Annotated in this window: 45 protein-coding genes; 17 read left to right on the top strand and 28 right to left on the bottom strand. The window is 72.3% G+C overall.

Annotated features, from left to right (window positions below):
- Nucleotides 1-184: 184 nt before the first annotated feature.
- The 3 genes from AB0G16_RS24310 to AB0G16_RS24300 form a co-directional block, all read right to left on the bottom strand.
- Complete coding sequence (locus AB0G16_RS24310; RefSeq protein ID WP_362809082.1) at nt 185-850, bottom strand: phenylalanine--tRNA ligase beta subunit-related protein; 666 nt, start codon at nt 848-850, stop codon at nt 185-187.
- A gap of 104 nt (nt 851-954) precedes the next feature.
- On the bottom strand, nt 955-3456 hold the full coding sequence (locus AB0G16_RS24305; protein ID WP_362809131.1) for a glycoside hydrolase family 9 protein: 2502 nt from the start codon (nt 3454-3456) through the stop codon (nt 955-957).
- A 464-nt stretch (nt 3457-3920) separates the two neighbouring features.
- Nucleotides 3921-4814, bottom strand: a complete 894-nt coding sequence (locus AB0G16_RS24300) for a glutathione S-transferase C-terminal domain-containing protein (RefSeq protein WP_362809078.1) — start codon at nt 4812-4814, stop codon at nt 3921-3923.
- Between the two features lie 190 nt (nt 4815-5004).
- Between AB0G16_RS24300 and AB0G16_RS24295 the strand changes: the two genes are divergently transcribed.
- Nucleotides 5005-5511 (top strand): flavin reductase family protein, encoded by a 507-nt coding sequence (locus AB0G16_RS24295; protein ID WP_362809075.1) that lies wholly within the window; start codon nt 5005-5007, stop codon nt 5509-5511.
- 205 nt (nt 5512-5716) lie between these two features.
- Here the strand turns inward: AB0G16_RS24295 and AB0G16_RS24290 are convergent, their stop codons facing one another.
- Nucleotides 5717-6772, bottom strand: a complete 1056-nt coding sequence (locus AB0G16_RS24290; RefSeq protein WP_362809072.1) for a dihydrodipicolinate reductase — start codon at nt 6770-6772, stop codon at nt 5717-5719.
- A gap of 349 nt (nt 6773-7121) precedes the next feature.
- Between AB0G16_RS24290 and AB0G16_RS24285 the strand changes: the two genes are divergently transcribed.
- From AB0G16_RS24285 to AB0G16_RS24260, 6 genes are all read left to right on the top strand, one after another.
- The gene (locus AB0G16_RS24285; protein WP_362809069.1) at nt 7122-8018 is read left to right on the top strand and encodes an SDR family oxidoreductase; all 897 of its coding nucleotides are present in this window, start codon (nt 7122-7124) and stop codon (nt 8016-8018) included.
- Between the two features lie 368 nt (nt 8019-8386).
- Complete coding sequence (locus tag AB0G16_RS24280; RefSeq protein ID WP_362809066.1) at nt 8387-9901, top strand: sugar ABC transporter ATP-binding protein; 1515 nt, start codon at nt 8387-8389, stop codon at nt 9899-9901.
- A complete protein-coding gene (locus tag AB0G16_RS24275) occupies nt 9898-10923 on the top strand; it encodes an ABC transporter permease (protein WP_362809063.1) in 1026 nt (341 codons plus the stop codon). Before AB0G16_RS24280 ends, AB0G16_RS24275 begins: the two co-directional genes overlap by 4 nt.
- A gap of 200 nt (nt 10924-11123) precedes the next feature.
- The gene (locus AB0G16_RS24270) at nt 11124-12191 is read left to right on the top strand and encodes an ABC transporter substrate-binding protein (RefSeq protein ID WP_362809060.1); all 1068 of its coding nucleotides are present in this window, start codon (nt 11124-11126) and stop codon (nt 12189-12191) included.
- Nucleotides 12191-13423 carry a Gfo/Idh/MocA family oxidoreductase gene (locus AB0G16_RS24265; RefSeq protein WP_362809057.1) on the top strand — a complete coding sequence of 411 codons (1233 nt, stop codon included), beginning with the start codon at nt 12191-12193 and terminating at the stop codon, nt 13421-13423. The genes AB0G16_RS24270 and AB0G16_RS24265 overlap by 1 nt, the downstream gene beginning before the upstream one ends.
- Nucleotides 13420-14427 (top strand): sugar phosphate isomerase/epimerase family protein, encoded by a 1008-nt coding sequence (locus AB0G16_RS24260; RefSeq protein WP_362809055.1) that lies wholly within the window; start codon nt 13420-13422, stop codon nt 14425-14427. Before AB0G16_RS24265 ends, AB0G16_RS24260 begins: the two co-directional genes overlap by 4 nt.
- Nucleotides 14428-14470: 43 nt before the next feature.
- Here the strand turns inward: AB0G16_RS24260 and AB0G16_RS24255 are convergent, their stop codons facing one another.
- The 3 genes from AB0G16_RS24255 to AB0G16_RS24245 are packed head-to-tail and all read right to left on the bottom strand — an operon-like array spanning nt 14471 to nt 16212.
- Nucleotides 14471-15556 carry a Zn-dependent alcohol dehydrogenase gene (locus AB0G16_RS24255; RefSeq protein ID WP_362809054.1) on the bottom strand — a complete coding sequence of 362 codons (1086 nt, stop codon included), beginning with the start codon at nt 15554-15556 and terminating at the stop codon, nt 14471-14473.
- Nucleotides 15557-15566: 10 nt separating this feature from the next.
- A complete protein-coding gene (locus AB0G16_RS24250) occupies nt 15567-15761 on the bottom strand; it encodes a ferredoxin (protein ID WP_362809052.1) in 195 nt (64 codons plus the stop codon).
- Nucleotides 15762-15771: 10 nt separating this feature from the next.
- Nucleotides 15772-16212: a pyridoxamine 5'-phosphate oxidase family protein gene (locus tag AB0G16_RS24245; protein WP_362809050.1), complete on the bottom strand. Its 441-nt coding sequence runs from the start codon at nt 16210-16212 to the stop codon at nt 15772-15774.
- 102 nt (nt 16213-16314) lie between these two features.
- On the opposite strand from AB0G16_RS24245, the gene AB0G16_RS24240 reads away from it, so the two are divergent.
- Entirely contained in the window at nt 16315-16962 is a 648-nt protein-coding gene (locus AB0G16_RS24240; protein ID WP_362809047.1) for a class I SAM-dependent methyltransferase, read from the top strand.
- Here the strand turns inward: AB0G16_RS24240 and AB0G16_RS24235 are convergent.
- The 6 genes from AB0G16_RS24235 to AB0G16_RS24210 form a co-directional block, all read right to left on the bottom strand.
- Nucleotides 16898-17881 carry an enediyne biosynthesis protein UnbU gene (locus AB0G16_RS24235; RefSeq protein WP_362809044.1) on the bottom strand — a complete coding sequence of 328 codons (984 nt, stop codon included), beginning with the start codon at nt 17879-17881 and terminating at the stop codon, nt 16898-16900. The two genes, AB0G16_RS24240 and AB0G16_RS24235, sit on opposite strands and share 65 nt — an antisense overlap.
- Nucleotides 17878-19869 (bottom strand): CRTAC1 family protein, encoded by a 1992-nt coding sequence (locus AB0G16_RS24230; protein WP_362809129.1) that lies wholly within the window; start codon nt 19867-19869, stop codon nt 17878-17880. The genes AB0G16_RS24235 and AB0G16_RS24230 overlap by 4 nt, the downstream gene beginning before the upstream one ends.
- Before the next feature lie 153 nt (nt 19870-20022).
- Nucleotides 20023-20943: a DUF1702 family protein gene (locus tag AB0G16_RS24225; protein ID WP_362809042.1), complete on the bottom strand. Its 921-nt coding sequence runs from the start codon at nt 20941-20943 to the stop codon at nt 20023-20025.
- Nucleotides 20944-22084: 1141 nt separating this feature from the next.
- A complete protein-coding gene (locus tag AB0G16_RS24220) occupies nt 22085-23125 on the bottom strand; it encodes a prenyltransferase (protein ID WP_362809126.1) in 1041 nt (346 codons plus the stop codon).
- A 52-nt stretch (nt 23126-23177) separates the two neighbouring features.
- Complete coding sequence (locus AB0G16_RS24215) at nt 23178-23891, bottom strand: methyltransferase domain-containing protein (protein WP_362809039.1); 714 nt, start codon at nt 23889-23891, stop codon at nt 23178-23180.
- Between the two features lie 40 nt (nt 23892-23931).
- Nucleotides 23932-25176 carry a glycosyltransferase family 4 protein gene (locus AB0G16_RS24210; protein WP_362809036.1) on the bottom strand — a complete coding sequence of 415 codons (1245 nt, stop codon included), beginning with the start codon at nt 25174-25176 and terminating at the stop codon, nt 23932-23934.
- A gap of 290 nt (nt 25177-25466) precedes the next feature.
- On the opposite strand from AB0G16_RS24210, the gene AB0G16_RS24205 reads away from it, so the two are divergent.
- Nucleotides 25467-26495 carry a GDP-mannose 4,6-dehydratase gene (locus AB0G16_RS24205; RefSeq protein WP_362809033.1) on the top strand — a complete coding sequence of 343 codons (1029 nt, stop codon included), beginning with the start codon at nt 25467-25469 and terminating at the stop codon, nt 26493-26495.
- Between the two features lie 29 nt (nt 26496-26524).
- Here AB0G16_RS24205 and AB0G16_RS24200 read toward each other — a convergent pair whose 3' ends face one another.
- Nucleotides 26525-27457 carry a L,D-transpeptidase gene (locus tag AB0G16_RS24200; protein WP_362809030.1) on the bottom strand — a complete coding sequence of 311 codons (933 nt, stop codon included), beginning with the start codon at nt 27455-27457 and terminating at the stop codon, nt 26525-26527.
- A gap of 293 nt (nt 27458-27750) precedes the next feature.
- Here AB0G16_RS24200 and AB0G16_RS24195 point away from each other — a divergent pair, with 293 nt between their 5' ends.
- Nucleotides 27751-28953 (top strand): macrolide family glycosyltransferase, encoded by a 1203-nt coding sequence (locus tag AB0G16_RS24195; protein WP_362809027.1) that lies wholly within the window; start codon nt 27751-27753, stop codon nt 28951-28953.
- Nucleotides 28954-28997: 44 nt separating this feature from the next.
- Here AB0G16_RS24195 and AB0G16_RS24190 read toward each other — a convergent pair whose 3' ends face one another.
- Together AB0G16_RS24190 and AB0G16_RS24185 are read right to left on the bottom strand one after the other, a co-directional pair.
- On the bottom strand, nt 28998-30203 hold the full coding sequence (locus tag AB0G16_RS24190) for a cytochrome P450 (RefSeq protein ID WP_362809024.1): 1206 nt from the start codon (nt 30201-30203) through the stop codon (nt 28998-29000).
- Nucleotides 30204-30443: 240 nt separating this feature from the next.
- Nucleotides 30444-32861, bottom strand: a complete 2418-nt coding sequence (locus tag AB0G16_RS24185; protein WP_362809021.1) for a glycoside hydrolase family 95 protein — start codon at nt 32859-32861, stop codon at nt 30444-30446.
- A gap of 499 nt (nt 32862-33360) precedes the next feature.
- Between AB0G16_RS24185 and AB0G16_RS24180 the strand changes: the two genes are divergently transcribed.
- From AB0G16_RS24180 to AB0G16_RS24160, 5 genes are all read left to right on the top strand, one after another.
- Nucleotides 33361-34206: a fumarylacetoacetate hydrolase family protein gene (locus tag AB0G16_RS24180; protein WP_362809018.1), complete on the top strand. Its 846-nt coding sequence runs from the start codon at nt 33361-33363 to the stop codon at nt 34204-34206.
- The gene (locus AB0G16_RS24175; protein ID WP_362809015.1) at nt 34203-35627 is read left to right on the top strand and encodes an L-fuconate dehydratase; all 1425 of its coding nucleotides are present in this window, start codon (nt 34203-34205) and stop codon (nt 35625-35627) included. The genes AB0G16_RS24180 and AB0G16_RS24175 overlap by 4 nt, the downstream gene beginning before the upstream one ends.
- Nucleotides 35620-36366, top strand: a complete 747-nt coding sequence (locus AB0G16_RS24170; RefSeq protein ID WP_362809012.1) for an SDR family oxidoreductase — start codon at nt 35620-35622, stop codon at nt 36364-36366. The genes AB0G16_RS24175 and AB0G16_RS24170 overlap by 8 nt, the downstream gene beginning before the upstream one ends.
- A 119-nt stretch (nt 36367-36485) precedes the next feature.
- Nucleotides 36486-37421, top strand: a complete 936-nt coding sequence (locus tag AB0G16_RS24165) for an aldo/keto reductase (protein ID WP_362809009.1) — start codon at nt 36486-36488, stop codon at nt 37419-37421.
- 115 nt (nt 37422-37536) lie between these two features.
- Nucleotides 37537-37914, top strand: a complete 378-nt coding sequence (locus AB0G16_RS24160; RefSeq protein ID WP_362809006.1) for a glutaredoxin domain-containing protein — start codon at nt 37537-37539, stop codon at nt 37912-37914.
- A 43-nt stretch (nt 37915-37957) separates the two neighbouring features.
- On the opposite strand, the gene AB0G16_RS24155 is transcribed toward AB0G16_RS24160, so the two are convergent.
- The 11 genes from AB0G16_RS24155 to AB0G16_RS24105 form a co-directional block, all read right to left on the bottom strand.
- Nucleotides 37958-39307: a choice-of-anchor A family protein gene (locus AB0G16_RS24155; protein ID WP_362809003.1), complete on the bottom strand. Its 1350-nt coding sequence runs from the start codon at nt 39305-39307 to the stop codon at nt 37958-37960.
- A gap of 328 nt (nt 39308-39635) precedes the next feature.
- Nucleotides 39636-41024 carry an aldehyde dehydrogenase family protein gene (locus tag AB0G16_RS24150; protein ID WP_362809001.1) on the bottom strand — a complete coding sequence of 463 codons (1389 nt, stop codon included), beginning with the start codon at nt 41022-41024 and terminating at the stop codon, nt 39636-39638.
- On the bottom strand, nt 41014-41907 hold the full coding sequence (gene bcpA, locus AB0G16_RS24145) for a carboxyvinyl-carboxyphosphonate phosphorylmutase (protein ID WP_362808998.1): 894 nt from the start codon (nt 41905-41907) through the stop codon (nt 41014-41016). The genes AB0G16_RS24150 and bcpA overlap by 11 nt, the downstream gene beginning before the upstream one ends.
- Nucleotides 41908-41980: 73 nt before the next feature.
- Nucleotides 41981-43204 carry a hypothetical protein gene (locus tag AB0G16_RS24140; RefSeq protein ID WP_362808995.1) on the bottom strand — a complete coding sequence of 408 codons (1224 nt, stop codon included), beginning with the start codon at nt 43202-43204 and terminating at the stop codon, nt 41981-41983.
- On the bottom strand, nt 43201-44472 hold the full coding sequence (locus AB0G16_RS24135; protein ID WP_362808992.1) for a CMP-5'-phosphonoformate--3-phosphoglycerate phosphonoformyl transferase: 1272 nt from the start codon (nt 44470-44472) through the stop codon (nt 43201-43203). Before AB0G16_RS24135 ends, AB0G16_RS24140 begins: the two co-directional genes overlap by 4 nt.
- Nucleotides 44423-44992 carry an adenylyltransferase/cytidyltransferase family protein gene (locus AB0G16_RS24130; protein WP_362808988.1) on the bottom strand — a complete coding sequence of 190 codons (570 nt, stop codon included), beginning with the start codon at nt 44990-44992 and terminating at the stop codon, nt 44423-44425. Before AB0G16_RS24130 ends, AB0G16_RS24135 begins: the two co-directional genes overlap by 50 nt.
- The gene (gene aepY, locus AB0G16_RS24125; RefSeq protein ID WP_362808985.1) at nt 44989-46134 is read right to left on the bottom strand and encodes a phosphonopyruvate decarboxylase; all 1146 of its coding nucleotides are present in this window, start codon (nt 46132-46134) and stop codon (nt 44989-44991) included. The genes AB0G16_RS24130 and aepY overlap by 4 nt, the downstream gene beginning before the upstream one ends.
- A complete protein-coding gene (gene aepX, locus AB0G16_RS24120) occupies nt 46131-47069 on the bottom strand; it encodes a phosphoenolpyruvate mutase (protein WP_362808982.1) in 939 nt (312 codons plus the stop codon). Before aepX ends, aepY begins: the two co-directional genes overlap by 4 nt.
- A gap of 118 nt (nt 47070-47187) precedes the next feature.
- The gene (locus tag AB0G16_RS24115) at nt 47188-48198 is read right to left on the bottom strand and encodes a C-terminal binding protein (protein WP_362808979.1); all 1011 of its coding nucleotides are present in this window, start codon (nt 48196-48198) and stop codon (nt 47188-47190) included.
- A gap of 45 nt (nt 48199-48243) precedes the next feature.
- Nucleotides 48244-49566: a histidine kinase gene (locus AB0G16_RS24110; protein ID WP_362808976.1), complete on the bottom strand. Its 1323-nt coding sequence runs from the start codon at nt 49564-49566 to the stop codon at nt 48244-48246.
- A gap of 20 nt (nt 49567-49586) precedes the next feature.
- Nucleotides 49587-50783, bottom strand: a complete 1197-nt coding sequence (locus AB0G16_RS24105) for an iron-containing alcohol dehydrogenase (RefSeq protein ID WP_362808973.1) — start codon at nt 50781-50783, stop codon at nt 49587-49589.
- Between the two features lie 861 nt (nt 50784-51644).
- Between AB0G16_RS24105 and AB0G16_RS24100 the strand changes: the two genes are divergently transcribed.
- Together AB0G16_RS24100 and AB0G16_RS24095 are read left to right on the top strand one after the other, a co-directional pair.
- Nucleotides 51645-54749 (top strand): amidohydrolase family protein, encoded by a 3105-nt coding sequence (locus AB0G16_RS24100; protein WP_362808970.1) that lies wholly within the window; start codon nt 51645-51647, stop codon nt 54747-54749.
- A gap of 376 nt (nt 54750-55125) precedes the next feature.
- A complete protein-coding gene (locus AB0G16_RS24095) occupies nt 55126-56361 on the top strand; it encodes an MFS transporter (protein ID WP_362808967.1) in 1236 nt (411 codons plus the stop codon).
- Here AB0G16_RS24095 and AB0G16_RS24090 read toward each other — a convergent pair.
- A complete protein-coding gene (locus AB0G16_RS24090; RefSeq protein WP_362808964.1) occupies nt 56346-57572 on the bottom strand; it encodes an NADP-dependent isocitrate dehydrogenase in 1227 nt (408 codons plus the stop codon). The two genes, AB0G16_RS24095 and AB0G16_RS24090, sit on opposite strands and share 16 nt — an antisense overlap.
- Nucleotides 57573-57671: the final 99 nt, after the last annotated feature.

The following is a 57671-nucleotide window of genomic DNA, read 5'->3' as shown; positions in this document are numbered from 1 at the left end:
GCCCTCTTCCGCAGATCGGCGTTGATGATGGAGAACCTGTCCAAGGTTACTCGCCTCGGCCCGGACCTGCGCCAGTCCGGTCCGGGCTTCCTTCCCGATCCTTCCCGCGCCGTCCGGGACGTTCACCGTCCCCGGGCCCGCCGGAGGGCTCCCCGCCTGGTCAGAGGCGGTGCGGCGGACCGGATCAGGCGGGGCCGATCAGGCGGGAGGTCACCCGTATCCCGGGGGTAACATCTTCGAGCAGCCCGGCCAGCTCGTCCCCCGCGGCCCGCAACTCCTCCAGCGACATCGGCGCCAGCCTCTCCAGGATGAACAGCGCGTCCACGGTCTCCTCGGTGATCCGGGTGCGGACGCACTGCCGCCAGTTCCACCGGCGGCAGGTGACGCCCAGGTCGTCGCGCCAGACGACCTCGCCGGGTTCGGGGTGGTCGATCGCGGGCTCGCCCCTCTCGACCACCTCGAACGGCTCGTCGCCGCTCGCCCGCACCAGACGGGCCGTGCCCTCGTAGCGGGCCAGGTCCTCCCCGCCGACGGGCAGGCCGTGACGGACGCTGATCGCGTTGTAGGCGTCGACCGCCTTGTTGATCTCCGGCAGGGGCGTCCGCCTGATCAGGGCGTCCACCGAGGGCCTGGTCCGCTGGGGTTTGGCGCCGAAGGCCCGGTAGGCCTCCCGCCACGCCTCGACGCGCGGGTCGCCGCTCTCGGTGGCCTTCTCGGCCGCCTCGGCCAGCCAGACGCGGGAGACATCGTCGGTCGGGCCGTTGCGCAGGCCGCGCACGTCCATCAGCAGCACCGCGAAGTCCGGCCTGAGCGCGCTGACGGCGGGGTCCACCCGGATGTCCTCGATCACGGGGCCCAGTCTAGGACGCCAGTGGGTGAACGGGCTCCGGCCCGGCAGGCCCATGTGCGGGCGTACCGGGCCGGAGCGGGTTGTCTACCGGGACCTGCCGGGGGTCACCGGCAGAGGGTGCCGTTGAGCAGGAGGCGTTCGGGCTTGGGGTTGGGGCCGGGGGCGTCGGCGCCGATGAAGCCGAAGGTGACCGACCCGCCCGGCTTGATCACCTTGTTCCAGGCGAGGTTGCGGGCGGTCACGGTGGCGCCCTCCTGGACGAGGTCGGCGTTCCAGTGCCTGCGCACGGTCTGGCCGCCGAGGAAGGACCAGCTCAGGCTCCAGCCGTCGATGGCCTTGGGGCCGGCGTTGGTGACGGTGACCTGGGTGTTGAACCCCTCGGGCCACTGGCCGTGCCCGGTGTAGGTGACCTTGCACGTCCCCGGCGGGACGGCCAGGGCCGGGGTGGCCAGGTAGGAGCCGATCCAGGCGAGCGGGGCGTTCCAGTTGATCGTCAGCTCGTTGGTGGCCCAGGACTCGATGTCGTCGATGTAGCAGAACTGGGGCTTGCAGCCCTTGAGCTTGGCCTGGGCGACCGGGTCCTGGATGGCGGAGTTGGGGCCTCCGGCCAGGGTGCCGCGCGGCGGGTTGGGCAGGGACGGGTCGAGCTGGTGGGCGTACCAGCGGCTGTGCTGGTTCTTGGAGGCGACCTCGCCGTAGCCGGTCACGTACGACTGGTTGAGCGCGTTGCGGCCGAAGATGTAGTCCAGCCCCTCCAGCACGCCCTCGTGGTACTTGGCCTCACCGCTGATGTCGTGGGCGACGGCCATCACCACCATGTTGTTCAGCACCAGGTGGCTGGAGCCCCAGTCGTAGTCGCCGGGGTTGTACGGGACGCCGTAGGGGTGGGCCTTCTGGACGGCGAGGTAGGCGTCGGCGCCCTCCAGCACCGACTGGCGCACCCGGGCCCGGTCGGGCAGCGCGTTGGGCACGGTCGCGAGCTGCAGGCGGCCGAGCTGGGCGGTGTGGCCCCAGTCGAAGCCGCGCTCGCGCCAGATGTCACCGGTGTGGTGCGGCGAGGCGAGCACGTAGTCGGCGAACTCCTTGTCCGCGGTGGCCAGGTAGAGCTCGGCCGCGGCCCAGTAGAACTCGTCGGTCACGTCGGTGTCGTCGTAGGCGCCGCCGCCCGTCGCGTCGGCCGGGTCGGCGTAGCGGGCCGGGTCGGCCTTGGCCGCCGCCCACGCCCGCTTGGCCGCGGCGAGGTTGCGCGCGGCGAACGCGGCGTCGTACGGGGCGAAGACCCGGGCGGCCTGGGCGGCGGTGGCTGCCAGGTTGAGGGTCGCCGCGGTGGAGACCGCGTGCAGCTCGCGCTGCTGCGGGTCCAGGTGGGGCAGGAGAGGCAGGCCGGTCCAGTTGGCGTCGTGGATCTTGTGGTGGGCCATGCCGGCGTGCGGGCGGCCGTCGGGGACCTGCATGCTCAGCAGGAACTCCTGCTCCCAGCGGGCCTCGTCGAGGATGTCGGGCACCCCGTTGCCGCTCTCGGGGATGTCCAGGTCGCCGTCGCCGTGCAGGCGGTCGGCCTTGGTGCGCTCGAAGGTGGCCATGAGCTGGTGGACGGAGATGCCGCCGTTGACGACGTACTTGCCGTGGTCGCCCGCGTCGTACCAGCCGCCCTTGACGTTCAGCGTGTAGTCGCAGACGCCGGGCTTGCAGGGGACCTCGATGTCACCGCGGTTGGGGGCGACGCCGACGTGCCCGGCGGGCCTGCCGTAGCCGGGGCGCAGCGTGTCGAGGATCTCGATGCCGCTGCGCTGGGTGTAGTAGAACTTCAGCGCGTCGGTGCCGAGCTCGTCGTAGACGTCGTTCCCGATGTCGAACGGGCGGCTGGTCTCGCCGTCGGCGGAGAGCGTGTACCCGGTGAGGGACGCCTTCACCCCGCTGAAGTCGATCGAGTGGACGTTCTGGCCGGAGCTGGCGTCGACGCCGCGCGGGACGGTGTCACCCTCGGCGACGACCTCGCCGTCGCGCTTGAGCGTCCAGCGCACCGCCTCGGTCTTCTCGGTGACCAGGGTGGCCCGCTTGGGCCCGGCCGGCAGGTAGCCGACCATGTTCACCCGGACGCGAGGACCGGTGTCGGGCTCGTAGACCTCGGGCTCGGCCCCTCCCTTGAGGGAGACGTCGTCCACGCAGAACCTCCAGGGGGTGGCGCTGCCCCCGAGCTGGAACGCCACCTGCGCGCCTGGCAGGTCCACGGGCGAGGTGAAGGTGTGGCGGTGCTCGGCGGCGGTCGCGACCAGCTCGGGGGTGACCGAGAGGTACTGGGTGTAGGGGTCGACCGGGAGCTGGACCAGCGCCTTGACGGTTCTGGGCCCGCCCTGCGGCGCGGCGCCGGAGAAGGAGAACGCGTACGTCTCGTCCTTGACCAGGGGGATGCCGTCCTGGCCGATGATGACGTCCCACGGATTGGTGGTGCCGCCCGGGACGTCGGCGCAGAGCCGCCCGTCCTCGACCTCCAGGGTGATGTTGGCGGTGCCCCACCAGGGGGCGGTGCCGGTCTCGAAGGTGCCGTTGACGATCTGTTCGGGACCGTCGGCGGCGGTGGCGGGCAGGGGGGTAAGGGTCACCATGGCGGCGGCCGTGGCGAGGGCGAGCCAGACGGACGGCCTGGTGGCGCGCCGTCGGGGCGCGGCGGTCCGGGGCGGGGGCGTTCGGGTCACGGGCGATCCTTCGGACGGGGAGGTTGCTCCCGGCGTGGGAGCCCGGTCGTGGGAGCGCCGGATGGGGGCCGCGGCCCCGGACCGAGGTCCTGGGCCGAAGTGGGAGCGCTCCCACTACCGAGACGTGCCGATGTTTCCAGCGCGTTTCGCCCATCGTCAACGGACGCCCCCGCCGGGGCGCCCGCTGACCGGGCGAATGCCCGATATATCCGATGAAACTTTCACGGCCGGGGAACGGCGTCCGAGCTTCGGCCCGGGGTTACCGCTCGAACCGCCGTTCGGCCCCGGCCCGCGTTCCCGGCCCGCGTTCCCGCTCGCGTACCCGTCCGTGCTTCCGTTCGGGAGCCCCACTCACGTCCCGCTCGCGGCCACCCTCAGCCGGCGGTCCAGTCGATCTCCGGGCCGCGCGGGACGATCCCGCCGGGGTTGATGTCCGTCTGCGTCACGAAGTAGTGCCGCTTGATCTGCTCGAAGTCGGTCGTGCCGCCGAAGGCGGGCAGCGCGTACAGCCCCCGGGCGTAGGCCCACAGGGCCGGGTAGTCCGTCAGCCGCCGCACCGAGCACTTGAAGTGGGCGTTGTAGACGGCGTCGAACCTGGCGAGCGTGGGGTAGAGCCGCACGTCGCTCTCGGTGAGCGCGTCCCCGTGCAGCAGGCGCCGGCCGGACAGCCGCTCCTCCAGCAGGTCGAGGGTGGCGAAGACCTCGGTGACCGCCTCGTCGTAGGCCGCCTGCGAGCGGGCGAACCCGGCCCGGTAGACGCCGTTGTTGAGGCCGTGGAAGATCACCTCGTTCAACGCGTCGATCTCCCCGCGCAGCCTCTCCGGGTACAGGTCGGGGGCCCCCTCGGCGTGCCAGGGCGCGAAGGCGGTCTCCAGGGTCAGGGTGAGCTGCGGGTAGTCGTTGGTGACCAGCCGCCCGGTGACGGTGTCCCAGACGCACGGCACCGTGTACCTGCCCCGGTAGTCCGGGTCGGTGGCCAGGTAGAGCTCCGAGAGGTACTCCACCCCGGTCACCGGGTCCCCGCCGGGCATCCGCCAGCCCTTCTCGTCCCTGATCGGGTCGACGATCGTGACCCCGATCACCTCCCCCAGGCCCAGCAGCTCACGGACGATCAGCGAGCGGTGCGCCCACGGGCAGGCGTAGGAGGCGTAGATCTGGTAGCGGCCGGGCTCCGGCGGGTGCTCGCCGCCCTCCTCGATCCGCGCCGTGAACCGGTTCGGCTGCCTGACGAAGCGGCCGCTTTCGGAGGTCTCCTTCTCCAGCTTCATGCTCCGACGGTACGGCGGTCGCCGCTCCGCCCGCGAGGTGGGCACGTGTCCGAAAAAGAGTTCGTAGGTGACGGCGGGAAGGGATCGCTGCATTAATGGGTTCTGAGAGGTGTCCTTTGTTCCTCGGAGGGGGAAAAGTGACCAAGTGGAGCATCCTGGTGATGACCGGCGAGTCCCCGAGCGAGGCGTCATGACCGAAACCCTGCCCGTCCAGGCGGTCGACGCCGAGCGTTTCCGCCAGACACTGGCCCTCCACGCCGCCGGAGTCGTCGTGGTGACCGCCCAGGTCGACGGCGTGCCGGTCGGTCTGACGGCCACCTCGTTCTCGTCGGTCAGCCTCGCGCCCCCGCTGGTCTCCTTCTACGTGGACCACTCGTCCACGACCTGGCCCCGGCTCCGGCAGGCCGACCACTTCGCGGTGAACGTGCTGGCCAGCGATCAGGCCGAGGTGGCCTCGCGCTTCGCCAGGAGGGGAGTGGACCGTTTCGCGGACCCCACCTCCTGGACCCTGGGCCCGTACGGCGTCCCGCTGCTCGGCGGCGTCTCGGCCCACCTGATCTGCTCCCCGCACTCCACCGTGGACATCGGCGACCACGTGCTGGTCGTCGGCCTGGTCACCGAGACGGGGCTCGAACCCGGCGGGCGTCCGCTCCTCTACCACCGGGGTCGCTTCGGGCGCTTCATCCCGCACCCCTGATCTCGTCGTTCCGGCCCCGGCCTCGTCGTTCCGCCCCTGACCTCGCCGGAGACCCCCGGGCGTGCCGGGGCGTTCCCGACCGTGCCGAGGGCGTTTCCCGGCCGTGCCGGGGTCGCCGGACCGTGCGGGGCGCGAAGGCGTGGGGGTCGCCGGATCCGTGCGTGAACCCGCCCTGAGGGCACCCGGGGAGGGGGCCGGGAGATCCTCAGGCGAGGCGTACGGTGCCCCGGCCGGTGGCCAGGAGGTCCAGCGCGGTGCGGATGCCCGGTGGGGCGGCGCAGAGGGCGGCCACGGAGTTCACCGCGTGGGCGGCGGCCCCGGCCAGGCCGTGGGAGATCTCGTCCACGCTCAGCATCAACTGGGGCACGCCCTCGATGTGGACGTTGAAGCCGGGCTCGGCCCAGCGCCCCACCCGGGTGGCGTCGGCCTTGTAGACGCACTCCACGGTCATGAACGGACGGCCCCGGACCAGCCCGCTGAACATCCAGCGGGAGGCGCACACCGTGCCCTCCCTCACCAGGCCGGCGTCGATCTCGAACTCCTCGGTGGCGAGTTCGAACTCGTCGCTCTCCTCGACCTCGTCGAGCTCCACGCCGAGGCTGTCGGCAACGAACTGGACGCTCTCGGCGAACAGCGAGCGCTGGAAGGCCCGGAACGGCCGCACGGCGGCGGCGTAGTCCTTGGCGGAGCGGGTGAAGCCGTACAGATCCACCACGATCTGCCGGGAGGGGTGCCCGCGGAAGTCGGACGACTCCCGGACGTAGATGTGGTCGATCCGGCTGGACAGGCCGGTCAGGGTGAGCGGCAGCACGTCGCTCATGAAACCGGGGTTGACCCCGGTGCCGTGCAGCGACGACCCGCCCGCCCGGCAGGCGCCCTCCAGGCGTTCCACCACCGCCGGGCCGTAGCACTTGGGGTAGACGAAGCCGGTGGTGGTGATGACGTTCTTGCCGGCGGCGAGCAGCGCGCAGATGGTCTCCACGTCGCTCGGATGGTCCCCGCCGAAGTAGAACGCCGGCAGGGGCATGTGCAGGACGCAGTCGGCCTCCGTCGCGAGGATCTCCTCCACGTCGTCGGTGCAGGTGACACCGGCCTCGGGGAGCCCGACGAGGGTCCCCGCGTCCTGTCCCACCTTGTCCGGGTCGTAGACCAGCACCCCGACCAGCTCGAACTCGGGGCGGGTGATCAGGCTGCGCAGGGAGTATCTGCCGACGGCGCCCGTGGCCCACTGCACCACGCGCAGGGGCGGCGATAAGGACATATAGGGCCTCCAGCCCAAATTAGTGGGCGGGGCCCTACTGGAAGGAATTGAGGGGTGTCGTCGTTGACCCTCGCCCGTATGGGGCAAAAACTTTAGCAGAAATTAACACGCTTGCTCACTAAGCGCAATGATCTCATTCGTTTCTGGTTACCGGCCCACCCCTGTCGCGCCCCGGACGCCCGTGGTCACGGCCCCCGCGGCGCCGGCGCGGGACGGCCGGCGGGATCGCCGCCGGTGGCGGCGTCCGGGCACCGCCGACGGGTCCGGGTGAATTCGCCGATGGCACGGCGGGGGCCGGTCGGGCTATTGTTCAGACGACTAGAATTATATTCTCGTGGGAGGGGTGCGGATGTCAGAGCTGCGATTCGACGGCAAGGTCGCGGTCATCACCGGGGCCGGCCACGGTCTCGGCCGCTCGCACGCGCTGTCGCTCGCCGAGCGCGGCGCCAAGGTGGTCGTCAACGACCTGGGCGGCGCGCTGGACGGTACCGGGGCCTCCACCGGCCCGGCCGCCGACGTGGTCGAGCTGATCAGGAAGAACGGCGGCGAGGCCGCCGTCAGCACCGACGACGTGGCGACCCCCGAGGGGGCCGCGGCGATCGTCCAGGCCGCGATCGACGCCTTCGGGCGGCTGGACATCGTCGTCAACAACGCCGGCATCCTCCGGGACAGGTCCTTCGGGAAGATGACCGTCGAGGAGTTCGACCAGGTCCTCGCCGTCCACGTCCGCGGCTCGTTCCTGGTGAGCCGGGCGGCGTTCCCCCATCTCAAGGAGCAGGGGTACGGCCGGATCGTCAACACCTCCTCGCCCGCCGGCCTGTTCGGCAACTTCGGCCAGGCCAACTACTCCACCGCCAAGATGGGCCTGGTCGGCCTGACCAAGACGCTCGGCATCGAGGGCGCCAGGGCCGGGATCAAGGCCAACGCCATCGCGCCGATCGCCTGGACCCGGATGACCCAGGAGATCCTGCCGGCCGAGTTCGAGGAGAAGTTCACCGCGGAGCGGGTCAGCGCCCTGGTGACCTTCCTGGCCCATGAGGCCTGCGAGACCAGCGGCGAGGTCTTCAGCGTCGGCGGCGGCCGGGTCGCCCGGGTGTTCGTCGCCGAAGGGCCGGGCTGGAGCAAGGAGGACCACACGGTGGAGGACATCCGCGACAACTGGGAGGCGATCCTCGCCGAGCAGCCCTACCTGACCCCGACCGCCCTCGGCGAGCAGGCGACCGCCTCCATGAAGGCCATGCTCTGAGCGGTACCGACACCGAGGCCGTGCTCCGGGCCGCACGACCGTGAAGGCCGCGCCCCGAACCGCGCGGCCCCCCGGGCGCCCTCCTGGCGAGGGCGCCCTTTCTCGTTCCCGGGGCCGGCCCGCGCCAGGTGATCGACTCGTGTCCCGGGGATCGGCTCCCACGCAGGAAACTTTTGCTGATTTCAGCAAAAGTCTACGAACTGTTAGATAAAAGCCCTTCACAAACCCGGATATAGGGGGTTAGCTTCTGCACATCCCACGGCGGAGGGGGAGGTGTCGGCGATGGCGCCGGCGGTACGGCCCGCAACGGGCCCGACTCCGCGGCGACCACGTCTTCTCCGGCCCCATGAAGGAACCAGCGAGGCCCCATGTCCGATGCCATCCCCCTGTTGGTCATGCGAGGGATCGTCAAGCAGTTCCCCGGTGTGCGCGCCCTGGACGGCGTCGACCTGGAGGTGCTGCCCGGCGAGGTGCACTGCCTGCTCGGCCAGAACGGCGCGGGCAAGTCCACGCTGATCAAGACATTGGCCGGGGCGCACCAGCCCGACGAAGGCACGATCACCTTCGGCGGCGAGGAGGTGCGGCTGTCCAGCCCGATCGCGGCGATCAAACTTGGCATCTCCACGATCTACCAGGAACTCGACCTGGTCGACGGCCTGAGCGTGGCCGAGAACGTCTTCCTCGGTCACGAACCGGCCCGGCTGGGGTTCGTGAGCCGGGCGGCGGCGGCCCGCGCGACACGGGAGGTGTTGTCCCGGCTCGGGCACGGCGAGATCCGCCCGTCGACCGAGGTGGGGCGGCTCTCACCGGCCGCCAAGCAGGTGGTGAGCATGGCGCGGGCCCTCTCGCACGACACGCGGCTGATCGTCATGGACGAGCCGTCGGCGGCCCTGGCCCACGACGAGGTGGGCAACCTGTTCCGGATCATCCGCGAGCTGACCGCGCAGGGCGTGGCGGTGATCTACATCTCGCACCGGCTGGAGGAGATCCGCGAGATCGGTGACCGGGTCACCGTCCTGAAGGACGGCCGGACGGTCGCGGTGGGCCTGCCGGCCAAGGACACCCCGACCTCCGAGGTGATCTCGCTGATGACCGGCCGCAACGTGGAGTACCTCTTCCCCGACCGGCCCGCGGCCGGCGTGCGGCAGGACCGGGCCGAGGTGCTGCGGGTGGAGAACCTGAGCGTCCCCGGCCGGGTCGAGGACGTGTCGTTCTCGGTACGGGCCGGGGAGATCGTGGGACTGGCCGGCCTGGTCGGCTCGGGCCGTTCGGAGATCATCGAGGCGGTCTACGGGGCGCGGCGGTTCTCCGGCACGGTGACGCTGGAGGGCCGTTCGACGGGCCGGGGTGGCACCGGGACGGCCGTGCGGATGGGCATGGGCCTGGCGCCGGAGGAACGCAAGGCCCAGGCGCTGCTGCTGGACCAGAGCGTCTCGCGCAACATCAGCCTGGCGAGCCTGGGCCGCTACTCGCGGCTGGGCTGGATGGACCGGCGCCGGGAGGCGGCCGACGCGCGGGCCATGGTGGAGGCGCTGGACATCCGGCCGTCCGACCCCGAACGGCCGGTCAAGACGCTCTCGGGCGGCAACCAGCAGAAGGCGGTGCTGGCGCGCTGGCTGCTCAACGACCGCAGGCTCCTGCTGCTGGACGAGCCGACGCGCGGGGTGGACGTGGGAGCGCGGGCGGAGCTGTACGCGCTGGTGAGGCGGCTGGCCGACGACGGGATCGGCGTGCTGCTGGTCTCCAGCGAGGTGCCCGAGGTGCTGGGCCTGGCCGACCGGGTGCTGGTGATCCGGGAAGGCCGGATCGTCCGCGAGGCCGTCGCCGGAGAACTGGACGAGCACGCCGTCCTCGACATGATCATGGAAGGAAGTCCGGTATGAGCGAGTCCCCGCCGTCGGTGGACGAGAAGGTACGGGCGACGGGGCAGGGCCGCGCGCCCGTGGCCCCGGCCGGCCTGCTCACCCGCCTTGGGGAGGTCCCCCTCCTGGGACTGGTGGCCGCGCTGGTGCTGCTGGCGGTCGTGGGCCTGGTGACGGTGCCCGACACCTTCGCCACCACCTCCAACATGGTGAGCATCCTGTCGCTGGCCGCCACCATCGGGGTGATCACGGTCGGCATGACCTTCGTCATCATCGGCGGCGGTATCGACCTGTCGGTGGGCGCCCTGATGGCGCTGGCGTCGGTGTGGGCCACCACGCTGGCCACGCAGGCGTACGGGCCGTTCGTGATGATCGTGTGCGCGGTGCTGGTCGGCACGGGCGCGGGCCTGGTCAACGGCCTGCTGATCTCCTACGGGCGGATGGTGCCGTTCATCGCGACGCTGGCCATGCTCGTCGCCGCCCGAGGGCTGGCCCAGCGCATGTCGAACCGCCGCACCCAGCTCGTGGCCCAGGGCAACGAGGCGATCGTCGGGCTGTCGACCACCCGGGTGCTGGGCATCCCGCTGCTGGTCTACATCTTCGCCGTCGTCGTGGTGCTGGGCTGGGTGCTGCTCAACCGCACCACGTTCGGGCGCCGCACCTACGCCGTCGGCGGCAACCCCGAGGCGGCCCGGCTGGCCGGCATCGACGTGCGCCGGCACACCGTGGCGCTGTACGCGCTGTCGGGATTGTGCTGCGGCATCGCGGCCGTACTGATCATGGCGCGGACCACCACGGGCTCCTCCACCCACGGCGACCTGTACGAGCTGGACGCGATCGCCGCGGTCATCATCGGCGGCACGCTGCTCACCGGCGGCCGGGGATCGATCGTCGGGTCGATCCTGGGCCTGCTGATCTTCACCGTGATCACGAACCTGTTCATCCTCAACGGCCTCAACACCAGCGACCAGCTCGTGGCCAAGGGCCTGATCATCGTGGTGGCCGTGCTGCTCCAGCGGCGCAGCCTCCGAACGGCCACCTAGCCGGGACCCGACCCCGGCCCGGCCCCGGCCCGGCCCCGGCCCGGCCACGACCGGTCGCGAGCCGGCGACGGCGCGGCGACCGGGCGGCGACGGACAGGTCGCGCCCTCCCGCCGGGCCTCGTTTCCCTCGACTCCCTCACACCTCACGATCTCTCCCGGGGCCCGTCCCCGGGGATCACCCCCGAAAAAGGAGCACGGTCATGACAGAGAACGTCGCGCGCAGGGGTTTCCTGCTCGGCGGGGCGGTCATCGGCGCGGGCGCGCTGGTCACCGCGTGCACGAGCAACGAGCCCGCGGCGCCGGCCGCCGCGGCGAGCTCGGCACCCGCACCGGCGCCGGCCGCGACCGGCGGCAACGAGGCACCCGGCGAGAAGGTCGTCATCGGGTTCTCGGCCCCCGCCGCCGACCACGGGTGGATCGCCGCGATCGCCAAGAACGCCGAGACCGCCGCCAAGCAGTACTCCGACGTCGAGTTCAAGCCGGTCGAGCCGACCAACGACATCAACGCGCAGATCTCGGCGGTGGAGTCGCTGATCGCGGCCAAGGTCGCCGCGCTGGTGATCCTGCCCAACGACGGCCAGCAGCTCAACCAGATCGCGCGTCAGGCCTCGGACGCGGGCATCCCCGTGATCAACCTCGACCGGGTCTTCCCCGACAAGCTGTCGTACCGCACCTGGATCGGCGGCGACAACTACGGCATGGGCGTCGCGGCCGGGCACTACATCGGCAAGACGCTCAAGGACAAGGGCGTGTCCAACCCGGTGATCCTGGAGATCCAGGGCATCGCCACGCTCCCGCTGACCCAGGACCGCAGCAAGGGCTTCGAGGACGCGCTCAAGACCTACGGGTTCAGCGTGACCGCCAAGCAGGACGCGCAGTTCACCGTGGAGTCCGGCACCAAGGTCGCGGCCAACCTGATGCAGGCGCACAAGAAGATCGACGCGATCTGGAACCACGACGACGACCAGGGCATCGGGGTGCTCGCCGCGATCAAGGAGGCGGGACGCGACGAGTTCTTCATGGTCGGCGGCGCCGGTTCGGCCAACGCGATGCGCGACATCAAGGCCGACAACGGCGTGCTGAAGGCCACGGTCACCTACAGCCCGACCATGGCGTCCTCGGCGATCAAGCTGGCCCGCCTGATCGCGCAGGGCAAGGGCATGAGCGACCTGACGGAGAACCAGGTGCCCCAGTCGATCACCCTGGCCTCGGAGACGATCACCAAGGAGAACGTGGACACCTACCTGCCGCTGGGATTCGAGTCCTGATGGGCGGTCCGGACGAGGCGAGGCCGACGCTGGGGATCGGCATGGTCGGGTACGCGTTCATGGGCCGGGTGCACTCCCAGGCCTGGCGCAGCGTCCCGGCCTTCTTCGACCTGCCGGTCCGGCCGGTCATGGCCGCGCTGTGCGGCCGCTCGGCCGAGGGCGTGGCCAGGGCCGCCGACCAGATGGGCTGGGCGGCGGTGGAGACCGACTGGCGGGCGCTGATCGCCCGCGACGACGTCGACGTGGTCGACATCTGCACGCCGGGCGACTCCCACGCGGAGATCGCGATCGCCGCGCTGCGGGCCGGCAAGCACGTTCTCTGCGAGAAGCCGCTGGCCAACACCGTCGCCGAGGCCGAGGCCATGGCCGAGGCGGCGCGGGAGGCGGCGGCGCGCGGGGTGCACGCGATGGTGGCCTTCAACTACCGGCGGGTGCCGGCGATCGCGCTGGCCGCCCGCTGGGTCGCCGAGGGCCGGCTGGGACAGATCCGGCACGTGCGGGCGCAGTACCTGCAGGACTGGATCGTCGATCCGGACTTCCCGCTGGTGTGGCGGCTGAGCAGGGAACTGGCGGGCTCCGGCGCGCTGGGCGACATCGGCGCGCACATCATCGACACGGCCCAGTTCATCACCGGCCAGCACCTCACCGACGTCTCCGCGCTCACCGAGACGTTCGTCAAGGAGCGTCCCCTGGCCGAGAGCTCGGCCGGGCTGTCGGCCGAGGCGGGCCGGGACGGCGACGGCGACGGCGACGGCGACGGTGGGGCGGGCAGGCCGACGGGTACGGTGGACGTGGACGACGCGGCGCTGTTCATCGGCCGGCTCAGCGGCGGCGGACTGGCCTCGTTCGAGGCCACCCGCTTCGCCACCGGGCGCAAGAACGCGCTGCGCATCGAGGTCAACGGCTCGGCCGGCAGCCTGGCCTTCGACTTCGAGGCCATGAACGAGTTGTGGTTCCACGACCACGCCCTGCCCGCCGAGGAGGGGGGGTTCCGCCGGATCCTGGTCACCGAGTCCGGCCACCCCTACGCGGGGGCGTGGTGGCCACCGGGGCACGGCCTCGGATACGAGCACACCTTCACCCACGAGGTGAGGGACTTCGTCGAGGCGATCGGCACCGGAGGTGCCCCCGCCCCGTCCTTCGACGACGGGCTGCGTGTCCAGCGCGTGCTGGCCGCGGTCGAACGCAGCGCCGCGGACCAGTCCCGGCTCACACCCGTGGAGGATAAATGAGCAGGCCCGTCACGTTGTTCACCGGCCAGTGGGCCGACCTGCCGTTCGAGGAGGTGTGCCGGCTGGCCTCGGGCTGGGGCTACGACGGCCTGGAGATCGCCTGCTGGGGCGACCACTTCGAGGTCGACAAGGCGGTCTCCGAGGACGGCTACGTCGAACGCCGGCTGGAGATCCTCGCCAAGCACAACCTCAAGGTCTGGACGATCTCCAACCATCTGCTCGGCCAGGCCGTCTGCGACAGCCCCATCGACGAGCGGCACAGGGGCATCCTGCCCGCCCGCATCTGGGGCGACGGCGAGCCCGAGGGGGTCCGCCGCCGCGCGGCCGAGGAGATGAAGGACACCGCCCGCGCCGCGGCGAAGCTGGGCGTCGACACCGTGGTCGGCTTCACCGGCTCGTCCATCTGGCACACCGTGGCGATGTTCCCGCCGGTGCCCCCGTCGATGATCGAGGCCGGGTACGCCGACTTCGCCGACCGGTGGAACCCCATCCTGGACGTCTTCGACGAGGTCGGGGTGCGCTTCGCCCACGAGGTGCACCCCAGCGAGATCGCCTACGACTACCACACCACGGTGCGCACCCTGGAGGCCATCGGCCACCGGCCCGCGTTCGGGCTCAACTGGGACCCCTCGCACATGGTCTGGCAGGAGATCGACCCGGTCGGGTTCATCCTGGACTTCGCCGACCGGATCTACCACGTCGACTGCAAGGACGCCAAGGTCCGCACCGGGGACGGCCGGCGCGGCCGGCTCTCCTCCCACCTGGCCTGGGCGGACCTGCGCCGGGGCTGGGACTTCGTCTCCACCGGCCGCGGGGACGTGCCCTGGGAGGACTGCTTCCGCGCGCTGAACGCGATCGGCTACAACGGCCCCATCTCCATCGAGTGGGAGGACGCCGGGATGGACCGCCTGGACGGCGCGCCCGACGCCCTGGCCGCCATCCGCCGCCTGAACGCCATCACCCCGCCCTCGACCGCCTTCGACGCGGCCTTCTCCACCGAGTGACCCACCCGTTCCCGGCCGGGGCGTTCCCGGCCGGGAACGCCGGTCAGTCCAGGACGACGACCTGGCGCAGCACCTCGCCGCCCCGCAGGGCCGCCACGGCGTCGTTGAGGTCGGCGAGCTTGATCCTGGCGCTGATCATGCTCTCCAGGTCGAGCTTGCCCGCCTTGTAGAGTCCGGCGAGGAAGGGGAAGTCGTGCCGGACGTCCGAGCCGCCGTAGAGCGAGCTGCGGATGTTCTTGCCGTCGAACAGCAGGCTGAAGGCGTTCAGCGGGACGACGTCGTCCATCGCGCCCGCGCCCACCACGATCACCTCGCCGCCCCGGCGGGCCGCCTGCCAGGCCGTCATGATGGTGGCGGACTTGCCGACGGCCTCGAAGGCGTAGTCGAACCCGCCGCCGCCGGTGAGCGTGGCGATCGCGTCGGGGAGCTGGTCGGGGGTGACGGCGTGGGTGGCGCCGACCTTCTTGGCGAGGGCGTGCTTGGACTCCAGCGGGTCGACAGCCAGGATCGTGGTGGCACCGGAGATGCGGGCCCCCTGGATCACCGACAGGCCGATGCCTCCGGCGCCGACCACGACGACGGTCGAGCCGGGCCGCACCTTGGCCGTGTTGAGCGCCGCGCCGACACCGGTGGTGATCCCGCAGCCGATCAGGGCCGCCGCCTCGAAGGGCACCTCGGGATCGACCCTGATCGCGCCCTGCCAGGGCACGATGATCTCCTCGGACCAGCTGCCGCACCCGGCCATGCCGAACGCCGGGGTGTCGCCGCCGTAGCGGAACCGGGCGTTGACGAAGCTGTCCATGACGTACGTCATGCACAGGAACGGCTGGTTCACCAGGCAGTTCGCGCAGGTGCCGCACGCCGGGGTCCAGTTGAGGATGACGTGATCGCCGGGCTGTACCGAGGTCACGTGGTCACCGACCTCGAGGACCTCGCCCGCCCCCTCGTGGCCGGGGATGATCGGCAGCGGCATCGGCAGCGTGCCGTTGATCACCGAGAGGTCGGAGTGGCAGACCCCGGTGGCCCTGACCTTGACGCGGACGTCCGTCGGGCCCATCGGAGCGAGGGTGAAGTCGTCGCGGATGTCGAGCTTGTCGTCGCCGACGGCATGCAGAAGCGCACCACGCATGGGGGTCCTCCTAGTTCTCCTCGAGGGAGAGGGCGGCTTTGGGACAGGACCGCACGGCGTGCCGGACGCGGTCCATCATCTCCGGCGGCGGCTCAGGCAGCAGCAGGTGCAGCTGGTCGTCGTCGTCGAGTTCGAAGACCTCCGGGGCGAGTCCCATGCAGACGGCATTGGCCTCGCACACCAGATAGTCGACTTTGATCTTCATATGGGCCTCCTCAGTCGGCGACGGCGAGCTTACGGTGATCCCATGAGATCACTCGAGTGGGCTCCACCACGAAGGCGACCCTCTTGCGGCCGGTGTGGGCCACGTATTCGGTGAGCACCTCCTCCGCGTCGGGCATGCCGGCCATCCGTCTGGCCACGGTCATGCCGACGCCGAGGATCCCCTCGGTGTCGTCGATCCTGCGCGCCGTCCCGTAGACCAGGACGCCGCGCAGGTCGGAGTACTCCTCCCCGGCCTCGATCAGGCAGCTCACCCGTGCGTCGCGCTCGATGTTGCGTGTCTTCTGGGCCTTGCCGTAGGTCCAGAACGAGATCCTGCCCTCGGTCAGCCCGTAGAACATGGTCACCATGTGCGGTGTGCCGTCCGGGTTGATGGTTCCGAGCTGCAGTTTTCGTGACTCGCCGATGAAGGCGGTCACCTCGTCGTCGGACATCGTGATACGGGCGCGGTGGTTCACGGTGCAAAGTAGAACACGTTCCATAGGGCCGGGCAAGGGCCGTGTGGAATGTTGTTCGGTCGTCGGTAGTCTGCTGTGATGAGCATCGCCACCATGCCCGCCGACCTGCTGTACACCGCCCAGCGCGCCAAGGGTTTCATGCCCCACGCCGAGGGGCTCGCGCTGTTCGAGACCGCCGTCGCGTACGGACCGCGCGGCCCGATCTGCGAGATCGGCAGCTACTGCGGGAAGTCCGCCGTCTACCTCGGCGCGGGCGCCCGGCAGGCCGGGTCCGTCGTCTTCACCGTGGACCACCACCGGGGTTCCGAGGAGATCCAGCCCGGGTGGGCGCACCACGACCCCACGCTGATGGACCCCCGCTTCGGCAAGATGGACTCGCTGCCCACCTTCCGCGCCACCATCGCCGCCGCGGGCCTGGAGGAGGAGGTGGTCGCGATCGTCGGCAGGTCCGAGCGGGTCGCCCGGCTCTGGAACACCCCCCTGGCGATGCTCTTCATCGACGGCGGCCACTCCGAGGAGCCGGTGACCAAGGACTACGAGGGGTGGGCCCCGCACGTCATGGAGGGCGGCGCCCTGGTCTTCCACGACATCTACCCGGACCCGGCCACGGGCGGCCAGGCTCCGTACCGGGTGTACCAGCGGGTGCTCGCCTCGGGGGCGTTCAGGGAGGTCCGCCAGGAGGGGTCGCTGCGGGTTCTCGAGCGGGTCGGCCCGGGGATCGGCTGACCCTCCCGCCGGGGGAGGGGAGGACGGCCGGGCCGAGGCGGGCGAGCAGGACCGGCCCCAGCACCCACCCCGCGCAGACGACCACCGGGGCGAGGAACGACCCGAAGACGACGTGCGACTGGACCAGCAGCCCGTAGACCGCCGCCGTGGCCAGGCCGAACCACGCCTGCGGGCGGGCCCGGACCGGGGACGTGGCCGGGTCGGCGATCACGTAGCCGGCGTACAGCGCGAAGGCCGTCCCGGTCATCGGGAGCAGGGCGGCGACCGCCGAGACGTCGGTGAGCCATCCCCTGACGACCGCCTGGGCGAGGAATCCGCCCGTCCACCCCAGCAGCAGGGGCAACCTCCCGGCGAGCCCGGCGTGCACCGCGCCCGCGGCCAGCACCGCCAGCGGCACGAGCAGGTCGAACGGTCCCGACACCCAGGCGGTGAACTGGTGGGGCGGGGCGGGGGCGGCCTGCGGCAGCAGCAGGAGAACGGCGGCCACGCCGGTGGCCACCGGGTTCAGGACCGGCCTGCCCGGACCGTCCCCGGGGGTTCGCGGCGCGCGCACGCGCGGGACGTAGCCGCTCGCGACGGCGATCAGGACGGCCGGTACGACCGGCGCCGGGTGCCCGGTCCCGTACAGCAGCATCGCGCAGAGCAGCCCGCGGACGTAGGGGGGCAGCAGGAAGTCGGCGACCCGGTCGCGGGGGACGCCGAGGTAGCGGACCGGACGCCGCCATGCCCACGCGTCCACGGCCTCCAGCGCGAGCGCCGCGGTCACCCCGGCCAGCACGCCGGCGACCGGCGCCGCCCAGGACTGCTCGAAACCGAGAACGGTGTGCCCGAGCACGGTGAGCAGTGTGAGGGACGCCGCCGCCCACCGTGACGCCCGGACCCGTCCGCGTTCCTCGCGGTCGTCGCGGCCGGTCCTCATGGCCGGTGGATCTCGACGGCGCGCCCGTCCGCCAGGAGGATCCGGTGCCAGCCGGGTTCGAGGGCGATCGACGCGCCTCGGACCGCGCCGCAGGCGTCCCTCCAGGAGATCTCGACGGGCAGGGGGGCGGTCGGCAGGTCCCGGCCCAGGCCGAAGAGGAGTTCGGGCGCGGAGAAGCCGTTGTGCCCCCCGGCGGGGTAGAGCTGCCGGGTGCGCGTGCCGCCACCGGGCAGGCGCACCGTGGCGACGGCTCCGACGGCGGCCCGCGTCGGCCCGGCACCGGCGGAGCCGGTCGTGCCGGTCGTGCCGGTGACGCCGGTCGTGCCGGTCGGGCGGGGTGTGGCGCAGGAACCGGCGGGCAGGCGGAGCCGCAGTCCCACGAACGGCGCGGTGGGGCCGTGGTTGCCGTACAGCACCGACTGCGACCACTGGTTGGCGACCGCGAAGTCCAGCCGTCCGTCGTCGTCCACGTCGCCGACGGCGAGGGCACGGCTCACCGCGCCCCCGTCGTCGTCGTCCACGTCGCCGTCGCCGTCGCGGTCCTCGTCACCGCCGGCGACCCCGGCCGACGCCGCCACGTCCACGTACCGGCCGTCCGGGCCCGAGGCGAAGAAGGTGTTGGCCTCGTGCCCGGACACCTCGTCCCCGTCGCCGAGGAGGGGCCAGAACGCGGGACGGGACAGGAACGGCTCGGCGACGGAGGCCACCTCGTGGAGCTGCGGCCAGCGGTCGGTCTCCCCCCTCAGGAACCCGGTCGCGTGCATGATCTCGTCGGTGCCGTCGTTGTCGAAGTCGGCGGCCTTGACGTCCCAGGACCAGCCGCTCCGGCTCAGCCCGAGTTCCCCGGCGCGGTCGCGGTAGGGCGCCCGCCCCTCACGGAACCCTCCGGGACCGGACACGAAGGCGAGATCGGTCTCGTGCGACCCGCGTTCGGCGTCGGCGTTGCTCACCAGGATGTCCGGCCTGCCGTCGGCGTTGAGGTCGGTGAAGCCGACCCCCGTGCCCCTGAACGAGTCACGGCCGAGGACACGGGAGCGAGGGGTCGCCGGGTCCGACGGCCCCCGGGCCTCGGTGAACCGGATCCTGCCGGGCGCCGACTCGTTGACCAGCAGCCGGTCCGGGCCGAAGTCGTCGACCACGTACAACTCGGGGCGCCCGTCGCCGTCCAGGTCCTGGGCGCCCAGCGCGAGCGTCCATCCCCGGCCGCCGCCGACCTCGTCGAACACCCCCTCGGCCTCGGTGAACGACGCGGGTCCCGTGGCGCGGTAGAGCCGGTCGGTGCCGCCGTTGGCGGCGGCCGACAGCGAGTCGGGCATCACGGCCTCGGAGGGTGTGCCGGTCGCGCCGCCCAGCGCCCTGACACCGTCGGGAAGATAGTTGCCGAACACGAGGTCCAGGCGGCCGTCCCCGTCGAAGTCACCCGCCGTGGCGGCGCCGGTGTTCCAGATCTCCCGGCCGGGGGTCAGCGGGCGGTGCCGGAAGGCCGTCCCGGACGGCACGGCCCAGGGCACGCGCAGGAACAGCGAGGGGGAGCGTCCCCAGTAGTAGACGACCAGGTCCTCCCAGCCGTCCTGGTCGAGATCGGCGGGCAGGCACCCCGTCGGCGCCTCGTACGGTCTGCGGTCCGGGGGGACCAGCGTGAACGGGCGGTACGAGCGTGGGGTGCCCGGCGCGGGCCCGACGGTCACGGTGTCGCGGCGGGGGTCGACCAGGCACACGTCGTCGGCGACGACCTCGCCGTCCACGTCGAACAGCGCCACCCCGGCCCCCAGCGCCGACGCCCAGCCCCGGACGGTCGCGTATCCGGGAGCGACCGTCCGCAGCACGCGGTCACCGGGCGCCGCGGGCGGGCCCAGCGGCCTGGCGTTGAAGGAGAAGGCGGTGGCCGTCCCGGTGGCGGGCGCCTCCGGCGGGACGGCGGACCGCCAGCCGGCGACGACGACCACCAGGGCGAGAGCCCCCGCCGCGTACCTGCGGATCCCCGGCATCGCGGTCACCGTCCCTCCGAGCCGTCGTCACGAGCCACCGTCCCTTCGAGCCCTTCGAGCCCTTCGAGCCCTTCGAGCCCTTCGCGTCACCGTCACGGGCCGTCGTCGCGGGGCACGGTCACGAGCGTCGTCGCGGGTCGGCGTCCGGGGGCGTCATGCGTCGCGGTCGCGTCGTGCCCAGGCCTTGCGGATCCCCGCCCGCCAGGCCTGGTAGTCCTCACCGCTGTAGGCGTTGTGCCCCAGCGCGACGAGGGCGGTGTCCGTCCACGCCGCGGCCTCGTCCGCGTCGGCCCCGCAGAGCACGGGGGCCGCGGCGACGGTGTGACCGGGGACGACGCCGGAGATCAGCCGGAAGGCGCAGGCGAAGGCGGAGCCCTGGGCGAGATGGGCGCGGAAGCCGTCCTCGGACGCGGCCGAGGCCAGCCGTTCCAGGTCGGCGGCGCTCGCGCCTCCGACGTAGGTCGCCGCCAGGCCCACGCCGCTCCACAGGTCGGCGCGACGGCCGGCGGGGAACTCGGCGACGCGCAGTGCGATGTCGTCCGCCCTCGCGCACTCGTGGAACCAGAGCATCCGTCCCAGGCCCTGGTCGAAGATGGCCCGCCGGGTCCGGTCCATGAGCCCGGCCGTGCGCTGGCGGCCCACCGTACGGTCGGAGCAGAAGAAGCCCTGATGGAACCCGAACCCGTCATGGGCCAGCCAGCGCAGCAGCGGGTGGACCGAGCGGATGCCCCACATCGGCCGTAGCCGCATGCGGGCGTACGCCCAGCCGGCACCCAGGTGGATCAGGTGCGGGTGGAGCAGTCCCTGCCCGCTCAGCAGTTCCCTGAGCCGGCGCCCGCCGGTGAGGGTGAGCACGTCGAGGGTCGCGCAGGCCATGCCGGCGCCCTCGTACGCGAAACTCCGCAGGTCCTCGCGCAGGTCGTCGATCCGACCGGGTTCCCCGGCGACCACCGCGTTGAAGCCGGTCGTGAACGACCGGCCCGCGTCCTCCAGCCGTTCGCGGGCCGGTCCCAGCCGGAACCTCCGCGTCGCGAACCTCACCTGGCCCGGGTCCTGCCACAGGAGCCGGGCCATGCCCTTGGACCGCGCCGGTAGGGGCGCCGGAACTCCCAGCCTGGGGGCCGGCCCCCGCCCGGGGCCCGGTTCCGCCGGAGCCGGCATACGGGGGAGGGGAAGGGGCGGCACGGGGGTCGGGGGCGGGGGAGCCGCCTGGCCGGGAGGTTCGTGACGGGGCCGGCCGTCGGAGGGGTCCGCGGAACCCTCGGAGTCCGTGGAAGTCACGGAAGTCACGGAAGTCACGGAACCCGTGGAGTTCGTCGGGCCCGAAGGGCTCACCGGTTCCGGAAGGCCCGGAAGGCCCGGAAGGCCCGGAAGGCCCGGGGAGGCCGGGACGTTCGAGACGGCCGCGGCGGGCGGGCTCGTCCTGGGATCGGTGGAGGTCCGGGAGCCCGGAACGAACGTGGACGCCGTGGGACCCGCCGTGGAACCCCGGGGCCGCCGGGGGCCCTCGGAGGCGGGAGCGTCCGCGGCCCCCGTGGTTGTCGGGGGGGCCACGGGCGCCGGGGGCTCCACGGACGCGGCGGGGGCCGATCCGCCCGGAGGAGTGCGGGGAGCCGGAGGTACGGGGCGTTTCGGCGGTACCGCCGGCCGTGGGTTCGTCGTGCCGGACGGCGAACCGGTCGTGTCCGAGTCACCGCGAGGGGCGGGAGCCGACGGGACGGCCGGGACGGCCGGAGGCGACGAGGACGACGAGGGCGACGAGGACGACGAAACAGACGGGCGCTGCGAAGGCGAAGGAGGCGACGAGGACGACGGGGGTGACGGGGGCGCGATCCGCCGTGGGATCCTCTCGTCTCCGGCCACCGGGGTCGTCCCGGGTCGGGTCTCCGCTCCGGCGGACCCGTCGTCATCGCTCTGCGTTACCGTTCGAGTGCCCTCCGCGTTGCTCACGGACCCGAAGGTAGTGAGGCGCGATCAGCCCTTCAAGCACCGCGTTTCCGATTGCGGGCAAAGAAAACACCCGCCGCCGCCGAGGAGGCGACGTTCACCCCGCGAGGGACGACAGCGGCCACAGCAGCACGTGACGTCAGCCCCTGGAGCCCCGGGACGTCACCCGGCGAGCACGCCACGCCGCCTCTCCGGAAGCGCCGGACGTCACCCCGGCGAGCAGGCGATGTCACCCGGGAGCACGGGACGTCCCGGGGAGCACGCGATGTCAGCCCCGGGAGCGGGCGTGGCTGCAGCCGCAGGCGGCGGTGGGCCGGTCGGTCACGTACGCGCCCGCGTCGCGGAAGATCCCGGCCGCCCGGGTGTACCCGTTCAGCGCGTCGGCGGCGAGCACGACGGCCGCGGCGGTGTAGGCCGAGCGCTCGTGCGGGAACCACTTCTCGTTCACGAACTGCCAGCCGGTCCAGTAGGAGCCGTCCTCGTGCCGCAGGTGCTGCATGTCCGTGAAGAGCGTGGTCGCCCGCTCGCGGTCGCCGAGGGCGTCGAGCGCGAGCACCAGCTCGCACGTCTCGGCGCCGGTGACCCACGGCTGGTCGGAGACGCAGCGGATGCCGAGACCGGGTTCGACGAACGTGTCCCACTCCTCGGCCAGCCGCGCCTCGGCGGCCGGGCCGCGTACCGCGCCGCCCAGGATCGGGTAGTACCAGTCCATCGAGAACCGGCTCTTGTCGGCGAACGCCTCGGGGTGGGCGGCCAGCACGTGACCGAGCTGGTCGGCGGCCAGCTCCCAGTCCGGCTGAGGATCGCCCAGGCGCTCGCCCAGCAGCACGCCGCAGCGCAGGCCCTGGTGGATGGAGGCGCACCCGGTCAGCAGGGCGTAGGCGGCGGGGCGGCCGTCGGCGGCGCGTTCCCAGACGATCTCGCCGCGGGTGGTCTGCAGGCCGACCACGAAGTCCAGCGCGGCCCGGACGACGGGCCACATCCGGCGGGTGAAGTCCTCGTCCCCGGTCACCAGCAGCTCGTGCCAGATCCCGACCGCGATGTAGGCGGCGTGGTTGGACTCCCCGCCCCGCTCGACGGCCTCGCCCCCGACCAGCTTCATCGGCCAGGAGCCGTCGTCCCGCTGGGTGCGGGCCAGCCAGTCGTACCCCCGGCGCACGGGGCCGGTCAGCCCGGCCACGCTCATCGCCATCAGGCACTCGACGTGGTTCCAGGCGTCCACGTGCCCCTCGGGCCACGGGACGCCGCCGTCGGCCTCCTGCACGGCCGCGATGCTCCGGGCGGTCTGGACGACCCGCTCCCACTCCATCAGGTCGCTCACCGCTCCTCGATCGCCGGGCGGGCGGTCCGGTACGGAGAGATCATGCCGGCTTCCGGACGTAGAGCACCACGCTCTTGCCGATGAGCGGGTTCAGGACCGCCTCGGCGATCCGGGTGGCCGCGGGGCGCTTCATGATGTCCCAGACCAGCAGCTCGTGGTAGGCCTTGGCCAGCGGGTGCTCGTCGTTGTTCACCCCGACCGCGCACTTGATCCACCAGTACGGCGCGTGCAGGCCGTGGGCGTGGTGGTGGGGCCCGACGACGAAGCCCGTCGACTTGAGCTTCGCGCTCAGCTCGGCCAGCGTGTAGATGCGCACGTGCCCGCCGGGGGCGGTGTGGTACGCCTCGTCGAGCGCCCAGCAGATCCGCTCGGGCAGGAAGCTCGGCACGGTGACGGCCGCCCGGCCGCCCGGCTTGAGCACCCGGAAGATCTCCCGCATCGCCGCCATGTCGTCGGGGATGTGCTCCAGCACCTCCGCCGCGATCACCCGGTCGAAGCTGCCGTCCTCGAACGGCATGTCCAGCGCGTCGCCCGTCACGGTCTCGCCGGTCGCCTCGGGCGGCACCTCCCCGGCCTTGTCCATCGCGGCGAACATCGTCGCCACGCCCTCCAGCTCGCCCGCGTCCATGTCGAAGGCCACCACGTCGGCGCCGCGCCGCAGCACCTCGAAGGCGTGGCGTCCGGCGCCGCATCCCAGGTCCAGGACCCGGTTCCCGGGTCCCACGGGCAAGCGGTCGAAGTCGACGGTCAGCACTGGCCGCTCCTTGTGAAGGGGGATCGTTGGGAGATGTCGCTCACTTCGCCCGGCGGGCCTGGATGGCCTCGTGGTAGGCCTCCACGGTCCGCTGGGCGACGACGTTCCAGGTGTAGCGCTCCATGACGCGCTCGTAGCCCCTGCGGCCCACCGCGGCGCGCTCCTGCGGGGAGTCGTGCAGCCGGCGCAGCACCGCGGCCAGCTCCTCGGGGTCGCCCGGGGCCACCTGCACGGCGGCGTCGCCGACGACCTCGGGCAGCGCCCCGGTCCGGCTGGCGACCAGCGGGGTGCCGCACGCCATGTGCTCGACGGCCGGCAGTGAGAAGCCCTCGTACAGGGAGGGCACGACGGAGATCTCCGAGGTGGCGATCAGCTCGCCCAGCTCGGTGTCGGAGATGCCGTGCACGAACCTGACGCGGTCCTGCAGCGCCAGCTCGGCGACGAGCTTCTCGGTCGGGCCGCCGGGGGTGGGCCTGCTGACCACGGTCAGGTTGACGTCGCGCTCGGTGGCGAGCTTGGCCACGGCCCGCAGCAGCGTGGCGACGCCCTTCATCGGGGAGTCCGCGCTGGCCACCGCCACGATGGACCCGGGCCGCTTCGGCATCTCCGGGCGCGGGTGGAAGTAGCGGGTGTCGACGCCCAGCGGGATGAGCCGCATGTTCTTCTGCGGCACGTTGAAGTCGCGGTGGATGTCGGCGAGGGAGGACTCGCTGACGGTCAGGATCGGGCTGAGCCTCGGCGCGACCTTGGCCTGCATGCGCACGAAGCCGTACCAGCGGCGCATCGGGATCTTCTTGCGCAGCGGGGCGGCCTTCAGCTCGATGCGGCGGTCCACGCTGATCGGGTGGTGGATCGTCCCGACCACCGGGAACAGCTTCTGGATGCCCAGCAGGCCGTAGCCGAGGGTCTGGTTGTCCTGGACGACGTCGAAGTCGCCGACGCGCTTCTTGAGCTCGCGGTACGCCCGCAGGGTGAAGGTCAGCGGCTCGGGGAAGCCCGCGGTCCACATGGTCCCGACCTCCAGCAGGTCGATCCAGTCGCGGTACTCGCGCAGGCCGGGGGTGCGGAACGGGTCCTCGTCGCGGTACAGGTCGAGGCTGGGGATCTTGGTGAGGACGACGCCCTCGTCCAGTTCCGGGTAGGGCTGGCCCGAGAAGACCTCCACGCTGTGCCCGAGGGCGACCAGCTCGCGACTGAGGTGGCGCAGGTAGACGCCCTGCCCACCGCAGGTCGGTTTGCTGCGATACGACAGCAGCGCGACCCGCAGTGATTCAGCACCCGGCACGGCAACCCCCCTTTATCCCTCCTGTCCGAAAAGGGACAGGTACCGTGAAAGATGACCTTAGTCTCGGACCTTACCATTCAGCAGTTCTGTTATACCTGATGTGGAATTGTCCTCAGAGGCCGCCCCACAGCGCGCGAGCTGGGCGGTTGTCGTCACCGAACGTAGTTCTGTGCAACGTGTTCTAGGCCTTCGGGGAGGCGCCTGGTGCCCGCCTGGGGGTCTGAGGGTACATTCGCCAACAAACGGCATAAGACCGCACAGGTCCCGCCCCCGCAAGCGAGGAGGACGCGTTGGCCAGGCGCGCACTGATCACCGGCATCACCGGGCAGGACGGTTCCTACCTGGCCGAGTGCCTGCTGGACCAGGGGTACGAGGTCGCCGGGCTCGCCCGGGGACAGGCCAACCCGCGCGTCTCGCGGCTCCGCAAACTCCTCCAGGACGTCCAGCTCGTCCGCGGCGACCTCCTCGACCAGGGATCGCTGATCTCCGCCGTGGAGAAGGTCCAGCCCGACGAGGTCTACAACCTGGGCGCCATCTCGTTCGTCCCCATGTCGTGGGAACAGGCCGAGCTCACCGCCGAGGTGACCGGCATGGGCGTGCTGCGCATGCTGGAGGCCATCCGGGTCTGCTCCGGGATCTCCTCCTCGCGCACCGTCGCCGGGTCCGACCAGATCCGGTTCTACCAGGCGTCCTCGTCGGAGATGTTCGGCCAGGTCCGGGAGACCCCGCAGACCGAGATCACCCCCTTCCACCCCCGCTCGCCCTACGGGGTGGCCAAGGCCTACGGGCACTTCCTGACCCAGAACTACCGCGAGTCGTACGGCATGTACGCGGTGTCGGGGATCCTGTTCAACCACGAGTCGCCGCGCAGGGGCGCCGAGTTCGTCACCCGCAAGGTCACCCTCGGCGTGGCCAGGATCAAGCTCGGCCTCGCCTCCGAGCTCCGCCTGGGCAACATGGAGGCCCGCCGTGACTGGGGGTTCGCCGGGGACTACGTCCGCGCGATGCACCTGATGCTCCAGGCGGACACGCCCGAGGACTACGTGATCGGCACCGGCCGCACCCACACCGTCCGCGACCTCGTGCGGGCCGCCTTCACGGCCGCCGGCCTGGACTGGGAGCGGTACGTCGTCACCGACCAGAACCTGCACCGCCCTGCCGAGGTCGACCTGCTCTGCGCCGACCCGAAGAAGGCCCGCGTCCAGCTCGGCTGGGAGCCCACGGTCACCTTCGAGGAGCTCGTCGCGATGATGGTCGAGGCGGACGTCAAGCTGCTCACCGACGGCGGCGACCCCGACCAGGACTCCTCCTGGCCCTGACGGCGCCCGTCCGTGCCCGTTCGTGCCCGTCAGGTGATCATGACGGGGCTGCCCAGCGGGATGCGGGAGAGCAGCCGCAGTGCGGCGGGGGGGACCCGGACGCAGCCGTGGCTCACCGCGCGGCCGAACGTGGCCCTGTCCGGCCAGCCGTGCAGGGCGATCGTCCCCGGACCGCCCGCGAAGGTCCGCAGGGTGCCCGAGTGCGCGCCCAGCGCGAGGAAGAGCGGGCTGTAGGTCGCGGGGACCGGCGCGAGCGAGGCGAGCAGGAACGTCCGTCCCCGTGGCGTGGGCGTGCCGGGCGCCCCCACGGCCACCGGCCACGACCCCGCCTCGCGGTCGTCCTCGAACACGGTGAGCCTGCGCGCCCTCACCTCGACCTCCACCCGGTACGGGCTCCGGACGACGCGCAGCCCTCCGCCTCCGGTGTGCAGCCAGCCGGTGGACCGGTTCGGCCGGCTCGGCAGCAGCACCCGATCCCAGCCGGGGAGCCTCTCCACCACCGGTACCCAGGTCGGGCCCGAGAGCTGGGTGCGCGGCAGCACCGCCACCGGAGGCCCGCCGGGACGGGCGTAGACCACCCGGTCCCGCCGGGGGTGGACGATGAGCCCGTCGACGGGCCGGAACGGGTCGGGGTCGCGGGGAACCCGCCGCAGCGTCGCGTACGTCGTGGCGGCCGGCAGCCGGGTCAGCCTGGCCGCCGGCACCGGGACCGGGGCGACCACCTCCGCGGCGGGCTCGCGCGGCGCGGCGCTGAGATGGGGCGCCGGGGGCGCCGGGGGCGGGGCCGGCGGGGCGGTGGGCACGGACGTCCCCGCGGCGCAGGAGGAGATCAGATGCGCGCAGAGCGGCACCGCGCCCAGCCGCACCAGCAGGCGGGGGGAGCGCGGGCGGGACGGCCGTGAGGCGGCCGGGGGCGCCGCCGGGGTCAGCGGGGCCATCGGGGTCGTGAGCCGTTTCGTCATCGTGGACGCGTCCCCCCGCCGCCTCGGATCACATCGCTCCGGAGCGCGCCGTCCGGGGCGAGGCGGCCGGGCTTCCGATGTCCCGTCCCCCGCAGGAGGTCGATGCCCGCTGCGAGGTGCCGGGTCGCCCAAGGTTCGTTGAAGGCTCGGTCCGGTTCCGGTTCCGGGTCGTCGGCGCCCTTTTGCTGAGACGAGACGTACCGTCTTGACAGCGTGCGAAAAAGGAGTGCATGCTTGGGCTCGCTGCGAGACGATACGTCTCGTCGGAGAGATTCCCTACCCCGGAGGAACGTATGACCCGCCGCCGCGCCCATATCGCCATGGTCAGCATCCCCGCCCCGGGTCACGTGAACCCGAGCATCGAGGTGATCAGGGAACTGGCCGCCAGGGGACACCGGGTGACCTACGCCAACGACCCCTCCTACGCCGGGATCGTCGCCGAGGCCGGGGCCGAACCGGTGCTCTACGACTCGCTCCTGCCCAAGGTCGACTCCGGTACCTGGCCCGAGGACGCGATCGGCCAGCTCGACCTCTTCCTGCGTGACGCGATGGCGATGCTGCCGACGCTGCGCGCCGCGTACGAGAACGACCGTCCCGACCTGTTCCTGTACGACATCGGCGGGTACGCCGTGCGGGTGCTCGCGGAGAACTGGGGGATCCCGCTGATGCAGCTCTCGCCGACGTACGTCGCCTGGGAGGGCTACCGCGAGGACATGGCGCCGATGCTCGAGGAGTTCAGGAAGGCCCCGGGCGGCGCCGAGCACTACCGGCGGTTCGACGAGTGGCTCTCGGACAACGGCGTCGGCCACATGGACTCCCACGAGTTCTCCGGGCGCCCGCCCCGGGCGCTGGCGCTCATCCCGAAGGTCATGCAGCCCAACGCGGACCGGGTCGACCCCGCCAGGATCACCTTCACCGGGCCGTGTTTCTCGATGCGGCCCCGCCAGGAGCCCTGGAAGCGCCCCGAGGGAGCCGAGAAGGTGCTGCTCGTCTCGCTCGGGTCCACCTTCACCGACGTGCCCGACTTCTACCGCGCCTGCCTGGCCGCCTTCGGCGACCTGCCCGGCTGGCACGTGGTGCTGCAGATCGGCAGGCACGTCGACCTCGAGGGGCTCGGCGAGATCCCGTCCAACGTCGAGACGCACCGCTGGGTGTCGCAGCTGTCGATCCTGGAACAGGCCGACGCGTTCGTCACCCACGCGGGCATGGGCGGCACCCAGGAGGGCCTGTACTGCGGGGTCCCGATGATCGCCGTTCCCCAGGCGGCCGATCAGTTCGGCAACGCCGACAGGCTCGTGGAGCTCGGCGTCGGCCGCCGGATCGACACCGGGGAGGCCACCCCCGAGGCGCTGCGCACGGCCCTGCTCGACCTCACCGGCGATCCGGAGGTCGCCGCGCGGCTGGCCGCGATCCGGGCCGAGGCCCGCGGGGAGGGCGGCACCCCCCGGGCGGTCGCCCTGATCGAGGAGATGCTGGCGGACGCCCCGTCCCGCTAGGGAGGGACCCCGGCCCGGAGGGCGTCACCGGGCCGGGTCCACGCTCAGCTCAGGTTGACCGGCAGGTCCTTGATGCCGTTGATGAAGTTGGAGCGCAGGCGGCGGGCCGGGCCCGCCTGCTCCAGCTTCGGCAGCCGCTCGGCCAGCACCTCGAAGAGCACCCGCAGCTCCAGCTTGGCCAGGTGGTTGCCCAGGCAGAAGTGGGCCCCGCCGCCGCCGAAGCCGATCTGCGGGTTGGGGTCGCGGCCGATGTCGAAGGTGTCCGGGCCGGCGAACACGTCCTCGTCGCGGTTGGCGGAGCTGTAGAAGACCACGATCTTGTCGTCCTCCTTGACCTCCTGCCCGCCGATGACCGTGTCGGTGGTCGCCGTACGGCGGAAGAGGTTGACCGGGGAGACCCAGCGGACGATCTCGTCGGCGGCGGTGCCGGCGAGCGAGGGGTCGGCGACCAGCCGCCGCCACTGATCGGGGTTCTCGAAGAAGGCCAGCATGCCACCGGAGGCCGCGTTGCGGGTCGTCTCGTTGCCCGCCACCACGAGCAGCAGGACGAACAGGTCGAACTCCTCCTCGGTGAGCGTGTCGCCGGCGGCGTCGGGCATGATCAGCTTGGAGACGATGTCCTCGCGGGGCTGACGGCGGCGCTCGGCGGCCAGCTCGTTGGCGTAGGCGTAGACCTCCCCGGCCGCGTTCGGGCCCTCGGCGGGGTCGGCCGCGTAGTCCGGGTCCTCGGCCCCGATCATCTGGTTGGACCAGTTGAAGAGCTTGTCCCGGTCCTCGGGCGGGGCACCGAGGAGCTCGCAGATCACGTACAGCGGCAGCGGGGCCGAGATGTCGCGGACGAAGTCGACCGAGTCGCGCCCCTTGGCCTCGTCCACGAGCTGGTGGCAGATCTCGCGGATGTGTCCCTCCAGGGCGCCCATCATGCGCGGCGTGAAGCCCCGGTTGACCAGGGAGCGGCGCCGGGTGTGCTCCGGCGGGTCCTGGTTGAGCATCATCAGCCGCTGCAGGGCGCGCTGGTCCTCGGGGATCTCGTTGAAGAGCGCGAGCTTCCTGCTGGAGGAGAACAGGTCGGAGTGGCGGGAGACGTGCACCACGTCGGCGTGCTTGGTGACCGCCCAGAAGCCGGGCCAGCCCCGCTCGGGATCGCCGGGGTGCGCGTAGACCGGCGCGTTGGCCCGGAGCCAGGCGAGCTGCTCGTACGGGGCGCCGTTCCGCCAGTAGAAGTCCTGGTCGACCAGATTGATGTCCATCGGTCCTCCTGCGCGAGCCGGATCGGCGTTCTCGTGACGGAGCTCGGGCCGGGTGACCCGCGGGCGCGGATGACATGCCCTCCCGTGCGGGCGGCATACCTCCCGTGCGGGCGGCTCGTTCCTCGCGGGACGGTCGTCGCGGACGCGGCGGTCGCCGGGATCCCCTTGACCGCCGGGCACGCCGGACCACCAAGCGTTCGAGCTCACGCTTGGTACGATACCTTTCTGAAACGTGTTCTATTACGCGGCGGAGGGCCCGTCAACCCGGTGCGCCCCCGCGGTGAGGGTGTAGGACTCCCCGGCGCGGGCGTCGACGACGAGCACGTCCCCCGCCCGGGTCGCGCCGGGCGCCCGGCCCGCCGCGTCCCTGACCAGGTGAGGGCCGGTGACCATGGCCGAGCGGACCCTGATCGGGCCGGTGGCGCCCGCCCGCAGGACGATCCGCGTGGCCGCGCCGCCGCTCCAGGCGACGTCCACGGTCACGTCTCCCCGGGCGCGCAGCCCGGTGACCGAGCCGTCCGGCCAGGCGGCGGGCAGCGCGGGCAGCACGTGGACCGTGCCGTGCGCGCTCTGCAGCAGCATCTCGGCCATGCCGGCGACGGCGCCGAAGTTGCCGTCGATCTGGAACGGCGGATGGGTGTCCCAGAGGTTGTCCAGCGTGGAGCCCCTCAACTGCTCGGCGAGCATCCGGTGGGCGTGGTCGCCGTCCAGCAGGCGCGCCCAGAAATTGATCCTCCATGCCTTGCTCCAGCCGGTGCCGCCGTCGCCCCGCGCGGTGAGCGAGACCCTGGCCGCCTCCGCCTCCGGCGTGCCCGGCACCACCCGCGACCCCGGATGCAGGGCGTACAGGTGCGACAGGTGCCGGTGGGTGTCGGCGGGGTCGTCCCGGTCGTCCTTCCACTCCTGCAACTGCCCCCAGGACCCGATCCGGATCCCCGGGTCGAGCCCGGTCAGCGCGCCGGCCAGCTCCGCCCGGAAGGCCGGGTCGTCCCCGAGCTCCCGGGCCGCCTCCAGGGTGTTGGTCAGCACGTCGGAGACGATCTGCTGGGACATGGCGGCGCCCGCGGAGAAGTCGCCGTGCTCGGGGGAGTAGCTCGGCGAGACCACCAGCGTGCCGTCGCGCGGGTCGACGCGCAGGGTGTCCAGCCAGAACTCCGCCGCCCCCCGCATCACCGGGTACGCCGTCTCGCGCAGGTAGGACAGGTCGCCGCCGAACAGGTAGTGCTCGTAGAGCTGCCGCGTCAGCCAGGCCGCCGCCTCCGGGAACCAGAACGCGGTGGCCCAGTCGTGCACGCCGGTGAAGCCGAACGGGGTGGTCTCGTCGTGCACCACCCAGCCGCGCGCGCCGAACATCCGCCGCGCGCTCTCGCGTCCGGGCGCGACCAGCGACACGACATAGCGGTCGTACGGCTCGGCGGTCTCGGCCAGGCCGGTCTGCTCGGCGAGCCAGTAGTTCATCTGCAGGTTGACGTTGACGTGGTAGTCGGCCGACCAGGGAGGACTCGTCGAGTCGTTCCACACCCCCTGAAGGTTGGCCGGGAGCGCCCCCCGCCGGGAGGAGGCGATGAGCAGGTAGCGGCCGTAGGCGAAGAACAGCGCCTCCAGCGCCCGGTCGCCGGCCGAGGCGCCCCCGGTGTAGGCGGCGCGGAGCCTGTCGGTCGGAACGGCCGGAGCGGCCGGAGCGGCCGGAGCGGCCGAGGCCGCCGGTTCGGCCGGCGCCGGACGCCCGAGGGTCAGCACGGCCCGGTCGAACAGCTCCCGGTGGTCGGCCCGGTGGACGGCCCTGAGCCGCTCGTAGGGCGCGCTGGCCGCCTCGTCCACCGCCGCGGTGACCCGGGCGCGCGGGTCGTCGCCCCGGTAGGCGGGGTGGACGTCGGCGTAGTCGGTGCCCGCCGACAGCACGAACACCGCGCCGTCGGCGCCCTCGACGGTGACGTGCCCGGCGCCGTCGACGCGGGTCCCGCCGTCCGCGACGACCTGGACCTGCGCCTCGAACCTCATGCCGTTGTCGGCGAGCGCGCCCCGCAGGGTCAGGCGGCCGGCGGAGACCGTCACCCGGGCGCCGGGGTGCGGGCAGGTCAGGCGCAGGGTGAAGGAGACCCGGCCCGGACGGCCGGCGGAGATCCGGCCGACGACCACGTTGCCGGGGTGGGAGGCGAAGTACTCGCGCAGGTGGTTCACCCCGCCGGCGGTGTAGCCGACCCTGGCCACGGCCTCCCCGAGGTCCAGCTCCCGCCGGTAACCGCTCACCCCGTCCGCCCCGGGCAGGCCGAGGTCTCCCCCGGGCAGGCCGAGGTCTCCCCCGGGCAGGCCGAGCCAGAGATCGCCGAAGGGCTGGTAGGCGCCGTACCCCTGTCGCGGCTGCCCGAGCAGGGCGGCCACCGCCTCGGGGGACATCGTGCCCTCGGCGTCGATCCGCGACCTGACCTCGGCGAGCGCCCCGGGGCGGGGGCGGGCCCAGTTCCCGTGGTCGTAGCCCTCGGAGCCGGGGCCGCCGGTCCACAGGGACTTCTCGTTGAACTGGACCCGTTCGCGGCCGACGCCGCCGAACACCATGGCGCCCAGCGCGCCGTTGCCGATCGGCAGCGCCTGGGTCTCCCAGTCGGTCGCCGGGGCGTCGTACCAGAGGGTCGGGTCGTCGGGGGGCGGCGGCGTCACGGTCGTTCACAACTCCGGTGGTCGCGGGATCGGGGTCGGTGGTGGCGGGATCGGGGCTTACGGCCCGGGGGCGGGAGGGTGCGACGTCACCGGCTTCTCCCGCCCGGCCGTCACCGGGCTTCTCCCGCAGGTCGTCGCGGGATCTCTCCCGCCCGGGCGGCGATCCTCACGGCCCCGTGACGGGCATGTTTCCGGAGGTACGCCGAAATCACGACGTAGCAGGGCTCATCCTCCGATGTTTGACGGTGATCAATCCTTTCAGATCCCACCGCCGTCCCGGAAGGGGTCGGTGTCCCACGCGTTCCCCTCCGGGGAAGAACTCCGACGAATGACGGAAGGAACCGGAGGGTGATCTGAAACCGTCCAGCCCACCTGTGGATTCTTCCGGGTGACGGATCGGATGTACAGACCCGTGAAGGGTTGACACGAGCCCCGAACGTCATTCAGCATCACGAGACAAGACATCGGATGTATTGATGACGTTAACGAAGGGTGCGGTGTGAAGCTGCTGCGCGTGGGGCCCGCCGGTCAGGAGCGACCGGCCGTCCTGGACGAGGCCGGTGATCTCCGTGAGATCCCGGAGCCCGAGATCGACGGGGCGTTCCTCGCCTCCGGGGGCGTGACCCGCGTCCGCGCGGCGCTGGAGCGGGACGAGCTCCCCGTGCTGGAGGCCGAGGGGCTGCGGATCGGCGCCCCGATCGCCAGGCCGGGAAAGATCGTGTGCATCGGTCTCAACTACCGCGACCACGCGGCCGAGACGAACGCCGCGATCCCGGCCGAGCCGATCGTCTTCATGAAGGCCCCCAACACGGTGATCGGCCCCTACGACGAGGTGCTCATCCCCAGGGACAGCGTGAAGACCGACTGGGAGGTCGAGCTCGCCATCGTGATCGGCGAGACGGCGCGCTACGTCGAGACGCACGAGGAGGCGCTGTCCAAGATCGCGGGATACGCCGTCTCCAACGACGTCTCCGAGCGCGAGTTCCAGCTCGAGCGCGGCGGCCAGTGGGACAAGGGCAAGTCGTGCGAGACCTTCAACCCGCTCGGCCCCTGGCTGGTGACCGCCGACGAGATCGGTGACCCGCAGGCCCTCGGCCTGCGCCTGTGGGTGGACGGCGCACAGCACCAGGACGGCGGCACCCACGACATGATCTTCACCGTGGCGGAGATCGTCCGCTACCTGAGCCGGTTCATGGTCCTCGAACCCGGCGACCTGATCAACACCGGCACCCCGGCCGGCGTCGCGCTCGGCCTGCCCGGCAACCCCTACCTGCGGGCGGGCCAGGTCATGGAGCTGGAGATCGACGGCCTCGGCCGTCAGCGGCAGACCGTGGGCCGGGCATGAGCGAGCTGACCGCCCCCGCCTCCGTTCCCGCCGCCGTTTCCACCGCCGTTCCCGCTCCCACCGCCGCTCCCACCGCCGCTCCCACCGCCGCTCCCACCGCCGTTCCCGCCCCTGCTCCCGCGGGGAGCGGCGCGTACCGCGTCGTCTCGATGCGCACCCACGACGTCCGCTTCCCCACCTCGCTGGAGCTCGACGGCTCCGACGCGATGAACCCCGACCCCGACTACTCGGCCGCCTACGTCGTGCTGAGCACCGACGACGGCTTCGAGGGCCACGGCTTCGCGTTCACCATCGGGCGCGGCAACGAGGTGCAGACCGCCGCCATCCGGGCCCTGGAGCCGTACGTGCTCGGCAGGGACGCCGAGGACATGGGCACCCTCTGGAAGGACATGGTCCACGACTCCCAGCTCCGCTGGCTCGGCCCGGAGAAGGGCGTCATGCACATGGCGATCTCCGCCGTGGTCAACGCGCTCTGGGACCTCAAGGCCAAGCGGGCGGGAAAGCCGCTCTGGCTGCTGCTGGCCGAGATGTCGCCCGAGGAGCTCGTCGCCCTCGTCGACTTCCGCTACCTCACCGACGCCCTCACCCCGGACGAGGCGCTGGCCGTCCTGCGCGCCGCCGAACCCGGCAGGCGCGAGCGGATCGCCCACCTGCGCGAGCACGGCTACCCGGCCTACACAACCTCGCCCGGCTGGCTCGGCTACGACGACGACAAGCTGCGCCGCCTGTGCCGCGAGGCGATCGCGGACGGCTTCACCCAGATCAAGCTGAAGGTCGGCGCGGACCTGGAGGACGACCGGCGGCGGATGCGCATCGCCCGCGACATCTGCGGCGAGGACTTCGCCATCGCGATCGACGCCAACCAGCGCTGGGACGTCGGCACGGCCGTCGAATGGGTGAACGCCCTGGCCGAGTTCCGCCCGCACTGGGTGGAGGAGCCCACCAGCCCCGACGACGTGCTCGGCCACGCCGCCATCGCCCGGGGCATCGCGCCCGTCCCGGTCGCCACCGGCGAGCACGTGCAGAACCGCGTGGTCTTCAAGCAGCTCCTGCAGGCCGAGGCGATCTCGTACGTGCAGATCGACGCGGCCCGCGTCGCGGGCGTCAACGAGAACGTCGCGATCCTGCTGCTCGCCGCGAAGTTCGGCGTCCCGGTCTGCCCGCACGCGGGCGGGGTGGGCCTGTGCGAGCTGGTGCAGCACCTGTCGATGTTCGACTACGTCGCGGTGAGCGGCTCGACGGAGAACCGGGTGATCGAGTACGTCGACCACCTGCACGAGCACTTCGCCGACCCCGTGGTGATCGAGAACGGCGTCTACGTCGCGCCGAGCCTGCCCGGCTTCGGCGCCACCATGCACGCCTCGTCGATCGCCGACCACAGCTATCCCGACGGCCCGGTATGGAGGTCCCTCAGTGGGTGAGTTCGACGGCCTGCGCGCCCTGGTCACCGGCGCAGGCTCCGGCATCGGCCTGGCCACCGCCACCCTGCTGGCCGGACGGGGCGCGAGCGTGGCCTCGCTGGACGTCAACGCCTCCGGCGGCCCGTTCACCGAGGTCACGGCGGACGTCACCGACGACGGCGCGGTCCGCGCCGCCGTCGCCGAGGCCGCCGAACGCCTCGGCGGCCTGGACGTCCTGGTCAACAACGCCGGGATCGGCGCCGCCGGCACGGTGGAGGACAACCCGGACGAGGAGTGGCTGCGGGTCCTGGACGTCAACCTCCTGGGCATCGTCCGGGTCACCCGGGCGGCCCTGCCGCACCTGCGCCGCTCGGAGCACGCCGCGATCGTCAACACCTGCTCGATCGCGGCGACGGCCGGTCTTCCCCGGCGGGCGCTCTACAGCGCGTCCAAGGGGGCCATCCAGTCGCTGACCCTGGCGATGGCGGCCGACCACGTCCACGAGGGGATCCGCGTCAACTGCGTCAACCCCGGCACGGCCGACACCCCCTGGGTGCAGCGCCTGCTGGCGGCGGCGGACGACCCGGCCGCCGAACGGGCGGCCCTGGAGAACCGGCAGCCCATGGGGCGCCTGGTGAGCGCCGAGGAGGTCGCCGCGGCCGTCGCCTACCTGGCGAGCCCGCTCGCGGCCTCCACCACCGGGACCGTCCTGGCCGTCGACGGCGGCATGCAGGGCCTCCGGCTCCGGCCCAGGACATGACCCGCTCCCCTCCCGCGCAAGAACGCGGGAGGGCGCGGACCACGCCGGCCCGGGAACGTGAGACGGTACCGGGGATCGCCTCCGTACCGGAGGCACCCCTGTGCAGAACGGAGTGGCCGGTGCAGGTCAGCAGGTACGGCTTCGGCGCGGCCCCGATCGGGAACCTGTTCTCCCCCGTCGGCGAGGACGAGGCGCGGGCCGCGGTGGACGCGGCCTACGAGGCGGGGATCCGCCTGTTCGACACCGCGCCCCACTACGGGCTCGGCCTGTCGGAACGGCGGCTCGGCGCCGCCCTCGCCGGCCGTCCCCGCGACTCCTACACCCTGTCGACCAAGGTCGGCCGCCTGATCGTCCCCGCGGACGGCGACGGCCCCTTCGGCCGGGACGACCAGGGCTTCGACGTCCCGGCCTCCTCGCGCCGGGTCTGGGACTTCTCCCGCGACGGGGTGCGGCGGTCGCTGGAGGAGAGCCTGGAGCGCCTCGGGCTGGAGTCGGCCGACCTCGTCCTGATCCACGACCCGGACGACCACTGGGAGCAGGCCGTCCGCGAGGCCTACCCCGCGCTGGCGGAGCTGCGCGACGCGGGCGTCGTCAAGGCGATCGGGGCCGGGATGAACCAGACCGCGATGCTCGCCCGTTTCGTCCGCGAGACCGACGTCGACCTGGTCATGCTCGCCGGGCGTTACACCCTCCTCGACCGGTCCGGGCAGGAGGAACTGCTGCCGCTCTGCCAGGAGCGCGGCGTGTCGGTGCTGGCCGCCGGGGTGTTCAACAGCGGCGTGCTCGCCACCCACGACCCGTCGGGCACCTACGACTACGCCCCCGCCCCCGGCCCACTGCTGGAGCGCGCCCGCCGCATCGCCTCGGTCTGCGAACGTCACGGCGTCACGCTGCCGCAGGCCGCCCTGGCCTTCCCGCTGCGCCATCCGGCGGTCGTCTCCGTCGTGGTCGGCGCCCGCTCCGCCGGCGAGGTCGCCCGCAACGCCGCCCTGACCGCCCGCCCGGTGCCCGAGGACCTGTGGTCCGACCTCGCCGCCGAGGGCCTGATCTCCTGACCGCCTCCCGGCGGGGACCCGGCCGGCCGTCGTCCCCGCCCCCGGGCCGGTGCCGCCCCGACGTGCGGGAAGGCCGGACGTGGGCGAGAGGGGAGGGGTTTGCGATACTCCTCCCATGCCCTCCACGGTCTCGACCATTCTGCTCGCCGTCGCGTGCCTGCTGCTGATCGTCATGAACCTGCCCCGACGCGACCGGGTGACGTCGCACCGGGAGGCGGACCGCGAGGGCGTGGTCCTGTACTGGCGACCCGGTTGCCCGTACTGCATGAAGCTGCGCACCCGCCTGCGTTTCACGCGCCTGCGCTACAGCGAGGTCGACATCTGGAAGGATCCCGACGCCGCGGAGTTCGTCCGCTCGGTCGCGGACGGGAACGAGACCGTGCCGACCGTGACCGTGGCCGGGAAGGCGATGGTGAACCCGTCCGTGGGCCAGGTGCTCGCCGCGGCCAGGGCGGGCCTGCCGCCCACGGCGTTCGGCACCGGCCGGTCGTAGCGCGGCGAGGAGTCGCGGGGGCAGGGGGCGTGACCCGTCCCGATCACGGGCGCCGGCGCATCACCGTCTTCTCCTCCTGCCAGGCCGCGGGGCATCCTCGCCTGGCGTGGCACCGGCGCGCGCCCGGGCACCGGCTTCTTCCCTCCTCGCACCTGGAGGCGCACCTCACCACCGACGAGTTCGACTGATGCGTGGACGTGCGCACCGTTGAACTCGGGCAGACCACTGGTGCGGGGGTCGGGGTGACGGTGACGGTGACGGTGACGACCGGGGTCGGGGTGGGCGTGACGGTGGGTGTGGGCGTGGGTGTGACGGTCGGTGTCGGCGTGATGGTCGGCGTGGGCGTCGGGGGCAGGGCCGCGCAGTCGAGTTGCGTGCTGAACGGGAAGTCGTGGACCTCCCCGCCGTTGGCGGTGGCCGTCCCCGCGGTCAGCTCGCGGACGATGATGTTGCCCTCGATGTTGGAGGAGTTCTCGTCGATCAGCGCGGCGTCCGGGGCGAAGATCGTCCCTTCGACGGTGGCCCCCGCCCCCGCGGGGAGCCTGATGGTGGTGGCGTCCGGGAAGTCGAACAGGATGTACCGGCTCTCCTCTCCGGAGGCGCCGGCGAAGTTCGGGGGGGTCCAGGTGAAGTCACCGCCGACGGCGGTCGTGTCCACGACGACCAGGAGCGGGGCGGTGGCCGTGGGCAGGTCGTCGAAGATCAGATTGGCGATGTTGCTCAGGTTCGCGGCGTCGATCTGCAGGACGTTGGTGATGCCGTCGGTCAGGTTGATGCGCACGTTGGAGCCCGGCGGGACGACGTTGCCGGGCAGCGGCACGCCGTTTCCGTCCCGCAGGATCACGTTGTTGGCGCACAGGGCGAGGTCGGCGGCCCGCTGGCGGTAGGTCGCGAAGAGCGCGGCGAAGTCGATCACCGAGACCGGGCCGACGGAGGCGACGGGCTGGCGCACGGTCAGCTCGACCCGTGCCGGCGCGTCGTAGTCGCCCGTGGCGTTGATCCGGGTGTTGACCAGCGCGCCGTTGCCGTCGACGTTCTGGACGAACGAGCCGGTGAGGTCGCCGATCTTGACGTAGGCGTTGGAGAGCACCGAGAGCCGTCCGGTGGGACTGCTCTGGGCGAAGTCGACCCGGCCGCCCACCACCAGCGCGGTGGGCCGGGCGTCGCCGGCGACGACGAAGGTGCCCGGGTTCTGGCCGGCGACCCGGTAGTCGCCGGTCAGGATGAGGTCCCCGCCCACCGCCAGGGTGCCCTCGTTCTCGTTGCTGTTCAGGCGGGTGTCGCCTTCCACGACGACGGTGAAGCCGTTGTTGCCGCTGACCGGGTTCAGCGGAGCGTGCACCGCGAGGGAGTCGATGACGAGGGTCCCCAGGCCGAGGGCGAGAATGCTCAAACCAGCGGAAAAATACACGCTACGCATACATCTCCCCGTGACGATCCATTCTGTGAGCGAGTTTAGGCAGGTCAGATGGGGTGGTCGACTTCCCAAGGGCAAATGTCCGCCATGCCTGTGGCTCGAATCGGGAGGGCGGGGGAGGGGCCCGTCAAGCCGCGGACGGGCACGTGCCCGCGCTCCCGCCGGAGCCGGGCGAGAAGCGGGCACGCGCCGGCGCTCCCCGTCGCGCGCGCGGCGGCCCCTCCCGGGCGGTGACGGCCGCCCGGGGGGTCCCGGGTGGTCCCGTGCCGGACCGCGGCACGGGACCACCCGCCCGTGGACCCCGTCACGGATAGGGGAAGGTGAGGGTCTTCGTCACGCTCATCTCCCTGATCGCGTAGCGGATGCCCTCGCGCCCCATCCCGCTGGCCTTCACGCCGCCGAACGGGATGTGCGGTGAGTCGAACTGGGGGCCGGCGTTGAGGTTGACCGCGCCGACCCGCAGTTCCGCCGCGATCCGCGAGAACGCCGCCGTGTCGGAGGTGACCACCCCGGCCTGCAGGCCGTACGGCGTACCGTTGGCCACCGAGATCGCCTCGTCCACGCTGTCCACGCGGATCACCGGGGCGACCGGACCGAACGTCTCCTCGGCCACCAGTTCGGCGTCGGGGGGCACGTGGTCCAGCACGGCGGGGGTCAGCAGGGCGCCGCGCCGTTCCCCGCCGCACAGCAGCTTCGCCCCGGCGGCGACCGCGTCCATGATCCGCCGCTCCACCCCGGCGGCCGACTCCTCGCTGACGAGAGGGCCCAGGTCGGTCGCCGGGTCGAGCGGGTCGCCCGCCCGTTTCCGCCGGGCGGCCTCGGCCAGCCCGGCCGCCACGGGCTCGGCGGTCTCTCCCACCGCGATCACCCGTTTGACCCCTCGGCAGGACTGCCCCGCCGTGGCGAAGGCCCCCTCCGCCGCGAGTCGGACCGCGAGTCCCAGGTCGGCGCCGGGCAGCACGATCAGGGGGTCGTTCCCGCCCAGCTCCAGGAGGAGTTTCCGCCCCGCGCCCGCCAGCGCCACCGCCCGGCCGGTGGACACCGAGCCGGTGAAGGTGACCATGTCGATCTCGGGATGTCCCGCCAGCGCCGGGCCGATCGTGCCGGGCATGCCCGTGGTGACCACCAGGTGCTCGGGCGGGAGCCCGGCCTCGATCAGCAGGCCGGCGAAGGCCAGGGCGGTCAGCGGCGTCTTCTCCGAGGGTTTGACGACGATCGCGCAGCCCGCGGCCACGGCAGGCGCGATCTTGACGACGACCTGGTTGAGCGGCCGGTTGAACGGTGTGAGCGCCGCCACGATGCCCACGGGTTCGAGGACGGTGACCGCCAGCCGGTCGTGCCCGGGGACGGGAATGCCCTCCCCGCGCAGCCGCTCCGCCTCCTCGGCCGCGACGGTGAGGTTGGCGGCGGCCCTCTCGGTCTCCTTGCGGGTCTCCGCGACGCACACGCCGGACTCCCGCGAGATCAGCACGGACAGCTCGGCGGCGCGTTCCCTGAGCAGCGCGGCGCTCCGCCGCAGGACCGCCGCCCGCTGGTGCGGCCGCGAAGGCCGCCAGGCGGCGCGGACGTCGCGTACGGCCTCGGCCACCTCGCCGGGGGTGTCGGCCGGTACGGAACCGACGATCTCCCCGTTCCAGGGGCTGCGGACCGTCAGCCGGTCGCCGCCGGTCCGCAGCGCGCCGTCACGAAACATCGTCCTCGTCCTTGATCACGAAGCGGGCCTCCAGCTCGGAGATACGGGAGTAGTCGAACACCTCGAAGAGCTCGTCGAAGGTGATCCGCAGGTCGTTCCGCTCCCAGAACCGCTGCGTGGTGCCCTCGTCGCGGAGCGCGGCGAACACCTTGCGCAGGATCGTGGTGGCGGCGTACCACCCGGAGAGCGGGTAGATGGCCAGGTTGTAGCCGAGCTCCTCCAGCTCCTTGGTGGTGAGCCAGGGGGTCTTGCCGCCCTCGACCATGTTGGCCAGCAGGGGCGCGTCGATCTCGTCGCGTACGCGCTTCATCTCGTCGACGCTGAGCATGGCCTCGAGGAAGATGCAGTCGGCCCCGGCCGCCACGTACTCCTTGGAGCGGTTGATGGCCTCGTCCAGGCCGAGCTTCTCGCGGGCGTCGGTCCGCGCGATGATCACCCAGTCGGGGTCGGTGCGCGCCTCCACCGCGGCCTCGATCTTGCCGACCATCTCCCGGGTGGAGATCAGCCGCTTGCCCTCCAGGTGCCCGCACCGCTTGGGCACGACCTGGTCCTCAAGATGCCCGCCGACGATGCCCGCCCGCTCGAACTCCCGGATGCTTCGCCAGGTGTTCATCGCGTTGCCGTACCCGGCGTCGAGGTCCATGATCACCGGAAGGTCCACGGCCATGGAGATGTTCTTGGCGTTCCACGCCATCTCGGTGATGGTGGCGAACCCCAGGTCGGGCAGGCCGAGCATGGAGGCCGACGTACCCGAGCCGGTCATGTGGACGGCGGAAAAGCCGGCCTGCTCGATCACCTTCGCGCTCAGCGCGTCGTACGCGCTGGGTACCACCAGAATCTCGGGGGCGAGCATCAGGTCCTTGAACTGCTTGGCACGTGACATGCGCTTCTCCTTGTCGGGAACTCGGTCGGGGAAGGTGGAAGGGGGCCCGGCCCCGGGCTCGGGGAGGGACCGGTCATGGGCCGGGGAGGCCGGTCTCCGGGGGAGGGGTGCCCTCGGTGAGGCGGATGAGCTGGTTGTACTTGGCGATCCGGTCGCCCCTCCTGGGACCGCCGACCTTGATCCACTCGGCGCCGACCGCCACCGCGAGGTCGCACATGGCGGTGTCCTCCGTCTCTCCCGAACGGTGCGACACCACCAGGAGCAGTCCCGCGTCGCGGGCGGCCCGGGCGGCGTCCAGGGTGGCCGTGACCGTGCCCGCCTGGCTGGGCTTGAGCAGGACGGCGTCGGCCAGCCCCGGACGGACCCGTGTGGCGTCGGAGGCGAACAGGTCGTCGCCGACGACCGTCACCCCCGCCTCGCGGGCCGCGGGCAGGAAGGCGCGCCAGGCATCGGTGTCGACGGGGTCGAACGGGTCCTCGACGTACTCGACGCCGTGGGCGCGGGCCAGATCCAGCAGTAGCGCCCCGAAGCCGGCGGAGGCGTGCTCGCGTCCCTGGAACCGGTAGCGGCCCGGTGCGGCCAGCAGGTGCTCGGCGGCCACGTCCACGCCCAGTGTGGCCTTGGTCTCGGCCGGGCACGCCCGCCGGAGCGTGCCGAGCTGCCAGGAGACGTCGCGGTCGCCCGGCAGGAAACCGCTCGACGCGGAGATCGCCGGCGTGCCGCCGCCCTCGGCGATCCCGCGCTCCACGGCGCCGTAGATCTCCAGCGCGGCGTGTACGTCGTCGATGAGGGAGCCCGCGTGCGGGATGGCCATGACCTGCTGGAAGGAGTCGGGGGCGCCGCTCCGGTGTATCCCGCCGGAGAACGCGTTGACCAGCAGTCGCGGCGGGCCGGGCGTCGAGGAGCCGAGCTCGGTGAGCCACGCGCACAGCGACCGTCCGGCGACGGCGGCCGAGGCGCGGGCGTACGCCAGCGACACCGCCAGCGTGACGTCGGCGCCCAGCTCGTGCCGGTCGTCCAGCTCGCGCAGGCGGGCGTCCAGCCCGGCCTGGCCGTCGGGGCTGCAGCCGGTCAGGGCGTCGGTGAGCAGCCGCCCGGCCGGGCCGTCGCGCAGGCGGCCCAGCCCGCCGGTGTTCAGGCCGCGGCGCCGCTCCAGGCGGCCGGGCGCGATGGCCACCGGGCAGGAGCCCCGGCCGCGTACCTCGCCGAGCGACACGTCGGCCTCGACGGTGGGGCGGGCCCGCGAGTCGAGGATCCCCCGCAGCACCACCTCGGTTATCGGTGTCGCCGGCGTCATCCGCGCCCCCGGACCTGTGTCAGCCACGGCATGAGCTCGGCGGCGCGCTTCACCGGCAGGTCGCCGCGGGACGCCGCCGCCTCACCGAACTCGGCGACCGCGTCGGGGACGACGCCGGGACCCACCACCGCCAGCGGCACGCGGTCGGCGGTGTGGATGCCGATCGCGCAGGGCGTGGCGTGGTCGCAGGTGACGACGAGGACGTCGGCCGGGCCGAGGGCCGCGCGCAGCGGTCCGACCAGGTGGGCGTCGATGTCGGCGATCGCGCGGACCTTCTCCCGGGGCCGGTTGTCGTGGCCGGGTTCGTCGGGACCCTTGATGTGCGCGAACACGACGTCGGCCGGATCGGCCAGGAGCAGGGGCAGCAGCCGCGTGTAGAAGTCGGACTCGGCCTGTCCGGGGGCGACCTTGGCCGTGGTGAACTCCGCCCCGATCAGGCGGGCGAGGCCGCGTTCGGCCGGCACCTGGCCGTACATGGAGATGCGGGTCCTGGCGCGCGGCAGGTCCGGCAGGAGGTGCCCGCCGTCACGGACCAGCAGGATGTTGGCGGGCTTGCGGCCCTCCGCGATCCGCCGCGCGTTGACCTCGCTGGCGTCGAGCACCCTGGCGCTCTGCTCGACGAAGGTGTTGACCAGGGAGGCGACGAGCCTTGCGGCGTCGTCGTCGACCATCGCCCTGGCGGGCAGCGGCCGGTCGGAGTGCTCGCGGACCGGCAGGCCGAAGGGTCCCCTCTTCACGAACCCGGGATCGGTGTTGGCCACCTCCCCCGACAGCGGCCGGGTCCTGCTGGTGAAGGCCAGGATGCCCCGGTGGCGGCCCCAGCCGGTGAGCCGCACCTCGATGTCGGGGTCCATCCGCACCCCTTCGAGGATCTCGGCGACGAGCCGCTGCATCTCGTCGTCGGTCAGGTCGCGGGACGTACGCCGGTCCAGGCGCCCCGTCGTCCGGTTCAGGCTCGCGAAGTTGATGCGGAAGGCCACCGAGTACCCCTCGGGATCCCAGTAGCGGTTGCCGTAGCCTTCGAGCGGGCCGCGGCCGGTGTAGTACACGGCCGGGTCGTACCCGAGCAGTGCCATCGCGCCGGAGTCGGACTCGGGAGGGATGTCCTCACCGATGATCTCCAACAGGCCGTTGCGGCCGTCCGCGGCCACCCGGTCCAGGTGCGGCGTGGACGCCGCCTCGAACGGGGTACGCCCGCCCAGCGCCTCGTCCGGCCGGTCAGCCCCGCCGCACAGCGCGATCAGATACAGCTTGCCGGATCCGCTCATCTATTGCCCTCTCCACGATCACGGAGGCGACGGCGGCGGGGACGAGCGACCGCCAGCCGTCGTCGGCGGCGATCGCCTCCCTCACCCTGTGCCCGCTGATCGGTTTGTCCGTACGGCGCCACATGATCTCCGTTCGCAGGCCGAGGTCGGTGAACCTGTCCACCTTGGTGTCGCCCCACTCGTCGTAGACGGTCAGGTAGTAGGTGGCCTCGGTCGGCGCGTAGTGCCGCAACCGCGCGGGGAAACCGTGCGGGAACGGCACGATGCGGATCCGCTCCCTGCCGACCCCCGCCTCCACCAGTGAGCCCTCGACCATCAGGTATCTCTCGTAGTACGTGCACGGGTTGGCCTCCGCGGTGCCGCGCGCGGGATCGCTGGCCTCGTACGCCGTGAGCTCAGGGTCGGGGTTGGTGATGCCGACGACGAGGACGTCGCAGCGGTCCGCCCCGGCGAGCAGGTACTCCAGGTGCCCGAGGTGCAGGGGCTGGAAGCGGCCGTGGATCACGCCGACGCGGCTCACCGGGCCGGTCCCGTCACGAAGTCCCTGAACCGCCGTGCCACCTCCGACGGGTGTACCCTCGGCCGGCCCAGTCCGGACATCGAGCCCGGCCGGATCCTCAGGTGGACGAACGCCGGCCCGCCGTCCGCCTGCGCGGCCTTGAGGGCGTCGACGAAGCCGACCAGGTCGTCGCACTCGTGCACCTGGGCGTACCCGCAGGCGGCCGCCACCGCGGGGAAGTCCACCTGCGCCGCCAGGCTCCGCTGGCCTCCCGTGGAGTCGTGCACGCCGTTGTCCAGCAGGACGTGCGTCAGGTTGGGCGCGGGGTGCGCCCCGACGGTGGCGAGCGTGCCCAGCCGCATCAGGGCCGCGCCGTCCCCGTCGATCACCACCACGGGCCGCGCGGCGTGCCTGGCCACGCCGAGTCCCACCGCGGCGGCCGACCCCATCGCGCCGACCATGTAGAAGTGCTGCGGCCGGTCCGCGAGGGTGTAGAGCTCGCGGCTGGTCTTGCCGGTGGTGGACACCACGGCCGCCGTGTCGGGCAGGACGCCGAGCAGGTGCTCCAGGGCCGCGACGCGGCTGGGAAGGGGCCCGTTCCGGCCGTGGCGGACGATGCCGGGGACGCGGGGCGGGGGCGGGACCCTCTCGTCGAGGGCCTCGGGCGCGACCACGCCCTCGCGCAGGACGAAGGCGTACGGCAGCCGCTCGCGGTCCATCGCCTCCCAGCCCGCGTCCAGGCAGGCGGTGAGGCCGGCCGGGTCGGCGGGCACCACCGAACGGCCGATCCCGAGGAGGTCGAGCAGGGCGGGCGTGATGGCGCCCATCAGGCCGTGCTGCGGCTCGTCCGGGCGGCCCGGCTCCCCCCGCCAGGTGACGACGAGGGGAACCGGGACGGCGCACGGCTGGTTGAGCGAGGTCAGGGGGTTGACCATGTTGCCCAGGCCGGAGTTCTGGGCGATGACGGCCGCGGTGACGCCGGCCAGCCAACAGCCCGTGGCCACGGCCACGGCCTCTCCCTCGTGGGTGGCGGGCAGGTAGCCCACCGCCGGGTCGGAGGCCACGCGGTTGATCAGCGGGGTCAGGTAGGAGCAGGGCACGCCCGTGATGTCGGCCACCCCGCGGGCGGTCAGCTCGTCCAGCAGGGTGCGCGCGTCGATCACGAGTTGCCCCAGTCCGAGTGGAGCTTGGCGTACCGCTCCTCGTCCGCGGCGAGCTTCTGGTAGCCCATCAGGGTGAACACCTCGTTCAGTGAGGCGATCGCCGGTTCCACGTCCTCCGGGCCCTCGGTGAGGAGCGATCGGCAGGTCTGCCGCATCGCGGTCACGGCCGCCCGCATGCTCTGGTTGGCCCAGATCACCCCGGAGATGCCGAGTTCGGCGAACTCCGCCATCGGGGTCGAGTGGTAGGTGGTCGGCGCGATCACCAGGGGGAGCCGCCCCTCCCACTTTCCGGCGAACTCGGCGATCTCCTTGATGGTGGGCTGGCGGGAGTGGATGAAGATCGCGTCCGCGCCGGCCTGCCGGTAGGCCTCCGCCCGGCGAAGCGCCTCGGCCATCCCGGCGCCGGCGATCAGCGCCTCGACCCGTGCCACGACCATGAAGTCCGGGTTGGAGAGCGCCTCCCGGCAGGCGGTGATCTTCCCGCAGAACTCGCCGATCGGCGCCAGGACGTGCGCGTCGCCGACGAAGGAGTTCATCTTCGGGAAGACCTTGTCCTCCAGACACACCCCGGCGGCGCCGATCCGCTCGGCGTGCGCGGTGAACAGCCTGGCGGTGTTGAAGTTGCCGTAGCCGGTGTCACCGTCGACCAGGACCGGGAGCCCGGCCGCCTCCACCACTCTTGCGATCATGCCGAGCAGGTCGGTCCACGACGCCTCGTCGCTGTCCCGCACTCCCAGCGCGGTCGATATGCAGAACCCGGAGGCCCACAGCCCGGAGAATCCGCTCTCGGCCGCGATGCGCGCGCTCAGGCCGTCGTGCGCGCCCATCAGGAGGGCGGGTTCGGGGCCGGAGAGAAGCGTGCGGAGCTTGGCGCCGGGGCTCGCCTCCGCTTCGGTGGCGGACCAGCGCAATTGCCGGGAACCGGTTGTGGTCATGGTCTTTTCCTTCCGTGTGAAGCTCGGGGGCCTCTGCGGAACCCGGCCGGCCTCCGTGGGGCTCAGGCGGGCCCTGCGGGGCTCGGGCGGTCGTTCCGCGAGGCCGGGGGTGTGACGTTCAGGCGACCCGGCCCTCCGAGGGGGGAGGGCCGCCTCTCAGCACGGCCGCGACCCCTTCGGCCACCCGCCGCCGGGCGCTGCGCTCCGATTCGGCGGACAGGAACGCGCGGTGCGCCGACACCACCACGTCGTCGCGGCCCAGCAGTTTGCGGGCCACGGGGTCGTCGTTCGGATCCTCGGGGCTGAACACGTCGGAGGCGAAACCGCCCAGCAGGCCCTGTTCGAGGGCGTCGAGGACGGCGGGGACGTCGACGAGGCGTCCGCGGGCCGTGTTGACCAGGAGGGCGCCCGGCCGCAGGTGGGCGAGGGCGTCCGCGTCGATCAGCCGGTCGGTCTCGGCGGTGAGCGCCGCGTGCACCACCACCGCGTCGGCGGCGCCGAACAACCCGGCCAGATCGGCCGCGGCGGCGACGCCGTGGCCGGCCATCAGGTCCGCTGACACGTACGGGTCGTAGGCGACGACCCTGTCGTAGAAGGCCCGCAGCTTCCTGGCGGTCACCCGGCCGATGCGGCCGAAGCCGACGATGCCCGCGGTCCGTGTCGACAGGCGCCGGGGCACCCCGCCGGCGTGGATGTTCCACCGGCCGGACCTGACGAGCCTGTCCTGCGTGCAGATCCGGCGCTCCAGGGCGAGCAGCAGCGCGAGCGTGTGGGTGCTGACCTCGTCACCGCAGTAGTCGGGGACGTTGAAGCCGATGACACCGGCCTCGGCGAGCAGGGGCGCGTTGAGGTTGTCGATGCCGACGCCGCTGCGGGCGACGACCCGGCACCCCGGCCCGACGGCGTCGAGGAGTTCCCTGGTGATCTGGCAGCGGTAGATGACCAGGGCGTCGGCCCCGCGTACGTGGTCGTGGAAGTCGGGGCCGTCGGTCTGGTAGCGGTCGGTGAACAGCCCGAGACCGAGGTCGATCCCGGGACCGAACACGTCCCGCTCTATGTCGGCCTGGGCCGGATCGGGCCGGCCCGTGTCGTCCAGGGCCCAGGCCGGATCGGTGTAAACGACACGCATGATCGTTCTCCCGGTGTGAGGGGGCGGATGTCCGGACGGATCCCGTCAGGAGTCGTAACCCCAGCTACGGCCGTCACGGCGGCCGCGGCGCAGCGTCGAGGCGGCGGCGTAGGTGTTCGTGAGCTCGTACAGGTCCAGGTAGCTGAGGTGCCGTCCGGAGCCGAGTTTGATCAGGGCGCCGTCGCCGGACCAGCGATGCGTCACGAAGGGGGCGGCCCAGGCCGTCCCGTCCACGTCCAGCGCGGCGGACTCGGTCCGGCCGTCGGCGGCGGTCCAGTGGATCTCCACCGTGCCGCGGGTCACCAGGTAGTGCGTCTCGGCGGGTTCGCACAACGCCTCGCCGGCGTCACCGGTCACCCGCATGTACTGGCCGACCAGGTCGGGCAGGTGCGGGGCACCGGCCAGCGACGTGACCTCGTACCCCCGGAAGGACCGGACGTCCCGCAGGCACTCGGCGACGTCCCTGTAGGTCTTGCCCGCGGCGTCGTGCCTGCGCTCGGGCCGGAGCAGCAGCCGGTGGTCGAAACCGAGCGCGGAGCCCAGCTCCCGCAGCACGTCGGCGGAGCCGTCGTCGAGCGCCGCGGCCAGTTTCTCCCCGCTCGTGCCCAGGGCCGCCGCCGCCGATTCGAGGGTGTGGCCGCGGCGTGCCAGCAGCACGTCGGTCAGCGCGAGCGGGGACGGGTCCTCGCCGAGCCGGCCGAGGAGTTCCCGGACGGCGGGTTCGGACCAGTCGTTGACGTCCTCCAGCAACCCGGCCAGGTTGGACTGGCCGGTGTAGGACACGATCCTGGCCGGGACGTCCGAGGCCAGCGAGTAGCTGTGCGGGCAGTAGGAGGGTTCGACGTAGGAGTCGCCGACGATCCACGCCTCGTCGCGGGGGTCGGCCTTGATCACCTGCCAGGTCGTGTCGTCGAGCTCCACCCCCCAGCGGCCGTGGATGTCGCCGGGGCCGAGGTTGACCGTGATCGCGGGCTCCAGGTGCCCGTTGTTGAGGGCCGGGACGCGGCCGGCGGGACAGAGGATGTCGAGGATGACCGGCGCGACCGCGCCGGGTGGCGCCGCCATCGTGTAGTAGTTGTAGAAGTGGATGCCGTCCCGCTGTATCGGGCGTCGCGTGTCCCGCAGTTCCCGCGCGGTCTTCGTGACCACGGTCAGGTCCCGCCGGCCGCTGGCGCCGAGTTTCTCCGGTTCGATCCGGAGCGTCCGGGCGACCGCGGCGGTCGTCGCGTCCGGCCACTCCCCGTCGCCGGGCACGCCGAGCATCTCCTCGAGGTGCCCGGGGTCGAGGCCGGCGGCCTCGGCGACCTGCCGGGTCGTCATCTTGCGGACGTTCATCCAGTGAACGACCTTGTACGTGTCAACGCGCATGCTCGCCTCCGAGGAATCGGTCAGGGCGCGGTCGTCAGGAGCAGGGTCAGGTCTTCGATGCTCAGCCGACGGGGGTTGTTGCCGGCGCGGTCGTAGCCGAGCGCCTCGGCGGCTATGCGGGCGGCGTCGGGGCGCAGGTCCGGCACGGGGGGCAGACCCGAGGACGCGAGGAACGACTCGATCCGCCGGGCCAGGGTGGAGGCGTCGTCGGCTCCGGCGGCGGCGACGACGCGCGCGATGGCGGCGCGCACCCGGCCGGCGCCGCGCGCGTCGGCGCAGTCGGCGTCCTCGACGGCCGCGTTGTACCGCAGCACCCGTCCGAGCGTGACGCCGCACGCCTGGCCGTGGTCCAGGCCGTAGCGCAGGGTCAGCGGGTAGGAGAGCGCGTGGCACACCGTGGTTCCCGCGACCGCGATGGCGCGACCCGCGTAGTGCCCCGCCAGGAGCGCGTCCTGCCGTTCCCAGGCCTCCGGGGCCCGCGGGGACCGGTCCGGCCGGTCGAGGAACCCGGACAGGCGGGCCCACGCGGCCGCGCCCAGAGCCTCGGCCCGCTCGTCCGCGCGCGTCGACCACGCCCCCTCCAGGGCCTGGGCGAAGGTGTCGAGGAGGCTGCAGGCGAGCCGCGTGCCGGGGAGCCCGAGGAGCAGGTCGGGGTCGAGGATCGCGACGGCGGGAAGCACGGAGTCTCCGCGCAGCGAGAGCTTACGGCCCCGGTCCACGTCCCAGATCGTGGCGAACGGCGTGGCCTCGGCCCCCGTCCCCGGGGTGGTGGGCACCGCGACGACCGGCAGTCCTGCGGCCGGGGCGGTCCCGTCGCACGCGTCGACCACCGACTCGCAGGTGGGGTCGGCGGGCTCGTAGGACAGGGCCGCTGCGGCCTTGGCGCCGTCCAGGACGCTGCCGCCGCCCACCGCGACCACCACGTCGGCGCGATGGGCGCGGGCCTCACCGGCGAGCCGGGCGACGGACGCGGGTGTCGGCATGCTCGGCTGGACGGCCACGTGGAGCCGGACCGGGCGCAGCGCGTCGACCACCGCGGTGTGCCACGGCCGCCGGGGGAATCCGGCACCGACCACCAGAAGGACCCGGACGGGCCGAGAGGTGCCCCGCGACACGGTCTCGGCTTCTTTTGCCACGGAGGCCGCCCGCCCTGCCCCGATCAGCGTTCTGGGGGATTTCATGAGCAGGGTGTCGACCTGAACATGTGCGACGGACATCGACGGCAACCTATCTGGAGAAAAATCGAGAACAGTTTTCGTATGAACTGTGCGAGCGATATCTCGAATGGGTTGTGCGGCGGCTTCGAGTGGTCGTCGAATTTTCACGGCCCCGAAGTTCGTCTACCCCTGTATTGCCTATAGCAAGACAGCACACCGATATCGGAGGACGCAAGTGTGCGTGAGTGATCGGTGCGTCACTTTCCGCAACTCCGTGTGCGTCCCCCGGTGGTTTGCTGAGGTTAACGAAAGATTCACCGAACGTTTCCGTTGACAATTGGAAATATCACGATTAGATAACGGACGTTTCGCGTGGTTCCGGTCTCGTGACGTGGTACTTTCCTGTTTCCGATCTCCCCGGGCCTGGTAAATCGCCCCGTGATGGGGCCTAACTTCCCTTAAGGGACCTTAGTCTGAAATGCCCGAAAAATGAAGGTTGCTGGCCGGGGGCGGACGGTCCGTCGGCCGGGCCGGGCCGATGTCCCGCAGCCGCGCGGACCCCAAGAAAACATGGAGATCAACTTGGGGTCCGCAGTGCCATCATCGTGGAATGCCTTCCATCGCCCGGACCGGCCGAATATCCCCGCCGCCCCCGCGACATGCGGGTATGCGCACCCGGCCACGCCGGTAGGACGAGGGGCGCGCTTCTTTTCCGGTGGTCGTTTCCGGACCCGGTGTTCGGTTTCCGCGGCCCCGTGGAACGGTGTCGCGGAAGATCGCGGATTTTCCCGAGAAGTCAAGGTCTGGATAGTGCCTGAAGTACTCCTTACGCTCGGGTGCCATGTCGGGGGTTCGGAACGCGCTCCCAGAAAGGGGTATTTCACTTTGGATGGCTTTTCTCGACGGCGTTTCATCCAGGCGGTGGCGATCACGGGTGCTTCGGCGGGTTCGGTGGCCGCTCCCGGTACCGGGTCCGTCCTCGGCGCGCTCGCCCCGGCCGCGCAGGCTCCGGCCACGCTCGTCAAGCGCCGCCGGACGCTCACCTTCACGCGCCTCACCAACGGGACCGTGGCCGTCTCGCCCACCGGTGACCGGCTGATCCTGGAGGTCCAGGGCATCCTGTGGTCGCTTCCCCGGGCGGGCGGCACGGCCGTCGCCCTGACCGGTGCCGACCTCGAACCCACCCGGCCGGCCTGGTCCCCCGACGGTTCCACCGTGGCCCTGTGCGCGTACAAGGGCGGCGGTTTCCACATCTGGGTCATGGCTCCGGACGGCTCCGGCCTGCGCAGGCTCACGGACGGCCCCTGGGACGACAGGGGAGTGAGCTGGTCCCCCGACGGCAGGAGGATCGCCTTCGCCTCCGAACGCGGGGGCGACCCCGCCAGGGTCGCCTCCTACCACATCTGGACCGTGGACGTCCGTGACGGCCGGCTGACCCAGCTGACGACCGGCCCGCAGAACGACTACGACCCGGCGTGGTCGGCCGACGGCCGCGACATCCTCTTCGTCAGGGCCGAGGCACTGGAGGGCCGCGTCATCGCCTCGGTCCCGGCGCGGGGCGGCGAGGCCACCGTGGTGCGTACCGTCGGCACGGGCACCGTGGTCTGCCCCGCCCCCTCGCCCGACGGCGAGCGTGTCGCCTACATCCACGTCACCGCCGGGGACAGGGGGCCCGACGCCGCCCTCATGGTGGACGGCGAGCGGATCGCCGAGGGCGAGGACGTCTTCCCGGTGCCCGTCCGCTGGCTGCCCGGCAACGAGCTGCTCTATCTCGCCGACGGTCAGGTCAGGGTGCGGCGGCCGGACTCCGGGAACGTCACGGAGATCCCGTTCACCGCGCGGCTCGACGTGCCGCACCCCGTCTACCGGGACAAGAAATACGACTTCGACTCCACCGCTCCCCGCCCCGTGCGGGGGATCCACCACCCGGTACTCGCCCCGGACGGCAGGTCGGTCGCGTTCGCCGCGCTCAACGCCCTGTGGCTCATGCCCGTCGGCGGCCGGCCGCGCAGACTCGTCCAGGCCGGGCCGGAGCACTACATCCAGTCACCGGTCTGGGCGCCCGACGGCCGCAGCGTCCTCTACTGCGACGACAGGGACGGCCTGTACGCCGTCCGCCGCAGGAACGTCGCCGACGGCACGGAGACGACCCTCGCCACCGGCGGACGGGTCAACCCGGCCCTGTCTCCCGACGGCACCCGGCTCGCCTGCCACGACCCCGCGGGAAATCTCCTGGTCCGCGACCTGGCGACCGGTGAGGAGCGCACGCTGGCCGCCGCGCTCGGCGCAGGCGGCCTGCCCGGCCCGCCCACCTGGTCCCCGGACGGCCGCTACATCGCCCTGGCCGACCGCAACCGGCTGACCCAGCGTTTCCGCGAGGGCTACAACCTCATCCGCGTCGTCGACACGCGCACGGGGGAGGCGGTCCTGCACGCCCCCGCCGGGCACATGTCGCTGTCCGACCGCTACGCCTCCGGGCCCGTGTGGTCTCCCGACGGGCGATGGATGGTGTTCGTCGCCGAGTCGGCGCTGTGGGTGCTCCCCGTCCGCCAGGACGGCGCCCCCGCGGGGGCGCCGCGGCGGATCACCGACGAGGAGGCCGACCACCCCTCCTGGTCGGGGGACTCCCGGACCATCCTCTACCTGTCCGGGGGCGGCCTGCGGCTGGTCGACCGCGACGGCGGGTCGCGCCGCGCGCTGCGCGCCCCGCTCCAGTACCGGCGCAGGACGCCGCCCCCCACCACGACCCGCATCCACGCGGGCCGCCTGTGGGACGGCACCGGCGACAGGGTCCGCGAGAACGTCGACATCGTCGTCCGCGGGAACCGCGTCGTCTCCGTCGAGCCGCACCGGCCGGGCGGGCCCCGCGGCACCGACCGCCACGTCGACGCCTCCGCCCACACCGTGCTGCCCGGCCTGTGGGACTCCCACGTCCACCCCTGGCACTACACCTACGGCGGCCGGCAGAACATCGTCAACCTCGCCTACGGCATCACCACGACCGTCTCCCTGGGGGGCTTCGCCTACGAGGGCGTACGCCTGCGCGAGGCCATCGCCGCCGGGGAGATGACCGCGCCGCGCCTCTTCGCGACCGGCGAGCTGATCGACGGCTCGCGTGTCGCCTACACCATGGGCCGCGCCCACCAGACCCGCGAGGGCGTGCGCCGCACCCTCGAACGGGCGGTCGCGCTGGACTACGACTTCGTCAAGACGTACGTGCGCGCGGCCGGCTGGATCATGGAGGAGGCCACCAGGACCGCCCACCGGAAACTCGGCGTCCGGGCCGGGAGCCACCTGTCCTATCCGGGCATCAACCTGGGCCAGGATCTGACGACGCACCTGCAGGCCACCCAGCGGCTGGAGTACGGCCACGCGACCTCCGCGCTGGGCCGCGCCTATCAGGACGTCCACGAGGTCTACCGCAGTCCGGGCTTCCACCTCATCGCCACCCCCTTCTCCGCGCTGCAACTGCTGGGCGCGGATCCGTCGCTCGCCGAGGATCCCCGGGTGACCCGGCTGATGCCCCCGTGGGACGTCGCCATGGTGCGGAGCACCGCGGCGGAGCCCCCGACGTTCGCCGAACTGCTCAGGATCGAGACCGAGGTCGCCGTCTACCGGCGCATGATCGCCGAGGACACGGGCATCGCGCTGGGCACCGACTCGCCGCTCTACCCGGTCGGGCTGCACCTCCACCTGGCCCTGCGGGCGCTGCACCGGTACGGCTTCTCCGCCGCCCAGGCGCTGCGCACGGTCACGGTGCTGCCGGCCCGGGTGTTCGGCGTCGAGAAGGACCTGGGCACGGTCGAGCCCGGCAAGCTCGCCGACCTCGTCTTCGTCGCCGGAGACCCGTTCGAGGACTTCTCCACCCTGGTGCGGACCCCGATGACGATGCGGGACGGCGTGCTGCACCGCCAGGAGGACCTGATGACCGGGAGCGCCGGGACGGCCGCTCCGGCCGGCGCGGCCGACTGGCTGGAGACGTCCCGGATCATGCGCAAGGACGGCTGCTGCTCCGAGCATCCCTGAGACGTCCGGTCCCCGGTCCGGGCGGCGGTTCCCCCGCCGCCGCCCGGACCGGGGACCGGCGGAGGAACAGAATCACGTTCATTTCTTTTTCATCGGCCGGATGTCCTATATCGCGCCGCTCCCTCATATTCGTGCGCCGATTCGTCGACCGAAATCGTTCGGCGCGGAGCAGGTTTCCGTGGATTGCCGCATCGGATAGCGGGAACGGTTCCTGTTCGCGGCGTGAGGCGCCCGCGTCCATCGAGATCCTCGCAAATTCGGTGACGTGGTTCGAATGCCGTCGGAGAACATCACGCGGCCGGGCCGTTCACGGGTGCGCGGACGCGGACCCGCACGAGCCGGCCGGAGCCCGTCGACGCGGAGGTGAATACCGCAAGTGACCGTCAAACAGCACAGCAGACCGCCTCGGATCTCCCACGGGTGGCGCATCGTCATCGCCCTGGCCGTCACGCAGACCGTCGGTTACGGGGTGCTCTACTACGCGTTCGCCGTCTTCCTCGGTCCCATGCGCCGTGATCTGGGCGCCTCCGTCAGCCAGGTCACCGGCGCCTTCACCCTTGCGGTGCTGATCACGGGGCTGGCCGCCCCGCTGGTCGGCCGGTGGCTGGACCGCCACGGCGGGCGCGGCCTCATGACGCTGGGCTCGATCGCCGGCACGCTGGCGACCTTCGCCTGGTCGCGGGTCGACAACCTGCCCGCCCTGTACGCGGTTCTCGCCGTCATCGGCCTGTCCTCGGCCATGACGCTCTACGAACCGGCGTTCGCGATCGTCGTCGCCTGGTTCGATCCCGACCGCCGCTCCACCGCCCTGCTGACCGTCACCCTGGTGGCCGGATTCGCCTCCAGCATCTTCCTGCCCCTCACCGGTCTGCTCGTCGACCACTACGGCTGGCGCACCGCCCTGGTCCTCCTCGCCGTCATCCACGCCGTGACGACCATCCCGCTGCACGCCTTCTTCATCCGCAGGCCACCTCTCGCCGGGGACCCCGCGCCCGCCGGGCACGAGGACCCCGCTCCCGCCGGGCGCGGAGAACCGCGAGGCGACGCCGGCGTGCGCCAGGCAATGCGCGGACGGGCCTTCTGGCTGCTGGCCGTCGCGTTCGTCGCGCACACCGCGGCCGTCGCGATCGTCGCCGTCCACCTGCTCGCCTATCTCACCGAACTCGGCCATTCCCCCACGTTCGCCGCCTCCGTCACCGGGCTCCTCGGCATCCTGTCGGTCACCGGCAGGCTCGTCACCACCGGTCTGCACCGGCGGTTCTCGGCCGCGGGCGTCACCGCCGCGGTCTTCTTCCTGCAGGCCGTGGCCGCGCTTCTCCTGCCGGTGCTCGGCCGGAGCGGGGCCGGTGCCGTCGCCTGCGTGATCGCCTTCGGGATCGGGTTCGGGGTGGGCACCCTGGCCCGCCCCGTGCTCCTCGCCGAGAGGTACGGCGTCACGGACTACGCGAGCATCGCCGGCGCCCAGGCCCTTCCGATCATGCTCGCCAAGGCGCTCGGCCCGCTGGCGGCGGCCTTCCTCAGCCAGGGCATGGGCTACCCCTTCGTGATGCTCGTGGTGGCCGTCTGCAGCGTCGTGGCGTCCGCCCTGCTGGTCGCCTACGCGAGAGCCTGAGCGCGCGTCTCCCGCCCGAGGCTCTCCTGCACCGCGGCGACGAACTCCTCCGTGGTCAGCCACGAGGTGCCGCCGGTGAGCAGCGCCAGGTCCCTGGTCATCAGGCCGGCCTCCACGGTCCTCACGCAGGCCCGCTCCAGCGCGGAGGCGAAGGCGACGACCTCGGGGGTGGTGTCCAGCCTCCCCCGGTGGGCGAGGGCGCGGCTCCAGGCGAAGACGGACGCGATCGGGTTGGTCGACGTCGGCTCCCCCCGCCGGTGGCGCCGGTAGTGGCGGGTGACCGTGCCGTGGGCGGCCTCGGCCACGGCGACGCGGCCGTCGGCCGTCATCAGCACCGAGGTCATCAGGCCGAGCGAGCCGAAGCCCTGCGCGACGAAGTCCGACTGCACGTCCCCGTCGTAGTTCTTGCACGCCCAGACGAAGCCGCCCCGGGACCTGACGGCCAGGGCGACCATGTCGTCGATCAGCCGGTGCTCGTAGGTGATCCCGGCCTCCTCGAACCCGTTCTGGAACTCGGTCGCGAACACCTCGGCGAACAGGTCCTTGAAACGGCCGTCGTACGTCTTGAGCACCGTGTTCTTCGTCGAGAGGTACAGCGGCAGGCCGCGGGTCAGCGCGTAGCGCATCGTGGCGCGCGCGAAGTCGCGGATCGACGCGTCGAGGTTGTACATGCCCATCACGACGCCGCCGCCGGCGAACCGCGCGACCTCCGTCTCGACCGGCTCCCCGCCGTCGTCGGGCGTGTACACCAGCCTCGCGACCCCGGGCCCGGGCACGGTGACCTCGGCCGCCGCGTACTGGTCGGCGTGCGCGTGCCGGCCGATGACGACCGGCCCGGTCCACCCGGGCACCGGCCGCGGTATGTTCGCCATCACGATGGGCTCGCGGAAGATGACGCCGCCGAGCAGGTTGCGGATCCTGGCGTTCGGCGACGTCCACATCCGTTCCAGGCCGAACTCCCTCACGCGCGCCTCGTCCGGGTTTATCGTGGCGCACTTGACGCCCACGCCGTGCTTCACGATCGCCTGCGCGGCGTCGGACGTCACCTCGTCGCGGGTGGCGTCCCGGTTCTGGATCGACAGGTCGTGGTAGTCCAGGGTGATGTCCAGATGGGGAAGGATGAGCCGCTCCTTGATGAGCCGCCAGATGACCCGGGTCATCTCGTCACCGTCGAGCTCCGCGACCGCACCCCTCACCCGGATCTTCCGCATGGTGTGACTCCTCGTCCTGAACGGGATGATGCCTGCCGGACCCGGCCCTCCGCGTGATCTGTGTCACCCACGCGCCCCGCGCGACCCACGCGACCCGTG

The sequence above is a fragment of the Streptosporangium sp. NPDC023615 genome, from assembly GCF_040640155.1.
Taxonomy (GTDB): domain Bacteria; phylum Actinomycetota; class Actinomycetes; order Streptosporangiales; family Streptosporangiaceae; genus Streptosporangium.
This window is presented reverse-complemented; position numbering and strand designations above follow the sequence as displayed.

Bases quoted from the DNA above. Each gene is read 5' to 3' on its own strand.
- AB0G16_RS24305 (WP_362809131.1), bottom strand. From the start codon at position 3,456: ATGGTGACCCTTACCCCCCTGCCCGCCACCGCCGCCGACGGTCCCGAA.
- AB0G16_RS24225 (WP_362809042.1), bottom strand. From the start codon at position 20,943: ATGGCCCGGCTCCTGTGGCAGGACCCGGGCCAGGTGAGGTTCGCGACG.
- AB0G16_RS24260 (WP_362809055.1), top strand. From the start codon at position 13,420: ATGAGCAGGCCCGTCACGTTGTTCACCGGCCAGTGGGCCGACCTGCCG.
- AB0G16_RS24230 (WP_362809129.1), bottom strand. From the start codon at position 19,869: ATGCCGGGGATCCGCAGGTACGCGGCGGGGGCTCTCGCCCTGGTGGTC.
- AB0G16_RS24135 (WP_362808992.1), bottom strand. From the start codon at position 44,472: ATGAGCGGATCCGGCAAGCTGTATCTGATCGCGCTGTGCGGCGGGGCT.
- AB0G16_RS24160 (WP_362809006.1), top strand. From the start codon at position 37,537: ATGCCCTCCACGGTCTCGACCATTCTGCTCGCCGTCGCGTGCCTGCTG.
- AB0G16_RS24275 (WP_362809063.1), top strand. From the start codon at position 9,898: ATGAGCGAGTCCCCGCCGTCGGTGGACGAGAAGGTACGGGCGACGGGG.
- AB0G16_RS24175 (WP_362809015.1), top strand. From the start codon at position 34,203: ATGAGCGAGCTGACCGCCCCCGCCTCCGTTCCCGCCGCCGTTTCCACC.
- AB0G16_RS24110 (WP_362808976.1), bottom strand. From the start codon at position 49,566: ATGCGCGTTGACACGTACAAGGTCGTTCACTGGATGAACGTCCGCAAG.
- AB0G16_RS24090 (WP_362808964.1), bottom strand. From the start codon at position 57,572: ATGCGGAAGATCCGGGTGAGGGGTGCGGTCGCGGAGCTCGACGGTGAC.
- AB0G16_RS24150 (WP_362809001.1), bottom strand. From the start codon at position 41,024: ATGTTTCGTGACGGCGCGCTGCGGACCGGCGGCGACCGGCTGACGGTC.
- AB0G16_RS24235 (WP_362809044.1), bottom strand. From the start codon at position 17,881: ATGAGGACCGGCCGCGACGACCGCGAGGAACGCGGACGGGTCCGGGCG.
- AB0G16_RS24240 (WP_362809047.1), top strand. From the start codon at position 16,315: ATGAGCATCGCCACCATGCCCGCCGACCTGCTGTACACCGCCCAGCGC.
- AB0G16_RS24200 (WP_362809030.1), bottom strand. From the start codon at position 27,457: ATGACGAAACGGCTCACGACCCCGATGGCCCCGCTGACCCCGGCGGCG.
- AB0G16_RS24250 (WP_362809052.1), bottom strand. From the start codon at position 15,761: ATGAAGATCAAAGTCGACTATCTGGTGTGCGAGGCCAATGCCGTCTGC.
- AB0G16_RS24105 (WP_362808973.1), bottom strand. From the start codon at position 50,783: ATGTCCGTCGCACATGTTCAGGTCGACACCCTGCTCATGAAATCCCCC.
- AB0G16_RS24245 (WP_362809050.1), bottom strand. From the start codon at position 16,212: ATGTCCGACGACGAGGTGACCGCCTTCATCGGCGAGTCACGAAAACTG.
- AB0G16_RS24280 (WP_362809066.1), top strand. From the start codon at position 8,387: ATGTCCGATGCCATCCCCCTGTTGGTCATGCGAGGGATCGTCAAGCAG.
- AB0G16_RS24220 (WP_362809126.1), bottom strand. From the start codon at position 23,125: ATGGAGTGGGAGCGGGTCGTCCAGACCGCCCGGAGCATCGCGGCCGTG.
- AB0G16_RS24195 (WP_362809027.1), top strand. From the start codon at position 27,751: ATGACCCGCCGCCGCGCCCATATCGCCATGGTCAGCATCCCCGCCCCG.
- AB0G16_RS24290 (WP_362809072.1), bottom strand. From the start codon at position 6,772: ATGTCCTTATCGCCGCCCCTGCGCGTGGTGCAGTGGGCCACGGGCGCC.
- AB0G16_RS24270 (WP_362809060.1), top strand. From the start codon at position 11,124: ATGACAGAGAACGTCGCGCGCAGGGGTTTCCTGCTCGGCGGGGCGGTC.
- AB0G16_RS24140 (WP_362808995.1), bottom strand. From the start codon at position 43,204: ATGACGCCGGCGACACCGATAACCGAGGTGGTGCTGCGGGGGATCCTC.
- bcpA (WP_362808998.1), bottom strand. From the start codon at position 41,907: ATGTCACGTGCCAAGCAGTTCAAGGACCTGATGCTCGCCCCCGAGATT.
- AB0G16_RS24190 (WP_362809024.1), bottom strand. From the start codon at position 30,203: ATGGACATCAATCTGGTCGACCAGGACTTCTACTGGCGGAACGGCGCC.
- AB0G16_RS24255 (WP_362809054.1), bottom strand. From the start codon at position 15,556: ATGCGTGGTGCGCTTCTGCATGCCGTCGGCGACGACAAGCTCGACATC.
- AB0G16_RS24300 (WP_362809078.1), bottom strand. From the start codon at position 4,814: ATGAAGCTGGAGAAGGAGACCTCCGAAAGCGGCCGCTTCGTCAGGCAG.
- AB0G16_RS24265 (WP_362809057.1), top strand. From the start codon at position 12,191: ATGGGCGGTCCGGACGAGGCGAGGCCGACGCTGGGGATCGGCATGGTC.
- AB0G16_RS24295 (WP_362809075.1), top strand. From the start codon at position 5,005: ATGACCGAAACCCTGCCCGTCCAGGCGGTCGACGCCGAGCGTTTCCGC.
- AB0G16_RS24285 (WP_362809069.1), top strand. From the start codon at position 7,122: ATGTCAGAGCTGCGATTCGACGGCAAGGTCGCGGTCATCACCGGGGCC.
- AB0G16_RS24115 (WP_362808979.1), bottom strand. From the start codon at position 48,198: ATGCGTGTCGTTTACACCGATCCGGCCTGGGCCCTGGACGACACGGGC.
- aepX (WP_362808982.1), bottom strand. From the start codon at position 47,069: ATGACCACAACCGGTTCCCGGCAATTGCGCTGGTCCGCCACCGAAGCG.